Genomic DNA, 56607 nt, shown 5'->3' with positions numbered 1-56607 from the left:
CTCGCCGTCGGAGTCGCGGACGCCGGCGGCGTGGCCGACGGCGTGCCGGGCGGCGCCGTCGTCGGCGGTGTGGTCACCGGCGGCGTCAGCGGCAGCGGCGAACCGGCCTCGAGGACCGGGCGGAAGAACAGCTTCGCGGTCTTGCCGACCTGCTCCGCCGTGCCCTTGTTGCCCTTGGGGATGTTGATGACGATGTTGCGGTCGCCCTCGGTCTGCACCTCCGCCTCGGAGACGCCGAACGCGTTGACCCGCTGGCGGATGATCTCCACCGCGGTCTTCATGTTCGCCGAGTTCACCGCGTTCTTGCTGCCGCCGGCGTCGGTCTTGGCGGTCAGCGTGATGCTGGTACCACCGGCAAGGTCGATACCCAGTCGTGGCGTCTTGTCACCGGTCGCGAACATCGCGGCGTAAAGCACCGCGATGACCACCAGAATGAAGGCCAGAACCCGCCGCGGGTGCCCTCGTGAACCAGATTTAGGACCTGCCACCTTCGCCCAATCTCCCAATGCAATGTTTGCCCGGCGATGCCGGCTGCTACAGCTTTTCCAGCTGTTACGACTGTGCGGGTTTGTCGCCGACGCTCTTGTCGTCGGCGTTCTTGTCGTCGCTGTCGCCGTCGTCCGAGGTCTTGCTCAGGTCGGCCTTCTTGCCGAGGTTGACCGGCGCGTCCGCGGACTCCTCACCGGCGGCCTTCGTGCCGGCGGCCGTCTCCTCGACGTCGTCGGCCGGCTCTTCGGTGTCGTGGGACTCATCAGCCGGGGCGTCGTCGCTGCTGAGGATCGCGGCGATCGCGCTCTTCATGTAGCGGGAGTACACCCCCGGTGCGACCTCGAGGACGACAGTGTCCTCCTCGACCTCGTGCACGGTGGCGTACAGACCGGCGATGGTGCGCACTTCAGCCCCCGGCTGCAGTGACGTCTGCGTCTCCTTCGCCTGCTGCTGCCGCTTCTTGGCCGGCTTGATCATCAAGAAGTAGAAGGCGACAGCGATGAGCGGGAGCAAGAAGAGCTGGGCGTTCACAATGCTTCAACGGTTCCTTCCCGGGCTGCTGCCCGGATACGACGTGCGAACAGGCCACAAACCCGCATGGCCTCGGCGGAGTCTAGACGGGTGTGGACAACTGGAACAACGACCAAACGCCGTACTCGTTCCCGGAAGTCACCCGGCTGCCTCTTCATTGTTTCCGAAATCGCCGTCCGATGAAGCGCCGATCAGCGTTTTGGGAGGGTTCATCCCCAGGTGCCGCCAGGCCGCCGCCGTCGCCACCCGGCCCCTGGGCGTGCGGGCCAGCAGGCCGCTGCGCACCAGGAACGGCTCCGCGACCTCCTCGACGGTCTCGGTCTGCTCCCCCACCGCCACCGCGAGCGTGGACAGTCCCGTGGGGCCACCGCCGAACAGGTTGATCAACGCGTGCAGCACCGCCCGGTCGAGCCGGTCCAGGCCGCTCTCGTCCACTTCGTAGACCGCGAGCGCCTTGTCGGCGATCGTCCTGTCGACCCGGCCGTCAGCCTTGACCTGCGCGTAGTCGCGCACCCGGCGCAGCAGCCGGTTGGCGATACGCGGCGTGCCCCGGGACCGTCCGGCGATCTCCGCGGCGCCCGCGGTGTCGATCGGTACGTCGAGCAGCCGGGCCGAGCGGTGGATGACCCGTTCCAGTTCGGACGGCGTGTAGAAGTCCATCTGCCCGGTGAAGCCGAACCGGTCGCGCAGCGGCGGGGGAAGCAGGCCCGCCCGCGTCGTGGCACCCACCAGGGTGAACGGCGGCAGTTCCAGGGGGATCGCGGTGGCGCCGGGGCCCTTGCCGACGATGATGTCGACCCGGAAGTCCTCCATCGCCATGTAGAGCATCTCTTCGGCGGGCCGGGACATGCGGTGGATCTCGTCGAGGAACAGCACCTCGCCCTCACTAAGTGAGGACAGGATCGCCGCGAGGTCGCCGGCGTGCTGGATGGCCGGGCCCGAGGTGATCCGGATCGGTACGCCCATCTCCTGCGCGATGATCATCGACAGGGTGGTCTTGCCGAGCCCGGGAGGCCCGGAGAGCAGCACATGGTCGGACACCGAGCCGCGGGCCTTGGCCGCGTGCAGGACCAGCGACAACTGCTCGCGGACGCGCTCCTGGCCGATGAACTCGTCGAGGCTCCGGGGGCGCAGCGCCGCGTCGACGGCCTGGTCCTCGCCGTCGGCGGATTCCGTCATCAGCCGTTCGCCGTCGTCGCCGTTCATGCCCTGCCCCGGATCATCGTCAAAGGTCGTGTCTTTAGTTGCGTCTTCTGTTGCGTCTTCACAGGTGTGCGCATCATCGCGTACGGGTCCGACATCAGCGGCGGTTCAGACTGCGCAGCGCGGTGCGGAGCAGCGGTCCGATGTCCGGCGTGCCGGCTGTTTCCCCGGCTTGGGGGGCCGCGGCCTCGACGGCGTCGTCGGCTTCGCGGGTGCTGTAGCCCAGGCCGACGAGTGCGGCGTGCAGCTGGTGGCGCCACGAAGAGCTGACGGGGCTTCCGACGCCGGCCCGCGGGACATCGCCCAGGGGGAGCCCGAGCTTGTCCTTGTATTCGAGGAGGAGCTTCTGCGCGCCCTTCTTCCCGATGCCGGGCACTGCCATCAGGGCCTTCTCGTCGCCGCCTGCGACCGCCGCGCGCAGGGCGTCGGGGCGGTGCACTGCGAGCATCGCCTGAGCGAGTCTGGGGCCGACGCCGCTTGCTGACTGCAGGAGTTCGAAGACCGCGCGTTCGTCGTCGTCGGCGAAGCCGTACAGGGTGAGGGAGTCCTCCCGTACGACCAGGGACGTCGACAGTTTCGCGGATTCGCCGACCCGCAGACCGGTGAGGGTGGCGGGGGCGCACTGGAGCAGCATGCCGACGCCGCCCACTTCGACCACGACCGTCGTCGGCCCGAGCGCGGCGACCGTCCCGTTCACAAAAGCAATCACAGGGTCATCCTCGCGTACCTCTGGGCAGTCTCGATGTCGGTGTGCGGGCGGCGGCGACCGCGGCGGCGAGCCGGCCTGAGGCTCCGCCGCGCCAGATGTGGCAGATCGCCAGGGCCACCGCGTCGGCGGCGTCGGCGGGCTTGGGCGGCCCGTCGAGCCGGAGGATGCGGGCGACCATAGCGCCGATCTGTGCCTTGTCGGCGCGTCCGTTACCGGTGACGGCTGCTTTGACCTCACTGGGGGTGTGCAGGGTGACGGGGATTCCGCGGCGCGCGGCGCAGACGATCGCGATGGCGGAGGCCTGCGCTGTGCCCATCACGGTGCTGACGTTGTGCTGGCTGAAGACGCGTTCGACGGCGACGCAGTCGGGGTTGTGTCGATCTATCCATTCATTGACGCCCTCCTCGATTCCGAGGAGGCGCAGTGCCAGGTCCGTGTCAGGGGATGTACGGACGACTCCCGCTTCGATCATCTTCAGCGGCTGTCCGACGCCGCCTTCGACCACACCCAGGCCGCAGCGGGTCAGCCCCGGGTCCACCCCGAACACCCGCATGGCCTACTCCCTTCGCCGCATTGTCGACCTGCTGGACCACCGAACATCGAGCGAACATTTGTTCGTATCAATGCGCGTACGACCCTAGTGCACCACGGGCGGGAACCCGGTCACCCCGGGTACGCGTCCACCCGGAAGAGTGAGTACACGTTCTTCCGATAACACGCAGGCCACAGCACTGTTGCGAACCACGGACGCAGGCCGGTCCAACCCCACAGCGCGCATCACCCCGGTGACCTGCGACGCTAAAGTTCAGCACTGTCCCCCTCACCGGAGTTAAGGCCGCCATGCCGTCAGCATCGACCCCTGCTGTACGTGAACCGTCGGCGTCGCCCGCGCAGGGCGTCACGACGGCTGCCGGGCGCGCCCGAAGCGCGGACGCGTGGCGGACGAGGGCGCTCACAGCCAGGGACGCCGCACTGGTGTCGCTGAAAGCCGCCAAGTGGGCGGTGGCCGGCTACCTGGCCGCGCGGGCGGTCAATCTGCTCGTCTTCGCGCTGATGGCGTTCAGTTCCGACAAGCCGTTCTGGAGCCAGGCCGGCGCGTGGGACGGCGAGTGGTTCCGCGACATCGCCGATTACGGATATGTCGACAAGATCCCCGTCTCCCCCAGTGGGAAGCCCTACTGGGTCAACGTCGAGTTCTTCCCGGGTTTCCCTTACGCGATCCGTTTCGTCTCCACAGTCACCGGACTGGACAGCCTCAACGCCGGGATGGTCGTCACACTGCTCGCCGGCGCGGTCTCCGCGTGGGGCCTGTACGCCCTCGGCCGGCAGATCACCGGCAGCCACCGGACCGGCACACTGTTCGCCGTCCTGTGGAGCGTGGGCCCCGGCGCGATGGTGCTGTCGATGGTCTACTCCGAGGCCCTCTTCATGGCCTTCGCCTCGTGGACGCTGTACGCCCTGGTCAAACGGCACTGGATGACCGCGGGGACGCTGGCGATGCTCGCCGGTCTGACCCGGAACACCGGCTACGCCCTGGTGGCCGCGATCGGCGTGGCCGCATTGTTCGCGGTCTTGGAGAAGGACACCGAAGGCCGTCGTACGGGTCTGCTCGCGCGCAAGGCGCGACGTCCCGTGCTCGCCACACTGATCGCACCGCTCGGGTGCGTCGGGTTCATCGTCTGGGTCGGCTGGCTGGCCGGCCGCATCGACGCGTGGTTCTGGATTCAGGACAAGGCGTTCAACCTCCGCTTCGACCTGGGAGTCAGTACGGTCCAGTGGATGCTGAAGTCCTTCACCCAGTTGGGCCGCCCGGTCTACCTGATGTCGTCGTTCATCATCATTGCTTCCGTCGGCCTGCTGATCTGGTCGCTGCGCGACCGCCGGGTGCCGTGGGCGGTACACACGTACACCGCTGTGGTGATGTTCCTGGCGCTGACGACCTCCAACGGCTGGTTCTTCCAGTCGAAGCCGCGGTTCATGCTGCCGGCGGTCACACTCGTGCTGCCACTCGCGGTGCTTATGGTGAAGTGGCCCCGGGCGTTGCAGATCAGCGTGCTGGCGGCGGGGGCTGCATTCGGCGGCTGGTACACGGGCTACCTGGTGTACGTGATCAACACGAACCCGTGACCTGACGGTGTGATTGTCGCCGGGCAGGAAAGTCCACCCGATCCACGGCGGAGGCAAGACCCGCCCCGCTCACGCGGGGGTGGTCCGCCCATACGCAGATTGAACGTCTTGCCCTGCACGCAGCCCCGCTGACGCAGTGGTCGCAGAATTAAAACGTAAGGGCCCGGCAACCGAAGAAGCCGCCGGGCCCTTTACGTACGTCAACTCACTCGCCGTTGAGCTTTTCCATGATCTCGTCGCTGACGCTGAAGTTCGCCCAGACATTCTGGACGTCGTCGGACTCCTCCAGCATGTCGATCAGCTTCATGATCTTGCCTGCGCCGTCCTCGTCGAGTTCGACCTCGACGCTCGGCAGGAAGGTCATGTCCGCGGAGTCGTAGTCGATCCCGGCGCTCTGGAGCGCGGTGCGCACCGCGACCAGGTCCGTCGCCTCGGAGACGACTTCGAAGCTCTCGCCGATGTCGTTGACTTCCTCCGCGCCGGCGTCCAGGACCGCGCCGAGCACGTCGTCCTCGCCGAGTTCGCCCTTGGGGACGATCACAACGCCCTTGCGAGTGAACAGGTAGCTCACCGCGCCCGGCGTGGCCAGCGCGCCGTTGTTGCGGGTCAGCGCGACGCGCACATCTGAGGCCGCACGGTTCTTGTTGTCCGTCAGACACTCGATGAGCACGGCCACACCGGCCGGGCCGTAGCCCTCGTACATGATCGACTGGTAGTCCGCGCCACCGGCTTCGGCGCCCGAACCGCGCTTGACCGCGGAGTCGATGTTCTTGTTCGGAACCGAAGACTTACGCGCCTTCTGCAGGGCGTCGAACAGCGTCGGGTTGCCGACGGGGTCGCCGCCGCCGGACCGTGCCGCGACCTCGATGTTCTTGATCAGTTTGGCGAAGAGCTTGCCCCTGCGGGCGTCCACGACCGCTTTTTTGTGCTTGGTCGTAGCCCATTTTGAGTGGCCGGACATCCGCGCCTCACTCCCTCAAGTCACCAACAAATTACGTCGCCTGCCGAGCAGGCCGGACCGATCCTACCGGGCTGTGCCGCAGGCGAGGTCAGACAGCGTCCCGGACCATCTGCACGAAGTACTCGTGGACCCGCGTGTCACCGGTCAGTTCCGGGTGGAACGAGGTCGCGAGGAGGTTGCCCTGGCGCACCGCGACGATACGTCCGGTATACGGCCCGGCGTCCAGCGTCGCCAATACCCGCACCGGTGCGCCGACCGATTCGACCCAGGGCGCGCGGATGAAGACTGCATCGACAGGGCCGCCCTCGAACGCCGCGAATTCGACGTTGACCTCGAACGATTCGTTCTGCCGGCCGAAGGCGTTGCGACGCACCGTCATGTCGATGCCGCCGATGGTCTCCTGGCCCTCGACGCCGTCCATGATCTTGTCGGCCAGCATGATCATGCCCGCGCAGGAGCCGTACACCGGCAGTCCGGCGGCGACCGCCGCGCGCAGCGGCGGGAAGAGCCTGGCGCTGACCGCGAGCTTCGACATCACACCGGACTCACCGCCGGGGATGACCAGCCCGTCGACCCCGGCGAGCTGGTCGGCGCGGTCGAGCGGGACCGCAGTCGCGCCGACCGCGGTCAGGGCGTTGATGTGCTCCCGTACGTCGCCCTGAAGACTGAGGACACCGATCGTGACAGACACGTGTTCCACCTTGCGCGTTATGAACTGCGTTGCGAACTGCGTTGCGAACTGCGTTGCGAACTGCGTTGCGAAATCGCGTAGTGAACCAGGCCGGGCCCGGACGTCGCGGACGACATCCGGGCCCGGCAGGAAGACTGCGCTGCTTACCAACCGCGGTTGGCGTACCGCTCCGACTCGGGCAGCGTGTCGCAGTTGATGCCGGTCATCGCCTCGCCGAGGTCGCGCGAGACCTTGGCGAGGATCGCCGGGTCGTCGAAGTGGCGGGTCGCCTCGACGACGGCCTTGGCACGCTTGACCGGGTCGCCGGACTTGAAGATGCCCGAGCCCACGAAGACGCCCTCGGCGCCGAGCTGCATCATCAGCGCGGCGTCGGCCGGGGTGGCCACACCACCGGCGGAGAACAGCACAACCGGGAGCTTGCCGAGCTCGGCAACCTCCTTGACCAGCTCGTACGGAGCCTGGAGGTCCTTCGCAGCGGCAAACAACTCATTGCTGTCGAACGCCCGCAGGCGCTTGATGTCACCGCGGATCTGGCGCATGTGGCGCACGGCCTCGACGACGTTGCCGGTGCCGGCCTCGCCCTTGGAGCGGATCATGGCCGCGCCCTCGGCGATGCGGCGCAGCGCCTCGCCCAGATTAGTCGCGCCGCACACGAACGGCGTGGTGAAGGCATGCTTGTCGCTGTGGTTGACCTCGTCGGCCGGGGTGAGGACCTCGGACTCGTCGATGAAGTCGACGCCGAGGGACTGCAGGATCTGGGCCTCGACGAAGTGGCCGATGCGGGACTTGGCCATGACCGGGATGGAGACCGCGGCGATGATCGCGTCGATCATGTCCGGGTCGGACATGCGCGCGACGCCGCCGTCCTTGCGGATGTCGGCGGGGACCCGCTCCAGTGCCATGACGGCGACGGCGCCGGCGTCCTCAGCGATCCTGGCCTGCTCGGCGTTGACCACGTCCATGATCACACCGCCCTTGAGCTGCTCGGCCATCCCGCGCTTGACGCGCGTGGTGCCGGTCTTGGGGGTGTTGTCGGCGGGGGTGGTGGACACGGAAGACCTCACACGTGAGCAGGGTTTGATGTACGAACATCGTACGGGTGGCCGCACTGAGCACAGCATGCCACCTTGTCGAACGACCAGGGCCAATTAGTACAGGTTGGCCTTTGATCCGTCAGGTTCAGGGTCCACCGGGGGTCAGCGTGGGCGGCTCTTCGTCGTCCATTTCGAAGCTGACCGGGTACGGAGCGGTGCCGGCGAGACGCAGGTAGCGCACGATGCGGTGGCGGCGGACGGCACGTGCGCCCCGTACGGCGTCGTTGTGGAATCGGCGGGCCATGGGGACGCGGCGCACAGCGGTCTGGAGTTCGGCCACCAGTTCGGTCCCGCCGGGGCGGGCGCACAAGTCGTCGCGCTGCTCCGGCTCCTCGAACACCAGGCGCAGGGTGCGGGAGAGTTCGCTCTCAGCCAGTTCGCGCTCCTCGTCCGAGGCGTCGCGGGCGGCGTGCGCGGACCCCGCCAGGACCAGGGCGGAGGCCGGGTCCAGGAGCCCGGAGGTGGCGACCTCCATAGCGATCGCGGCACGGCGGACGAGTTGGGCGTCGAGGGCGGCCTTGCTGGAGTCCACCCGGGTGTGCAGCCGGTCGAGGCGGCCGGCCGTCCAGCTGAGGTAGATACCCAGGACGACAACGGCGACGATGATCCAGATGGCGGTGGTCACGTGCGAAGGGTAGTGGCTTCCCGCGGTGTGGCCGTTCCGGCGGTGACCGTCTCGTAGACGCTGAGGATGTCAGCGCCGACTGCGTCCCAGTCGAAGCGCCGGACGTGCCGGGCCGCGTCGTCGCGGAGCTGTGCGCGGCGCTCCGGATCGCGCAGCAGGGCGACCGCGGCGGAGGCCAGCGCGCCCGCGTCCTCGACGGGGAACATCACTCCGGCCCTGCCTGCGTCGAGGACCTGGCGGAAGGCGTCCAGATCCGACGCCAGTACGGGCGCCCCCGCGCTCATGGCTTCGACGAGGACGATGCCGAAGGATTCGCCGCCGGTGTTGGGCGCGACGTAGAGGTCGACGCTGCGCAGCAGCCGGGCCTTGTCCTCATCGCTGACCATGCCGAGGAACTCGACCTTGTCGCGCAGTTCCCCGGGGAGCTTTCCGACGGCTTCCTCAGCGTCGCCGCGACCGGCGACGAGCAGGCGCACACCGGGGATCGCCGCGACGATCGCGGGGAACGCCTCGATGAGGGTGGGCAGGCCCTTGCGGGATTCGTCGATGCGCCCGATGAAACCGATGACGGGCGAGTCCTCCGTACCCTGCCATTCGGTTTTCGGTTCGGCACCGGCGAAGAAGCCCACGTCCACGCCGTTCGGTATGACCACGGCGTCGCCGCCGAGGTGTTCGACGAGGGTGCGGCGGGCGTACTCGCTGACGGCGATGCGCGCGTTGATCTTCTCCAGTGCGGGCTGGAGGATCGGGTAGGCGGCGATCATCGCGCGGGAGCGCGGGTTGGACGTGTGGAAGGTCGCCACGATGGGCCCGGAGGCCGCCCAGCAGGCCAGGATCGACAGGCCGGGTACGGAGGGTTCGTGGATGTGCAGGACGTCGAAGTCTCCGTCGTGGATCCAGCGGCGGACCCGGGCCGCGGACAGGAAACCGAAGTTGATGCGGGCGACGGAGCCGTTGTAGCGGACGGGGATGGCCCGGCCCGCGGACACGACGTACGGCGGCAGGGGTGTGTCGTCGTCGGCGGGTGCGAGGACGGACAGGTCGTGCCCCTTGTCGATGAGCCAGGCCGCCAGGTCGCGTACGTGGTACTGCACTCCGCCGGGGACGTCCCACGAGTACGGGCACACGATGCCGATTTTCATCGCGGGCTCCAAGCGTTTGCTCCGGCCGCACTCGTCGCTTCGCTCGTCGTCTTCACTGGCTGGCCTCGGCCTTCCTGAGTCTTGCCTGGTCGAGGTCGGCGAGCCACAGGGGCTGGAGCATGTGCCAGTCCTGGGGGTGGCGGGCGATGCCCCGGGCGTAGGAGTCGGCGACGGCCTGGGTCATCGCGGCGACCTTTTCCCGCCGGGTGCCGGTGGCGGGGACTTCGATCTCGGGGTGGAGCTGGGCGCGCATCCCGGGTGCCTCGTACGACAGGGTGACGGGGATGAGCGCGGCGCCGGTCTGGACGGCGAGGGCCGCGGGCCCGGCGGCCATCCTGGCCTCTTCGCCGAAGAACGTGACGGGCACGCCGGAGGCGGTGAGGTCACGGTCGGACAGCAGGCAGATGAGGCGGCCTTCGCGCAGTCGCCGGGCGAGCGTGCCCAGGGTGCCCGCGCCGCCGGTGAGCGGCAGGACTTCCATGCCGAGGGATTCGCGGTACGCGACGAACCGTTCAAACAGGGACTCGGGTTTGAGGCGCTCGGCGACCGTGGTGAACGGGTAGCCGTGGATCGCGATGTGCGCCCCGGCCCAGTCCCAGTTGGCGGTGTGCGGCAGCGCGAAGACGACGCCCTTGCCGCGGGCGTGGGCGGTTTCGAGCCGCTCGACGTCGTCGAGCACCATGGCGTCCATGATGTGCTGCTCCGACCAGGACGGCAGCCGGAACGCCTCGCCGAAGTAGCGCAGGTACGAGCGCATCCCCGCGTGGGAGACCTCCCGCAGCCGCGTCTCGGACACATCGGGGCCGAGCACCCGGCGGAGGTTCTTCTCCAGTTGCAGCACGCCGCCGCCGCGGCGTCGCCACACGATGTCCGCGATGGTGCGGAACAGGGCTGCGGCCACCCGTTCGGGCAACCGTCCGACAAGTGCCCAGCCGGCACCGTACGCGGCGTCGGTCAGACGGTCCTTCAGTCTGCTCACGCAGTTCCCCCGTCAGGGATGAAGCCGCGCGGCGGGGGCGGCGGGTCGACCTCCGCGGCCTCCCGCTTCACGGTGGTCATCCGCTGCCAGATGGTGAAGAAGCTGCCGACCGCGATGGCCCACAGGGCGACTTCCTGGATGTACGGGACACCGAGCCCGCTGAGCCCGGTGGCGACCAGCGAGGCCACCAGGCGCTCGGCGCGCTCGACAAGGCCGGAGACGTCGCACGGCAGGCCCAGGGCCTCGGCCCTGGCCTTGGTGTACGACACGACCTGGCCGGTCGCCAGGCAGAAGATCGAAAGTGCGGCCATCCGCAGATTCTCGCCGCCGCCGGCGAACCAGAGGGCCAACCCGCCGAAGACCGCCGCGTCAGCCACCCGGTCGAGTGTCGAATCGAGGAACGCGCCCCACTTGGTGGACCGCCCGATCTGCCGCGCCATGTTGCCGTCGACGAGGTCGGAGAAGATGAACGCGGTGATCACCAGCGTGCCCGTGAGGAACCAGCCCATGGGGAAGAACACCAGTGCGCCCGCGACCACGCCCAGGGTGCCGAGCAGGGTGACCGTGTCCGGGCTCACCCCGTGGCGGATCAGGAAGCTGGCGAAGGGGGTGAGCACGCGCGTGAAGAAGGCACGAGCGTATTTGTTGAGCATCGCCTTCCCGATTCCTGACGTTGGGAGAAGTGGGCAGTACCAAGGTGTGCCTGCTGCGAAGCCCTGGCTGACCCGGTCGGGCCATCGTACTGACTGATCGGTCCCGGCCACGGACCCCCACCACTGTTCCGCCCGCGTGGCCCGGTGCTCCGCCGCGCGGCATCGCCCCGCGTTCCCGGGCCACACCGGACACCACGGCCGAAAACCCCGGAACCGCGGGGCCGCCCCCGCACGGCGTGGCGCGATGGTGGAGAATCCGGACCCGACGGACACTTGTGCACAACCGGGCACCGGCGGAAAGCTGGTACGCCTACCGTCCCTGACACCGGACACCCGGGGCCGTCTGCGCCTGTGACCGTCATCTGAGCATCGTCAACGATCGGTTGGAGACTCTCGGCGCGCCCCCGTACGTCCACGAACACTGAGGAGGTGGGCGCATTGGCGGACAAAGCAGGCAACCGAAGCCGGGCCGGCAGCACACGCGGCCAGAACCAGCCCGGCGGTACAGCACCGGTCGTCGAACGACCGGAGGCGATCCGTAACGTGGTCCTGGTCGGCCACACCGGCGCCGGCAAGACGACCCTGGTGGAGACGCTGCTCGCAGCGACCGGAACCGTCCCGCGCGCCGGGCGCGTCGAGGACGGCACCACTGTCTCCGACTTCGAGGACATCGAGCACCGGCAGCACCGTTCGGTGGCGTTGTCCCTGGCCCCCCTCGTGTTCGAGGGCGTCAAGGTCAACCTCCTGGACACCCCCGGTTACGCCGACTTCACCGGCGACCTGCGGGCCGGCCTGCGGGCCGCGGACGCGGCGCTGTTCGTCGTCTCGGCGGCCGACGGGGTGGACGGCTCCACCAAGATGATCTGGGACGAGTGCGCCGCCGTGGGGATGCCCCGGGCGATCGTCGTCACCAAACTGGACGCGGCCCGCGCCGACCTCGAAGAGATGGTCGCGATCTGCCAGCGGGTCTTCGGCGACCCGGACCCCGACGCCGTGCTGCCGCTGTACCTGCCGCTGCACGCCGACGAGGACAACATCGGCGGCATGATCAGCCTCCTGTCGAGGAGGATCTTCGACTACTCGACCGGCACCCGCGTCGAACACGACCCCGACCCCGAGCACCTGCCGTTGATCGAGGACGCGCGCAACCGGCTCATCGAGGGGATCATCTCCGAAAGCGAGGACGAGTCCCTCATGGACCGCTACCTCGCCGGCGAGACCATCGACCTCGACGTGCTCGTCGGCGACCTGGAGACGGCGGTCGCCCGCGGCTCCTTCTACCCCGTCCTGGGCACCAGTTCGGGCAACCTCCTGGGCAGCGTCGAACTCCTCGAACTGATCACCCGCTGCTTCCCGTCCCCGCTGGAGCACGAAGTCCCGCCGGTGACGACTCCGGAGGGCAAACCACGCGAGCCGCTGTCCTGCGACCCTGAAGGCCCGCTGGTCGCCGAAGTGGTCAAGACCAGCTCCGACCCGTACATCGGCCGGATCAGTCTCGTCCGGGTGTTCTCCGGCACGCTGCGACCCGACGCGGTCGTCCACGTGTCCGGGCACGGCATGGAGGACCGCGGCCACGAGGACCACGACGTCGACGAGCGGGTGGGCGCGCTGACGTCCCCGCTGGGCAAGGCGCAGCGGCAGATCCCCCTCGGCATCGCCGGTGACATCGTCGCGGTCGCCAAACTCAGCCGCGCGGAGACCGGCGACACGCTGTCGGACAAGGAGAATCCGCTGCTCATGGAGCCGTGGATGATGCCGGACCCGCTGCTCCCGGTGGCCATCGAGGCGCACAGCAAGCCGGACGAGGACAAGCTGTCGCAAGGTCTGGCCCGGTTGGTCGCCGAGGATCCGACGATGCGGCTCGAGCACAACCCTGACACCCACCAGCTGGTCCTGTGGTGCATGGGCGAGGCGCATGTGGAGGTGCTGCTCGAACGGCTGCGCACCCGCTACGGCGTCGAAGTGGACGCGATCCCGCACAAGGTCTCCCTGCGCGAGACGTTCGCGTCGAGCGCCTCAGGACGCGGGCGGCATGTGAAGCAGTCCGGCGGGCACGGGCAGTTCGCCGTGTGTGAGGTCGACGTCGAGCCGCTGCCCGTGGGATCCGGCTTCGAGTTCGTCGACAAGGTGGTCGGCGGTTCGGTGCCGCGGCAGTTCATCCCGTCGGTGGAGAAGGGCGTCCGCGCCCAGATGGACAAGGGTGTCGCGGCGGGCTACCCGCTGGTGGACCTGCGGGTGACGCTGCGGGACGGCAAGGCGCACTCGGTGGACTCGTCGGACATGGCGTTCCAGACGGCCGGGGCGCTGGCGTTGCGGGAGGCCGCGGCCAGTGTGGACATCCACCTCCTTGAGCCGGTCGACGAGGTCCAGGTGATCGTCTCCGACGAGTACGTCGGCAACGTGCTTTCCGACCTGAACGGGAGGCGCGGCCGGGTGGTCGGCACCGAGCCGGTCGGCTCGGGCCGGACGCTGGTCCGCGCGGAGGTGCCGGAGATCGAGATCAGCCGGTACGCCATTGATCTGCGTTCGATCTCGCACGGTACGGCCCGGTTCAGCCGCAGCTACCTGCGGCACGAGCCGATGCCTCCGTCACTGTCGGCGAAGGTCCGGGCGCAGGCCGAGGCCTGAGAGAAAAACGGTCTTGGAGTTCGCCGGGCGGGGGTTGCCCGGGAAACTCCAGGATCGTTTTTGCGGTGACCCCGCCACTGTGGCGATCCTGGGTTTTGCAGGGCTTCCGGAATAGGAGCAGTTGCCCTGGAAAACCCAGGATCGTCACAGTGGGCGGTCAGCCCGGCGGCACCGGCAGGCCGTGCTCCTGCGCGGTGAGCGCGAGCAGCACCGCCGCCCCGGTCCACGCCAGCGGTGCCACCGAAGCCGGCTTGCCCGCCGCGTCGACCTTCTCCGGCAGGGAGCCGCGCGGTGTCCGGTGCGCAGCCAGCCACTCCAGCCAGTGGTCCGCGCCAGTCCGGTCACCGCTCGCTGCGGCGAACAGTGCGAAGCACGCCGTCTCCGGTGTCCACGCCGCGGTCGGGTCGCCGCCCCAGGCACCGCCCGGCAGTACGCCCCCGTTGGACAGCGTCAGCTTGCCGGCCGTCTTCCGTACGGCTTCTGTGACATTTTTGTCCGGTGCGGCGAACGGCGGTCCCAGCCAGGTCACCGCGGCGTCGGCTTTGCCCCCGGCCGAAGCGGTGCGCGGATAGCCGTGCGCTCCGAACTTCTTGGTGATCCCCGCCTGGAGCCGGGTGGCGGCCCGCGACCAGCGGTCGGCTTCGCCGGTGTGTCCCGTACGGCGGCCGAGATCGGCGGCGGACCGCAAGCCGGCGAGCAGGGGCCCAGCCGTCCCGATCGTCACCTGGTCGCCGCGGGTCTCCCAGTAGTCGGGGCCGGCCGGCGGCAGGCCGTCCTTGCCCAGGAGTGCCGCCGTACGGTCCGCCGCGCGGGCGACGGTCGGCCACAGGTCGGCCATCCCCTGGCTGGCGACGGGGTCAGCGGGGTTCTGCTTCATGTACCAGAACCACACCGCCCACGGCACCCACCCGTTGCCGTCCAGCTGGGCTTCCCGCCCGTCAGGGGTGTCGCCGGTGTGGTCGTAGCGGGCTTCCCACTCGCCGTCAGGCCGCTGGAGCGAGGCCAGGTGGCGCAGCACGGCGAGTGCTTCTGAGCTGTGGCCGGTGGCGGCGTACGCGGCGGCGGCCCAGCTGCCGTCACGGGGCCAGGTGTACTTCCAGATGGTCCACCAGGAGGCCGAAACCGCGCCGTCGGGCGCGGTCAGGAGTTTCATGTCGAGGAGGGCGCGCTGGGCCATGTCGCGGGTCTGCGGCGTACGGCCGGGTATCGCGCCCTGGGCCAGCCACGCCTGCTCGGCGGCCGTCGGCGGGGTGTCCGGGGCGTCGACCGGAAGGGTGACGAGCCCGTCGGGGCCGGCTGCGATGCCGCCCATGAGCAGCGGCCGGGTGGTCGGGCGCTCAGGGGAGGCGCCGACGACACTGAGGACGATGGCGACTGTCACGGCAGCGGCTACGAGGGCGAAGAGTCGGCGCACTGTCCGCCTCATGCGCGCCCCTTCGTCCTGGTGGCGGGCCGCCGGTAAGCCGGACCGCATAAATGTTATTAAAAGTGTACGGACGTGTTGGATGGCGCGCCGGGCCGGTGCACAACCGCCGGTGACAGGCGTCGTAGGCTCCCCTCGTTACGGAATCCGTCACGGCGCTCGTCACGCAGGTCGTGACGCAGTGCGTCACGCAGTCCGTTACTCGTTCCGTTACGCAATCAACCAGTCCATGCCCTTTGGTGGTCGAGCAGACGCATGAGTGAATCGAACCGGCGCTCTTTCCTTCGCGGAGTCGGCCTCGTCGGCGCCGGTGCGGTGGCCGGCGGTGGAGCCGTCGCCGGGATCAGCGCGCTCCCCGGCGACTCCGGCAAGCCGAAGCACGGCCCCGCCACCCCGGCCGACCGGCACCAGCACCCCAAGCACAGTCACCTCGGGGTCAACTGGAGTGTCGACACCGACAAGAAGCTCATCGCCCTGACGTTCGACGACGGCCCCATGCCGAACTGGACGCCGATGGCACTGGACACGCTGCGGGCGGCCGACGTCCCAGCGACGTTCTTCCTCGTCGGCCAGCGGGTCGAGAAGAACGCGGCGATCCTCAACGGCCACGACCCCAGGCACGAGTTCGGCAACCACACGTGGGCGCACAAGAACCTCGCCACGATGGGCGCCGACGAGGCGTACGAGGCGATCCGCCGGGCGCACGACGCGATCGAGAAGGTCGTCGGGAAGGAACCGACGCACCTGCGGCCGCCGTACGGACACCTGGGCGGCACGACGCTGCTCGCCGCGGCGAACCTCGGCTACAACCTGACCCTGTGGTCCTTGCAGATGGTCGAGTCGGAGTACGTCGACAATCCGCCGGGCCTGGTGAAGTACATCGTGGACGCGGCGGTGCCTGGCACGATCCTGCTCGCCCACGACACCGGCCCGCAGGACCGCCTGGTCGCGCTCAAGGGTCTCGCCGACATGGCGAAGGGACTGCGGGCGAAGGGGTTCGAGTTCGTGACGGTGTCGGAGCTGATGAAGGAGCAGAAGCAGTAAGGCCGTACGGACTGCGCCTCAACCCTCGCGCAGCTTCTGGCCGCCTTCGCCGATGAGCTTGCCATCGGCGTCGAAGGCGAGCAGCAGGGCGTGTGAGGAGTTGTTGGTGGTGATGGCGAACGTGCGTACGCCCGGCCCCCGGCGGTCCTCGACGGTCTCCCCGGCCTGGGACTCTCAGCCCCGCTCGGTCCCCTTGGCCCCCGGCCGCAGGTGCGCCGGCAGCGCGCACGCCGCCGTGCCGCCCGGCATCCTGTCGCGGTTCTTCGCGATCAGCTTGTAGACGGCGGCGGCGATCCACTTCACCGGCGGAACACGGATGAGTCCGCCGAGGACGGCGTACGGCCCTCCGGCGCTCAGCAGGAGTTTCGCGACGGCGTCAGCGCCCCCGTACACCCGCCCGGTCGGGGTGACCCACAGCAGTTCGTACTCGGCGCGTTCCTGGTCGACGCCGTATTCGGCCAGGTCGTCGACGAACTGCCAGGCGGTGATGTCCGCGTCGAACGGGATGTGGTCCTCAGCGAACTGCACGCAGCGGGTGCAGAAGGCGCAGTCGCCGTCGAAGATCAGAGTCGGGCGGGCCATGGGTGTCCTCTCACAGGATGAGCGTGATCGTCGCGTGCGGAATACCCGCGGAAACGCCGTCTCCCGTACACGACGGTCAAGTTGCCGCGGGGGTTCGGACAAAGGGCCGGGCAGGGGTTCGGGCAGACCTTCAGGCAGTCGGCCAGGCGTCCGCGAGCATCGCCCTGGTCTCCGCGAGCAGCTGCGGCAGGACCTTGGTGTGCCCCACCACCGGCATGAAGTTCGTGTCCCCGCCCCAGCGCGGGACTATGTGCTGGTGCAGGTGCGCGGCGATGCCCGCCCCGGCGACGTGGCCCTGGTTCATGCCGATGTTGAAACCCTGCGCACCCGAGGCCCGGCGCAGCGCGGTCATGCCCCGCTTGGTGAAGTCGGCCAGCTCGGCGGTCTCGGCAACGTCCAGGCCGGTGTAGTCGGCGACGTGGCGGAACGGCACGATCATCATGTGGCCGCCGTTGTACGGATACAGGTTGAGCACCGCGTACACGCTGGTCCCGCGGGCCACGACGAGCGCTTCGACGTCGCTCATCGCGGGGATGGAGCAGAACGGGCAGCCCTCGTCCGGCTCGGGACCGGTGGGCTTGTTCTCCCCTTTGATGTACGCCAGCCGGTGCGGTGTCCACAGGCGCTGGAACCCGTCCGGCTCGCCCACCCCGTTCTGCAGTTCCAGCTCCGGCTCGCTCGTCATGGACGGCAGCATATGACGTGGGCGGGGTGCTGCTGCCTGCGGGTGACCATGGACTTACGCGCTACGACCTACTTTGATGTCGCGATCTCCGTATCCTGGCTGTGACGAACCGAGCCGATCGGAGGCCCGAGGTGAGCGCGACCACCGCACCTCGTTCTGGACACGCGACTGTGCCCCCTATGCCGGGGAACGACATCCCCTCCGTCCGGGCTGCGTTCGCCGCACTGGCTCCCGGCCGACTCGCGCACTTCGACCAGGAACTGGCCGAGGCCGCCGAACAGGCCCGGACCACGTCGGCCATAGCGCCGCTTCGCCTGTTCGTCTTCACCTGGCGGCAGCGGTTCTTCCTGGACCGCGACCCGGTGGTTTCCGCCCGGGTGACGTCGTTGGAGGAACGCGCGCAGACGGGCCCGGATGCGGCAGCGGCGGCCGCTGAGCTGTCCGCGTTGCTGCGACTGGCGTCGCAGGCCGCTGCCTCTTGACCGAACCCGACGAGCCGTGGGTGCTGGATCTCGACCTGGTCGCTGACGCACTCGCCGCACTCCCCCTGCGTGTCCAGGCCGAGTTCCTGAAGGCCGCAGATGCCCTGTGCGCAGACGGCCCCTGTGTCACCGGCCGCCCCATGAACCCGGACAAGCCCCACGGCATCCAGCAGGTCGACATCGCCACCGGGGACTGCTTCCTGCAATATCTGGCTCTGGTCCGGGGCAAGCGGGTCGTGGCGATCAATCTCGTCTGGATCGGCTGACTCAGCCGCCGGCCAGCAGCGCGGCCACCTTCGCCCGTACGGCCTCCTGGTCGAACCCCCGCACCGTCGCGGTCGTGCGCCGCCGCAGGACGTCGTCGACGGTGACCGCCCACTCGTGGTCGCGGGCGAAGACGACCTGTGCGGCGATGTCCGGCCCTTCGGGGTGGAGCCGTTCGCCGAGCGCGGGGTCCTCCTCGACCAGGCGCATGACCTTGTACGCGTAGGACCCGTAGTGCTTCGCCAGGTGCCCCGCCACAGCCGCGTCGATCATTCCGGCGGTGTCCGGGTTGGCCTCGGCTTCGAGGAGGACACGCTGCGCGACGGCGTTCGGGTCGGCGATGCCGGGGAGCGGCATGGCGCGCAGCTGCGGCAGTCCGGTGCCCTCGCCGAGCGGGTGGCCGGGGAGCTTGGCCAGGTGGTCGAAGACGACCCGGCCGATGTGCCGGTAGGTGGTCCACTTGCCGCCCGCCACGGACAGCATGCCGCCGCGGCCTTCGGTGACGACCGTCTCGCGTTTGGCTTTGGCGACGTCGCCGGGACCGCCGGGCAGGACGCGCAGTCCGGCGAAGGAGTAGACGATGTCCTCCCGGCGCAGCGCTTCGGCTCTCACCGCGTGGGCCGCTTCGCCGAGGATCTGGTCGGTGTCGGCTTCCGTGCAGCGGACGTCGGCGGGGTCGCCGGTGTACTCCTCGTCGGTGGTGCCCAGGAGCAGCCGGTCCTCCCACGGGATGGCGAAGGACACCCGTGTCTTGTCGATGGGGACGGTGAGCGCGGCCTTCCACGGGTTCTTCTGCTTCAAGACCAGGTGGGAGCCCTTGGACAGCCGGACGCTGGGTTCGGCGTGCGCGTCCTCGAGGCGGCGCAGGTGGTCGGTCCACGGGCCGGTGGCGTTGAGCACGAGCCGGGCGTCGACGCCGATCGACGAGCCGTCCGTACGGTCGGACAATTCCGCGCCGGTGACGCGGCCGTGCTGGTTCTTGCGCAGCGCGACGACTTCGGCGTGGTTGAGGACGACCGCTCCGGCGTCGACGGCGGCGCGGACGGTCATCACGGCGACACGACTGTCGTTCATCTGGTGGTCGTAGTACATCGCGCACGCGCGCAGGTCGTCCGTACGCAGGTCGGGGACCCAGTCGGCCTGGGCCTTCTGCGGGCTGATGACCTTGCCGGTGCCGTCGCCGAAGGCGGACAGTGCGGAGTAGAGGAAGACTCCGGCACCGAGCACGGGCGCGCTGACCGGGCCGTTCTTCAGCACGGGCACGAGGAACGTCAGCGGGCTGACCAGGTGCGGGGCGATGGACGTGCCCAGTGCGCGGCGCTCACGGTGGTTCTCGGCGACCAGTTTCAGGTTGCCGTTCTGCAGGTAGCGCAGGCCGCCGTGGACGAGTTTGGACGAGGCCGAGGAGGTGGCGCCCGCGAAGTCGCCGGCGTCGACCATGGCGACCCGCAGGCCGGTCTGCGCGGCGGTCCAGGCGACGGCGGTGCCGAGGATCCCGCCGCCGATGACCAGGAGGTCGAACCGGCCGCGGGACAGTTCGTCGCGGGAGCGGGCGCGCTCGGCGGAAGCGTGCGGCGCAAGAGACGGGATGGTGTGCGCAGCAAGCGGAGCGGGGGCGGTCTTCATGCTTCGTACACACCGTCTTACGTCGTTGCGGACAGGCACTGCGGGGCGCTCACCATGGCGGGATGCCGACTGGTTGTTCGACTGGAACGCCCCGACAGGTGGAGAACGAGGGCGGGCCCCGGAGGGTTCCCTCCAGGGCCCGGCCCGCTCTTCGACCGCGCCGGCGATCGGCATGCCGTTCGGTTCACCCCCGCTCACGCGGGGCGTCCTGCTCAGACTTGGATCCGGCGCTCCACAGCGTCGACGATCTCAGCGATGGCGTCCGCGATCAGAACGCCGTTCTTCTGCTCACCACTGCGGTAGCGGAACGACACCGCGCCCGCCTCCATGTCCTCGTCGCCGGCGATCAGCATGAAGGGCGCCTTCGCCTTCTGGTGGTTTCTGATCTTCTTCTGCATGCGGTCGGACGAAGCGTCCACCTCGACCCGGATGCCCCGCTTCTTCAACTGCGCCGCGACCTCCTGGAGGTACGGCACGTGCGCGTCCCCGATCGGGATGCCCACCACGGTGACCGGCGACAGCCACGGCGGCATCGCGCCCGCGTAGTGCTCGAGCAGCACCGCGAAGAAACGCTCGATGCTGCCGAACAGTGCACGGTGGATCATCACGGGGCGCTGCTTGGAGCCGTCGTCCGAGGTGTACTGGAGGTCGAAGCGCTCCGGCAGGTTGAAGTCGACCTGGATGGTCGACATCTGCCAGGTCCGGCCGATCGCGTCGCGCGCCTGCACGGAGATCTTCGGACCGTAGAAGGCGGCGCCGGCCGGGTCCATGACCAGGTCGAGGCCCTGCTTCTCGGCGGCCTGCCGCAGGGTCTCGGTGGCCTCTTCCCAGTTCTCGTCCGACCCGATGGACTTCTCCGGGTCGCGGGTCGAGAGCTCCAGGTAGAAGTCCTCCAGGCCGTAGTCGCGCAGCAGGTCGAGCACGAAGGTGAGCAGCGAGTCGAGCTCGCCGGCCATCTGCTCGCGGGTGCAGTAGATGTGCGCGTCGTCCTGGGTGAACCCGCGGGCGCGGGTCAGGCCGTGCACGACGCCGGACTTCTCGTAGCGGTAGACCGTACCGAACTCGAAGAGGCGCAGCGGCAGTTCGCGGTAGGAGCGGCCGCGCGCACCGAAGATCAGGTTGTGCATCGGGCAGTTCATCGGCTTGAGGTAGTAGTCCACCTCGCCGTCGAGCTTCATGGGCGGGTACATGCCGTCGGCGTACCAGTCCAGGTGGCCCGACTTCTCGAACAGGGTGCCCTTGGTCGCGTGCGGGGTGTAGACGAACTCGTAGTCCGCCTCTTCGTGCCGCTTGCGCGAGTAGTCCTCCATCGCGCGGCGGATGACGCCGCCGCGGGGGTGGAAGACGGCGAGCCCGGAGCCGATCTCCTCGGGGATGGAGAACAGGTCGAGCTCGGAGCCCAGCTTGCGGTGGTCGCGCTTGGCGGCCTCCTCAAGGAAGGTCAGGTGTGCCTTGAGCTCGTCCTTGGTGGGCCACGCGGTGCCGTAGATGCGCTGGAGCTGCTTGTTCTTCTCGCTGCCGCGCCAGTAGGCGGCGGCAGAGCGCATCAGCTTGAACGCGGGGATGTTCCGGGTGGTGGGGACGTGCGGGCCGCGGCACAGGTCCTTCCACTCCAGGTCGCCGGTGCGCGGGTGCACGTTGTCGTAGATGGTCAGCTCGCCGGCGCCCACCTCGACGGCCGCGCCTTCGCCCGCGGTCGCGGCCGAGCCCTTGAGCCCGATGAGCTCGATCTTGTACGGCTCGTCGGCCAGTTCGACGAGGGCTTCCTCGTCGGTGGTGACGCGTCGGGAGAACCGCTGCCCCTGCTTGATGATCTCCTGCATCTTCTTCTCGATGCGCTTGAGGTCTTCGGGGGTGAACGGGGTCTCGACGTCGAAGTCGTAGTAGAACCCGTCCTTGATGGGCGGGCCGATGCCGAGCTTCGCGGCGGGGAAGAGGTTCTGCACGGCCTGCGCCAGCACGTGGGCGGCGCTGTGCCGCATGACGTTGAGACCGTCCTGCGAGTCGATGAGGACGGGCTCGACCTCGTCGCCGTCGAGGACGACGTACGCCAGGTCCTTAAGTTCCCCGCCGACGCGCGCGGCCACGATGGACCGGTCGCCGTCGAAGAGCTCGGCGGCGGTCGTGCCCGTAGTCACCACGCGCTCGTCCCGTTCGGAATCGCGTTTGATGAATACTCGGGCCTCGGACACCGCTGTCTCCTGACATGGGGGTTGGTTCTTACAGCCCTGATGTTATCGAGCCGCAAAGGTCCGGCGCGCCAGGGTTTGCCGGAGCTCGTCCCAGGAGGACCCGCGGAGCGCTCAAGCTCACCGACTAGCCATCCGGGGAAGGCCCGCGGAACGCTCAAACTCACCGGCACCCGTCCGGGGAGGGCTTACAGCACGCTCAGGGCTACCGGCCCTCGTCTCTACCGGCCCTCGTCTCTACCGGCCCTCGTCTCTACCGGCCCTCGTCTCTACCGGCCCTCGTCTCTACCGGCCCTCGTCTCTACCGGTCCTCGTCTCTACCGGTCCTCGTCCGAGTACGGCCTGCGGAGCTCACACTCGACATCCGCCGCAGCGGGGCGCACCGTGAGCAGCGCCCTGGCCCGCTTCCGGTCGACGTTGGTCTCGTACCACGCGTCGTGGCCCGCTTCCAGGTCCCGCTGGACGGGCCCGAGCAGGCAGGACCGCTGCGGTTCGGGCAGCCGGTCCAGCCACGGGACGGCGGAGGCCGACAGTTCCTCCAGGTCCCGGGTGTCGATGGAGCCCTGCGTCTCGTAGCGGTCCAGGCCGTTGCGGGCGATCAACGCGTCCGGCGAGGCGAGGCCGACGGTCAGCAGGATCACCGCACCGGTCAGCCCGGCCAGGCGCGGCAGCTGCCGGGCGACGGGCCGCCCCAGTCCGGCGAGCAGGATCAGGAACAGCAGCACGCCGAGCCAGGTCTCCAGCGTCGCCGCGCACACCCGCAGGCGGGTCAGGCCGGACATCTCGACGTACAGGTCGAGCCGGCGCAGCGCCGACGCCACGACGACGATCGTCAGTACACACAGCGCGCCGAGCAGTCCGGCGAGCAGCCGGTGGCCCGGTTCCCCGCGCCCGGGCCCGAACCGCGAGGCGACGGCGATGACGACCAGCGTCAGGGCCGTGGCGACGACCAGGATCCCGAACCCTTGACGGGCGTACTCGGAGTAGTTCATCCCACTGCGCTCGACGACATCCCGATAGCCGCCGAAGAGCACCGCCGCCTGCACATAGACGAAAGCCAGGAAAACCACGTCGAGGACAAGCAGCGGCAGGGCCCATTCGAGGGCGCCGCGCGCCTTCGGGCGCGGCTTGACGGCGTCGGGCACGTGGGGGCGGGCCGCGACGCGGCCCACCGCGAGGGTCAGGAGCCCGGCGGGCAGGGCAAGGACGATGGTCGAGTACGGGTCGACCCTGGGCATCAGGCCGGTGGCCGCGGCGGCGAAGACACTGTCCGCCGCGGCGAACAGCGCGCCGAAGACGGCCACGAGCACGAGCGTGCTGAACAGCGGCCACCGGAGCGATGTCCGGACTCTGACGCCACGAAAACCCCACGCCGCGGCCTTGGGGAGCGCCCCGAGCACCGCCCACGGGTGCCGGAGCACCGCCCGCCATGTCCAGCCGCCGCACAGCGCGAGGCTGCCGAAGCCGAACGCCGCGACGCTGGTGAACGGGTGCAGCCAGTTGTCGTCCCGCACGACGGGCAGTGCGGCGAACGCGACGGCCACCGCCGCCCACACGCCGTTCCAGAGGTCGATGTGCGGGCTGCGCCGGACGGTCGCCAGTGCGGCGAGCAGCATGAGCACGACCAGGTTCGCGCCGATCGCGTCCTGGAACGTTGCGGCGGCGAACCCGGCGGCGGCCAGGGCCAGGAGCAGCACGCCGACTGTCGCGGCGCCTTCCTCGCGGTGCGGCTTCGGTGCCGGGGCCGGGCCGACCGGCGCCCAGAACCGCTCCGTCGGATCAGCGGACGGCTTGGTCACCTCGACTCACCCTGACCGGGGACTGCCCCGCACACCACGTAGTTCTGCACCGGCCGGTCCCGGAGGATGTCGCGGGCCCGCTCGCGGGCGACGCTCGTCGCGTACCAGGGGACATCGTCCCCGATGTCTTCGGCGATCTTCTCCAGGACGCAACTGCGCAGCGGCTCGGGCAACTTGTCGAGCTCGGGGACGGCCGCCGGGGACAGGTCCCGCAGGTAGTCCCGGTCGATCTTCTGGGTGCGTTCGAACCGGTCCACGCTGTGCTGGGCGATGAGCGCGTCCGGCGAGGCGAAGGCCAGGACCCCGAGGGTCAGTACGGCCGCCGCCGCGGTCAGCCGGGGCAGCGCGCGGGCGACGGGCCGGAACAGCAGCGCGGCTAGGAGCAGCAGCAGTGCGGCGGAGATCCAGACTTCGACCGCGCCGGTGGTGAGCCGGGAGCGGGTGAGCCCGAAGTCGTCGACGTACTCGTGCGAGCGGTACAGCGCGGCGGCGGCGATGACCAGCGTCAGCGCGCACAGGACGCCGGACAGGAACTTCACGGCGCGCCGGTCCTGCGGCCGGGCGCGGGGCACGGCGTACAGCGCTACGGCGAGCACCACGAGGGTCAGCGCGGTGGCGGTGAGGAGTGCCAGGAAGCCTTGACTTTCGTACTGGGCCCGGCTGGTGTCGTCGCCCAGCGGTCCGTCGGCTCCGCCGAACAGGACGACGCACTGGAGGGTGGCGAAGCCCAGGAACAGCAGGTCGAGTACGGCCAGCGGCAGCAGCCACTCGATGCGGCCGCGCAGTGCCGGGGTCGGCAGCGCGGGCGTCGGCCACCGGCGGGGCTTGACCGCCGCACTGGCGGCGACCAGCGCGAACGCGGTGCCGACGGCGGCGAACACGAGGCGCAGCATGAACGTTTTGGCACTACCGCCGCCGTCGTCGTCGGGCGCGAGTGCGGTGAACAGGTCGGCGAACACCGTGTCGGCCGCGGCGAACAGCGCGCCGAAGACTGCGGCCAGGACACCGGTGATGAGCAGGGCGCGCAGGAGCGCACCGCCGCTGCCGCGCCGGTTTCTGGTGAGTCCGGCGAAGCCGTTGAGTGCCCAGTCGAGGCCGTGCGGGAGGGCGGCGAAGACGGCGAACGGCCGGGAGAGCACCGCCCACCAGCCGCGTCCGCCGGCCAGCGCGAGGGAGCCGGCACCGAGTGCCGCGGCGAAGACGGCGGGCAGCAGCCAGGACTCAGCGGTGAGCAGGGGCACGGCGGTCAGGGCCAGCCCGAGCAGGATCCACACGAACGCCCACGGCCCGCGGCGGCGCTCGGTGACCGTCGTTGCCTCCGGTTCTGCTTCCGGGGAAACCGGAGAAGACGTCGTACGGGTCCGCAGCGCGACGTAGGCCGTCACCCCGGCGGCCAGGGCCACGGCCAGCAGGTTGACGCCGACACCGTCGACGAGCGTCGTGGTGGCCAGCGCGGGGACGACCGCGGCTGCGAGTACGGCCCGCGGTGCTCCGGGGCGCTCGAAGCGCGGCGTCCGCTTGACGACGACCGGCGGCACGGGCGGCGTCCAGCCCGGCGGCGGGCCGAAGAACCGGGCAGGGCGTTCCTCGTACGGATTGCCCCCGGACGGGGCCGACGGCTGCGGCTGATCAGGTCTCTGCGGTTCTTCCGGCGGTTGTGTCATGGGTTCCCCTCCCCTGGCGGCGCCCTCCTCCCCACTTCCGGTGACAGACCGGAAACCTTCGGCGGAACGGCTGGAAAAGCTGTTCCCTGCGTGGAGGGCGGCGGCGATCACCCTAGGGGCGGTGACCAGGGGTTTGTCACTCCACAACCGGCCTGTGACTACCTTGAAGCATTCACGCCCGGATTTGCCCCGGAAACTCCGTGGTCGTCACACACCCCGGTCGGCGACCACGTCCCCCGGCGGACGCACGCGGCAAAGATTTCCCGCCCCGACTCTTGTTCGCTGATCCGTTCGGGTGAGAATGTGCGCATGACCTTCCGGACGGACCACCAAGCCGCGCTTCCGCGGCCTGCCGTCCGTGCCCGGACCGTCCGCTGGTTTTCCGTCCTGCTGCTGGCGTGCACCGGGGTGTTCGGCGCGGCCGGAAACGCCCACGCCGGGAACACACCGCCGACGGTACGCCCCGCCCCCCAGCCGACGCTGTGCCCGATGCACGCCGCGGAGCACCCGGAGGGCGCGGGCAGCGGTCCGTGTGAGCGGGACACCCCGCAGTGCGTGCCGTCCACCGTCCCGCCCCCGCTGCCCGCCCTGCCGGGCCCGGCGGTCCTGGTGCGGCTCCCGTGGACGGCCGTACCCGACGGCGGCACCGCTGTCCCGCGCGGCGGGGAGCGTCCCGTACCGGATCTCAACGTCCTTTGTGTGAACCGGACTTAGACCGTACGACGCAGACAGTCGCTCCCGTACGCACGTCTTGATCCCGAAGGGCAGAAACCATCATGGGGCAGCAGTCCCGTACGTCCGGCACATCCGACAGTGCCGAGTCCAAGAACACCGGAACAAAGAGCGCGGCCAAGAACAGCAAGCGCCAGGCCAAGGACGAACGGCTGGGCGCGGCCCGGCAGCGGATCGCCGCCGAGCGCGACGCGCAGCGCAAGTCCGACCGGCGGCGTTCGATAATCCTCGGCTCCGTCGGCACGGCGGTGGCCACGGCGGTCGTCGCCGGTCTCGCCTTCGTCGTCCTGGACAGCGATGACAACAAGCCGAAGACCGCCGCCGACGGGCGGAAGTTCACCGGGGCCAAGCTGGTCGCCGACGTGAAGCCGGCCACCGGAACGGTCAGCCCGATCGAGGGTGTGACCGTGTACAAGGCGGCGCAGGGCCACAAGCCGAACCAGGAAGTGAAGTACAACGAGGTCGCCCCCGTGGGCGGTGAGCACGACCCGTACTGGCAGAACTGCGGCGTGTACGACAAGCCGGTGGAGGACCGGTACGGAGTGCACTCGCTGGAGCACGGTGCGGTGTGGATCACCTACCAGCCCGGGCTCCCCGCCGACCAGCTGGAAAAGCTGAAAGCGAAGGCGAAGGGCAAGACGTACATGCTCCTGAGTCCGTACGACGGGCTCCCGAAACCTGTCATGGCCACCGCCTGGGGCCTGCAATTGAAGCTGGACAGCGCCGACGACCCGCGCCTGGACAAGTTCATCGCCGCATACCGGGAGGGCCCGCAGACTCCGGAGCCGGGGGCGTCCTGCACCGGTGGCATCGGAAAGCCGCTGTCGTGAAGTTCCCGGTGCGGGCCCGGCTGGCCGTCCCGGCGGCTGCCGTGGCCCTGTCCCTCGCGGTACTGACCGGGTGCGGCTCGGACGGCTCGGACGACAAGGGAGCGGCCGCGGCCTCCCCCGCGCCGAGCGCCACGATCGGTCCGGCCCCGGCCGCGGTGACCGATCCGCCCGCAGACGGTTCCGTGGACGCCGGGTTCAGCCGGGACATGCGGGTGCACCACGCACAGGCCGTGCAGATGGCAATGCTGGTGCGCGACCTGACCGGCGACGAGGCGACCCGGCGGCTCGCGTACGACATCGCGACGTCCCAGCAGGAGCAGATCGGCCGGATGGCCGGCTGGCTGCAGTTGTGGGGCCTGCCGCTGGCGTCGGTGAACCCGGTGATGCAGTGGATGTCGCCGGGCGCGATGGGTGAGCACGCCCGGCACGCGGCGACCGGGCTGATGCCGGGCATGGCCACCCAGGAGCAGTTGGACACCCTGGGGACACTGCGCGGCAAGGACGCCGAGGTGATGTTCCTGCGGCTGATGATCACGCACCACGAGGCAGGTGTCGCGATGGCCAGGGACGCCCAGGAGCACGCCCGGGTGCAGCAGGTCCGCGATCTGGCCCGGACGATGGTTGAGGGCCAGAGCGGGGAGATCGACCTGATGCGTCAGATGCTGGCGGCCCGCGGCGTCTGATCGACGGCGTCGGCCTCCACGAGCAGGTCGGTGACGCTCCGGTCGCCGGCGCTCCTGTCCGGTACGGCCGGCTCCGGAGCGCCGCGCTCCGGAGCGGTCATTCCGGTGATGTCCAGGTCGGTGATGTCCAGGTCTGTGGCGGCGCGGCCGGTGATGTCCAGGTCGGTGATGTCCAGGTCTGTGGCGGCGCGGCCGGTGACGGCCAGGTCGGTAACGGCAAGGTCTGTGGCGGCAAGGTCTGTGGCAGCCCCCGCGGCTGCCACAGACCGGCGGCGCCGGACCAGTCTGACGATCTTCGTGGGTATCCCCACCAGGAGTGGGACCGAAGCCCCGAGGATCATTCCGCCCAGTGCGACACCCAGTGGGCTGCTGTGCACGAACTTGCCGGTCAGCGTGCCGAGCGTCGTCGCGTAGGCGACAGACACCAGCGCGCCCACCGCGGTCGCCGCGCGGAAACGGTTCTTTGGGTACCCTGTGCGGCCCGCGAGCATGTTCACCGCGGTCCTGCCCCCCGGCAGGAACCTGGTCGCCACCAGGGTCGGCATGCCGCCCTTGTCGAGGGTCCGCTGGGCGAGGTCGAAGGCCTTCTTCCGTCGCGGCCCCAGCGTGTCCGAGCCGTTGCGGCGGAGTCCCGCGCGACCCACTGCGTACGCGACCTGGTCACCGAGGAACGCCGCGACGGCACCCAGCATGAGTATCAGCAGCAGCCGGCCGTACTGGCCGCTCGACACGGCGCTGGCCGCCATGATCAACTCGTCCCCGGGTATCGGGGGGATCACCGAGTCCATCCCCACCATGGCCGGAAGCACCAGCCACAGCCACGGGGATATGAGTAGACCCGCGCCGGCGTCAGTCATGACACGGCCCTTGTCCGCGCCGTCCGACACCCGCTTGGGGGTGTCGACGCCTCAGAATCTTCGCTATCAGTCACCCTGGAATCATCGCGCGGACGTCCCACGCCGTGGACGGGGGGTCGAGCGGTCATGGGCTGTCATCTCCGATACGCCTGAGCAAACCCAGACAGACTACCCGATATGCAGGGCGCGGAGAGTGGCTGTCCCGTCACTCGACTCGGGCGCGATGGACCCGGCGGGCCCATCGCGCCCGGGAAGTCCGCCGCGTCCGTCAGGCCCGCTCCGCGACACTGCGCTCCACGCAGAACTCATTGCCCTCGATGTCGCACAGGACCACCCAGCCGGTGCCGTCCGGTTTCCGCCGGTCGTCGACCAGCTTCGCGCCGAGGCCCTGCAGCCGCTCGACCTCCCCGTCCCGGGTGCGGTCCTGCGGCTGGAGGTCGAAGTGGAGCCGGTTCTTGACCGACTTGATGTCCGGAACCAGCAGGAACAGCAGACCCGGCGCCTCAAGGAGCACCTCCGGGTCACCGGGCTCGTCTTCGGGGTGGATCGGGGTGTCCAGGACCGCGGACCAGAAGGTCGCCAGGGTGTACGGGTCGGCGCAGTCGACGCTGGTGTGCCGGATACGGGAAGTCATAGGGGCAGACACTCGCGCGTCGGCGCGGTCATCGCAAGTGAATATTCCGGGGCGCGGATCCGGCGCGCGGCCGAACAGCAGGGAAGCCCGGCGCCGGGTCGCGGAACCCCGCGGAAAAGGCGGGCCCGCTAATCGCCCGGGAGTGCGCGGGACTTTCACCCGGACGACAGCGCGGACGCTTCCCGGAGCGGAAGCGTCCGCGCGGACTATTCGACAACGCATCAGACGAACCGTCAGAACGGCAGTGCCAGACCGTACTTCCACAGGTACAGGCCAACGGCCGCACCAAGGAGCAGCAGGCCCACGACCAGGATGATGATGTTGCGGCGCCGGGCCTTCGGGTCCAGTGCCTTGTTCGCCGCCCGGCCCGCCTGGTGCTTGGTCCAGATGAGCGCGCGCTGCGCCCAGACGAACTCGGTGCCCAGGATCGCCAGCCCGACCAGGATCGCCGGGATGCCGGGTCCCGGTATGACGCACATGACGATGCCGGCCACGACCGTCGCGAAACCGACGAGGCCGATCCCGATCTTCCAGGTCATGTGCAGGGTCCTGGAACGTTTGACGAAGGCCGGCGCCTTGGATTCGAAGGCCTTGACCGCGTCGGCGGCCGTCTTCTCCATGCTGGAGCGCTCGTCGAACCCCGCGCCGGGGCCGCCGTCCGCCCCGGGGATCACCCCGTTGTCGTCCCGCACCGCGCCGGCGCCGCCGGTGGCTCCCGTGTCCATCCGTGTGTCCCCTCTTCGCCCTTCATGTCCCTCATGTCCCTCATGCCCCTCATGCCCCTCATGCCCCTCATGCCCCTCATGCACCACATGCACCACATGCCCCCGCATCCCTGAACGCGGCCGGGCCTTGGCGGGCCCGGCATGGATTCCCGCCGGAGAGGCAAACGCTACAAGGGCGCGGCGCGCCGCCGCAGGGGCCCGGGACGTACGCCCCGGCGCGGTCCGGCACGGCTGCCGCGTCCCGGACCCGATCCGGACACTGCGTCCACAACCGCGCTGCGAGCACTCCGGCACGGCCCGGGTCCGGGTCCGGTTGAAATATGGGAGTTGCAGGAAAAGGCCTCTCCACTCGGCCTTAAGGAGTACCCAGAGCCGCGTATATCGGGCAACGACGTTTACGAACCACCTGAAGGTGGGATGTTGCGATCGCCGACGTGCGAATCCCCGAGCGCACACTGAGCGAAAGGCCTTGGCGCTTATGAACACCACGGTCAGCTGCGAGCTGCACCTGCGCCTCGTCGTTTCGAGCGAGTCGTCCCTGCCGGTCCCGGCCGGGTTGCGTTACGACTCCTCGGACCCCTATGCGGTACATGCCACCTTCCATACAGGCGCCGACGAAACCGTCGACTGGGTGTTTGCCCGGGACCTGCTCGCCGAAGGTCTGCGCCAGCCGACCGGTACCGGCGACGTGCGGGTGTGGCCCTCCCGGAGTCACGGCCAGGGCATCGTGTGCATCGCCCTGAGCTCCCCGGAAGGGGAGGCCCTCCTCGAAGCCCCGGCGCGTGCGCTGGAGTCCTTCCTCAAGCGCACCAACGCCGCGGTGGCCCCCGGCAACGAACACCGGTTCTTCGACCTCGACCGGGAACTGACACAGATCCTCGCCGAGAGTTGACCGCACCCGCCCGCACCGGTCCGACCGGCCGCGGCACCGACCCGCCCGCAGGCGAACCTCGGGGACGCGGACCGGGACGGCGCCACAACAGCGGACACCCCGGCGGGCGCTGAAGAAACGACAGTAGGACGGTAGGCGAATTCCCCGGACCCGCCCCAGGGCCCGCCGGAAGGAATTCGACTCGAAGGCTTCGAAGAAGTCCCGTGCTTTTCGCTCAGACCGAAGTCGCAAGCATCGATTTCAGCGCCGGCGCCCCTCCCCGAGAGGGGCGTCGGTGTTTTTGCATACCGTACGGAAATTCCACCGCGAAACCGCCGGATTCTTTGACGCACCGTCAAGAAGGTTGTCCCGCGGACCCTCCGGACGATCAGACCGCGCTCCCGTGGCAGGCGCGGAACAGATGCGGACCACCGCACACCGCATACCTCATGTTCAACCACAAATGCCACAACCCGCACGGCGGCACTCCCCCACGCCGCCCGGCGGACCGCCTGGAAGACTGCCCGCATGAACGGACGTGATCTTCCCCTCCTCGACGTGTGGTGCGAACTCCAGTGCCCCGACTGCCGCACCGCGCTGGACGACCTGGCGCAACTGAGCGTGCGGTTCGGCCCCGGCCTCACGATCCGGCTGCGGCACTTCCCGCTGGCCCGGCACGCACACGCCCACAAGGCCGCCCAGGCCGCCGTGGAGGCCCGGGAGCAGCACGGGGACCCATGGCCCTTCGCGACGGCCGTCCTGGCCCGCGTACTGGAACTGGGATGCGCGGACACCGCCGGCGCGGAACGGCTCCTCGTCAAGGTGGCCGCGTCGGTCGGGCTCGACGCTGTCGCGATGAGGGCCGCTCTGCGGGACGGCCGCCACGCACCGGAGGTGGACGCCGACCACGCGGCCGGCCTGGCCCTGGGCGTGACCGGCACGCCGACGTACGCGATCGCCGGTCTGCTCCTGGACGGCGGCAAGGACCAGACAGGGCTGCGGGAACGCATCGAGAAGCTGCTCGCCGACTACTGACCCCCCGCCGGCCGACCGCTGGAGTGCCCGCCCGCGTCAGTCAGGTGTGCAGGCGTGCGGCTCAGAGCAGGATCTTGCCCAGGTGCCGTTCCTCGGTCCGGAACCCGTATGCCTCGCACAGGTGGCGGGCGTACGGCGGTTCCTCGTCCAGGTCCAGGTCCAGGGTCCGCCAGCCCGACTCGAAGGCCAGCCGGACCGCCCCGTCGAGCAGCGCCCGCCCCCAGCCCTCGTTGCGCCGGTCGGCGACCACTTCGAGGGCCAGGATCCGGCCGTGCGGTCCGCGCCTGCGGGCGGCCCCCTCACCGGGAGCGAGGAGAAGCGTGCCCACCCGCGTCCCGGCCACCTCCAGGGTGTACCCGTGCAGGACCGCGGAGGGCGTCAGCAGCGTCTGCGCGCGGCCCCGCGCCTGTACGGGGCTCCAACCGCCGCGGGCGAGCCGCTCCGCCGCCCTGTCGACCGCGCCGATCCGCGCGCTGTCCGTTTCCTCGTACCCCAGCGGGCGCAGCCGTACGCCGGCGCCGGGCCCGGACGGCAGGGTGCGGGCCCGCCTGGGGACGGCCAGGGTCATGGTCCGGCTGTCGGGGCGGTAGCCGAGGCTCAGCGCGAGCCGCATGCCCTGCGTCGCGCCCTCCGGGACGGTGACCGCGAGGCGTGTGCAGCGGCGACCGCGCAGGACCTCCTCCGCGGCCAGCATCGCGACGCAGGCGTGGCCGCGGCGCTGCCGCTCGGGGGTGACTTCCACGTGGTGGACCCAGCCGATGCCGGGGCCCCAGCGGCCCTGGTCGGCGAGGTGGATATGGCCGATGGGCCGGCCGTTGGCGCAGATCGCGTACCAGTGGCCCGCCGTCGGCGCGGCGGGTACGGGCACCGGGCGCAGTGTTGTGGTCATCGGGCATCCCCCTGTCCGACAGCAGCAGGCCCTCGCTTCCTGGCAGGTCGGTGCCGCAGCTCTCCCCCGTGTTGTGCCCTGCGCCACCCCCCGTCACCCCCGGCACCGGAACCCGCCGGTCCGGCGGGAGCAGGCCGGTCAGCGCGGGTCCGGGTCCTCGGCCGCGCGGGTGGCGAAGACCTCCATGGCCTTGCGGGTCAGCGGGCCCGGGGCGGGCAGTTCCCGGCCGTCGACGCGGTGCACGGCCTGGACGTCACGCAGGGAGGACGTGAGGAAGACCTCATCGGCCTGCATGAGTGTGTCAAAGGGCACGTCGAGCTCCTCGGCGCCGAGCCAGTCGACCACCAGCGCGCGGGTGACCCCGGCGAGCGGTCCGGCGGCCAGCGTGGGGGTGACGAGGCGGCCGTCGAGCGCGAGGAACACATTCGAGCCGGTGCCTTCACACAGGTTGCCCGCCGTGTTGGCGAACAGCGCCTCGGACGAGCCCCGTTCGATCGCGTAAGCCAGCATCTTGACGTTGTCGGCGTACGACGTCGTTTTCAGGCCGGTGGTGGGGGCGTTCTCGTTGCGGGTCCACGGGACGGTGCTTACGGCGGTGGTGTCCGGGCGCGGCTTCGCGGTGCCGAGGGCGACCACGAGGCTGGTGCCGTGGACGCCCCGGTCGGAGCCGAGCGGCCCGGGGCCGCCGGTGTAGGTGATGCGGAGTCTGCCCGTGCCGTCCAGCGGGTTCGCGGCCAGGACTGCGGCGCAGGCCCGGCGGACGAGCGCGCGGTCGGCCGCGGGCAGGCCGAGGCCGGTCGCCGAGCGGTCGAGGCGGTCCAGGTGGCGGCTGAGCGCGAACGCGACACCGTCGTTGACCTTCATCGTCTCGAACACGCCGTCGCCGACGGTGAAACCGTGGTCGACGACGGAGACAGTCGCCTCGTGCTCGTCGACCAGCCGGTCGCCGACCCAGATCTTCATGCGTGCTCTCCTGTGCTCTTCGCTGCTATTGCCAGGAGGTTACGGGCCTTGAGTTCAGTCTCAGCCCACTCCCCCTGCGGGTCGGAGTCGTACGTGATGCCCGCGCCGGTGCCGAAGCACAGCTGCCCGTCGCGGACGAAGAAACTGCGGATCCCCACGGCGAGCTCGGCCTCCCGCCGGTCGGCGTCGACCCAGCCGACCGCGCCGCAGTAGGGGCCGCGCGGGACGGGTTCGAGTTCGCCGATGATGCGCAGCGCGCTGGATTTCGGGGCTCCGCTGACCGACCCCGGCGGGAAGGTCCCGGCGAACAGCTCGGCACAGCCTGCTCCTTCGGTGAGCCGTCCGTCCACCTGGGACACCAGGTGGACCAGACCCGGGTGCTTCTCCAGCACGCACAGTTCGGGGACGGTGACCGAGCCGGGGCGGCACGCGTGGTTCAGATCGTTGCGGACCAGGTCCACGATCATCACGTTCTCGGCGTAGTCCTTGGGCAGCAGGTCGGCTTCGGTCGCGCCGGTGCCTTTGATGGGCCCTGAACTGACGTGGTCGCCACGCCTGCTGAGGTAGGACTCGGGTGACGCGCAGGCTATGTGGACGCCGTGCGCGGGAAGCTGGATGAGGCCGGCGTACGGGGCGGGGTTCCCCGCGGCGAGCAGCGCGGCGAGACCGCGGAGGTCGGGCGGGCCTGGTGGCAGCCCCGCGGTGAGCAGACGGCACAGGTTGACCTGGTAGACCTCGCCCTGCCCGATGTACGCGTGGATGCGGCGCACGCCGTCGCGGTAGGCCGCCGCGTCCAGGGATGTGCTCCAGGCGTCGGCGGCCAGGCCCGGCCAGTGGGCGGCGGGCAGCGGGGCTTCCCGTACGTGGGCGAACCGGGCGCACAGGGCAGTGCCCTCGAAGGAGACCGCGACCGCCCAGAAGCCGGCGGAGTCCAGCGCGGCGATGTCGTCGGTCACATCGAGGAGACCGGTGGCCAGGCGCGTGCCGAAGTAGGCCAGCGGCTCGGGCGGCAGGAGGCCCGCGGGAGGGACGGTCACGGTGCTCACAGGATCGGCGCGTTCAGGGGGGTGCTGTTGGTCGGGATCGCCGACACAGTGCATTTTAGGCAGCGAGGCGGCACAGTGGCGCCACAACCTTTTTCCGCCGCTTCTGAACTTCTGAAGGATTGCATTCGTGCTCTGTTCCATTTGCGGGGCCTGGTCCACCGCGTCAGACCGCTGCTCAGCCTGCGGTGCGGTTCCAGGGGGTCAGCCGGTTCCCGGTGCCCCGCCGCCGCCCGGCGGCAACCCCTACGCGCAGCCCAGTCAGGCCCAGGCCCCGAACCCGTGGGCCGCACCGGCCGGTCAGCCCGGCCCGTACGGCGCTCCCCAGAGCCCGACCCAGGTCTCCCCGGGGATGGTCAACGCCGGTATGCACCCCGGTATGCACCCCGGTATGCAGCCGGGCGCACAGCCGGGCATGACGTACCCGGGCACGCACCCCGGGATGCGGCCGGGCCCCTACGCCGCGCCGCCGATGCAGATGCCGTACGGAGCGGGCGGCTGGGGAGTCCAGCCGACCTTCCAGTCGCTGCGCGGCCTGGCGGTCTCGCTCTACGTGCTGTTCTCGGTGACGATGCTCGCCGCGGCACTGCGGTTCTTCGCAGAGGCCGGGCGCGCTTCGCTGATCTCCGACTGGGCCGACAACCCGCGCCTGGTCAACGAGGACGACGCTTCGGACGCTGACGCGTTCGTCTCGGCCGCCGGCGGTTTCTTCGCCCTGTCGATGCTCGCCACCGGCATCGTCTTCATCATCTGGTTCCACCGCTCGAGGAAGAACATCGAGCTGTTCGGCCCGCCGCCCACGGGCCTGTCGTCCGGCTGGGCCATCGGCGCCTGGTTCACCCCGGTGGTGAACCTGTGGTTCCCGAAGATGATCGCCCACGACGTGTGGAAGTCCAGCGACCCGCAGGCTCCGATGCGCGGCGGGGCCACCCCCGGCCGCCACGGGATCCTGTGGACCTGGTGGTCACTGTGGATCGGATCGTGGGTGTTCAGCTACATCAGCGTCTTCTTCAGCCCGGAGTTCGGTGCGAGTGAGTTCGACAAGTACGGCTACGGCCCGCAGGAGGCGTCCGACTACTTCGACGAATTGAAGCTGTCCGACTACAACGCGGCCTTCTCCTCACTGCTCTTCATCGCTGCGGCGGCGCTGGCCGTCGTCGTGGTCAAGAAGATCACCGGCTTCCAGCACCAGCGTGAGGCCTCCGCCTTCACGATGGCCGGCCAGTCGATGGGCGCACCGTGGGCCGGGGCTCCGGCCGGTCCCGGCGGCCCGCCGATCCCGCAGGCCCCCGGCTTCGGTCCCGTGCAGGGCGTGGTTCCCGGCCAGCCGTACGCCGGACAGCCGTTCCCTGGCCAGCAGTTCCCCGGCCATGCGGCTCCCGGCCAGCAGTTCGTCGGCCAGCCGGGCCCCGGTGGTCCGGCCCCGGCCCCCGCCGCCAACCCGTGGGGCGCGCCCGAGGCGTCCGGCGCAGCGGCTGCGCCCCCTGCGGCGGTCACCCCGGAGGCCACACCGGCCCCCGCCGCAGTCCCCGCCGCAGTCCCGGCCGCAGAGCCGGAACCGGAGCCGACGGTCGTCTCCCTGCGCAAGGAAGACCAGGCGTAGGCACTCAGAGAAAGTCCCCGACGGGTGCGGTTCCGTGTGCTCAGCACCCGTCGGTTGGCCCTCCCGGCGACGCTTCCGCAGGTCATCGCGGGAGTGCTGGTGCAGCCGTGCGGGTAACGGAATTTGTTCTGGCGGCGGTTTCCGCTAAAGTTCTTCTCGTCGCCAGGGAAGCGGAAACGCGGACCGGGTCAGACATGCGGACGTAGCTCAGCTGGTAGAGCATCACCTTGCCAAGGTGAGGGTCGCGAGTTCGAATCTCGTCGTCCGCTCGGTTCAACAGGAGGTCCACCACCCCCGGGGTGGTGTGACCGCCTTGGTGGAGTGGCCGAGAGGCGAGGCAACGGCCTGCAAAGCCGTCTACACGGGTTCAAATCCCGTCTCCACCTCCGAGAAGGTCAGTGGCTCCGGTTCCTTCGGGGACCGGGTCACTGCCCCTCCGATCCCGCGCGATTAGCTCAGCGGGAGAGCGCTTCACTGACACTGAAGAGGTCACTGGTTCAATCCCAGTATCGCGCACCGTCCGGACACGATTACAAGGCCGTTCCGACCTCAGCACCAGATGGGGAACGGCCTTTGATCATGTTTGGAGGCAGTACGGTTCAACGGCGGCCCGGTCACCCGGTAGGCTGGCAGCACATCCCGCGCGATTAGCTCAGCGGGAGAGCGCTTCACTGACACTGAAGAGGTCACTGGTTCAATCCCAGTATCGCGCACCACACAACTTCATCCCCCGGCGTCCTCGGACGCCGCCCGCGCGATTAGCTCAGCGGGAGAGCGCTTCACTGACACTGAAGAGGTCACTGGTTCAATCCCAGTATCGCGCACCAGCAGGTTGAGAAGGCCGGGCCCGTCAGGGTCCGGCCTTCTTCGTGCGCCCGCTCCCGTTCCGCTCGGAGCGCGCCGCCTTTACAGTTGCCGCAGATTCACTGGCACGCGTAAACGACCGCGTGCGCCAAGGAGTTCGACACAACGCCGGAGAACCTCAGGCAGTTCCTTTTCACCGGCGACGAGACGGCGCTGCACGTCGTCAAGGACGCCCACATGCGCGCCCGCGACGCCTTCAAGGCTGTGCGCCCGCAGACGCAGGTCGGCATCACCCTGGCCCTGCACGACGGCCAGGGCCCGGACCCCGACGAGGTGGCGGCGCACGACCACCACCTCTTCGGGCAGTTCCGCGCGGCGATGGAGGGCGACGATTTCATCGGCGTGCAGAACTACAACACGCCTCATCATCGACGCGGCGGGCAAGTCACTCCCGATGCCTGCGGGCGCCGGGACCACGCAGCTGGGCTACGGGTACTACCCCGGGGCGCTGGAGAACGTGGTCCGCGTCGCGGCGACCGCCGGCAAGCCGGTGATCGTCACCGAGAACAGTCGGTCGACCTCGGACGACTCGCGCCGCGAGGAGTTCATCAAGCGGGCCTTCGCGGGCGTGCGGATCGCGCTCGCCGACGATGTCGACGTACGCGGCTACTGCTGGTCCGCGCTCGACGCCTACGAGTGGATGCCCGGCTACCGGCCGACGTCCGGCATCATCGCGGTCGACCGCTCGGCCCAGGAGCGCACAGTCAAGGACAGTGCCCGTCTGCTCGGCCGCATCGCCCGCGCTGACGCGCTGACCGACTGGGCGGTCCGGCGTACGAAGACGCTCCCGGCGGCCGGGTCGCACCGGCCGCCGGGAGCGCACTTTTTCTCCGCGCTACTTCTGGGCGGGTCCAGGCACCGCGGTCCCGGCCGCCACCACGGCAGGCTCCACGGCGGTTTCCACTTCAACCTCCGGTTCCGGCGCCACCGCCTGGGCGGGCACCGCCTTCGGCCGCGGTTTGACCTTCTTGCCGCCTGCCGCCTTGTCGGGCTCCCGGTAGCCGAGCCCGCGCAGTTCCTCCAGGCTCCAGCCCCCACTGAGCGCCGCCGCCCAGGCGTGCAGCAGCCGCTGTTCGCCCTCCATCGCCGCGAGCTGCAGGGGTTCCAGCTCAACTGCGGCCTCCGCGATCTCCCGGAAGAGCCCGATCCGCTGGTCGAGCAGCTTGCGGGCCGCCTTCTCCGCGTCGTCGATCGTACTGTAGTCAGCCATGTGCGTACGGTAGCGATTCCGGGCGTCTGTACGGAAATCCACGCGCGGGGAAGGGGCCTGAAAACCAATCAGTCCAGACCAGTCGCGGGTCCGGCGTGCGGTCGGTCACGTCGCGGCCCGATATTGATCTGACTATGCGTCAGCTATCGTGAACGAAGGAACAGCACGGGGCGGGCGGACGGAGAGAACATGCGGGTGGGCGAGGTCGCGGGCAGCGACCGGCAGCGGTACGGCAAGCCTCTGGACGGGGTGACCGTACTGGCCGTCGAGCAGATGCAGGCTCTGCCGTACGCCACCCAGCTCCTGGCCCGGCTGGGCGCGGACGTCATCAAGGTGGAGCCACCCGGCGGCGAGTCGGCGCGGGCCGCGCTGCCGATGATGAACGACCCCGGAGGCCGCCCGGTCGGCGTGACCTTCCTGCGCAACAACCTCGGCAAGCGCAGCATCACCGTGGACCTCAAGAACCCTGAGGGCCTGGCCCTGGTCCTCGAGCTGGCCAAGAAGGCCGACATCGTCTGCGAGAACTTCAAATCCGGTACGGCGGCCAGGCTCGGCATCGGCTACGAGGACATCAACGCGGTCAATCCGCGCGCGGTCTACCTCTCCGTCAGCGGGTTCGGCAACACCACCGACAGTCCCTACGCGGGCTGGCCGGCCTACGCACCGGTCGCCGAAGGCATGGCGGGGCTCTACGACTTCAAGCGCACCGTGGGCGTCCCACCGGTCGTGTCACCGCTCGGCGCGGTGGGCGACACCGGTTCGGCGATCTTCGCGGTGATCGGCGTGCTGGCCGCGCTGCGCCACCGGGACGCCACCGGCGAAGGCCAGTACGTCGACATCTCGATGTACGACGCGATGACCGCGTTCAACGACGCGGGAATCAGCTACTGGTCGATGGGGTTGAAGGACCCGGGCCTGGCCCCGCTCATCAACCACGCGTTCCGCGCGGGTGACGGCTTCTTCATCATCCAGTGCGCCCGCCCGCACATGTTCCACGCCATCGCGCGGCTGGTCGGCAAGCCCGAGTGGGTCGACGACCCCCAACTGGCAGGGCCGCAGGACTGGTTCAACCGCATCGACGACATGATCCGGCCCGCGCTGGAGTCCTGGGCGCGGAACCTGACGCGGCTTCAGGCCAGTGAGGCCCTGTGCGCGGCCGGTGTGGCGGCGGGGCCGGTCAACAGTCCGGGCGATGTGATCGGGGACCCGCACATCCGCGACCGCAACATGATCATGGAGATGGACCGTACCGACGGGAACCCGGACCCGATCCTGTTCCCCGGCAACCCGGTCAAACTCTCCAAGACAGCCGAGGGCCCCGAGACCCGGGTGCCGTGGCTCGGCGAGCACACCGAAGAGATCCTGCGCGACGAACTCGGCCTGGACGACGCGGAGATCGCCCGCCTCACCGCGGCCGGGGCGACCGGCTCCAAGAACTGAAACAGCACGCCCGACTCTCGAACCAGCGGGAAGTGGACCCACACATGACAAGCACTCCGGAAACCCGGGGCATCCTCGGCTACGGCACCTACCTGCCGTACCGCCGTCTGGACCGCAAGGGCATCGCCGCAGTCGCCGGGACCGGCGGCGGCAAGGGCACCCGTACGGTCGCGTCCTTCGATGAGGACACCACCACGATGGGCGTCGAGGCCGCGCGCTACGCGCTGCGCGGGACTCCCGGCGCGGCCCCGCGTTCACTGCTGTTCGCCACGGTGAACCCCGCGTACACCGACCGGACCAACGCGACCACCATGCACGCGGCGTTGCGCCTGGACGCCGGTGTCCCGGCGGTCGACGCGACAGGTTCGGTACGGTCCGCAGCCGGTCTGCTGCGGCTCGCGCTCGACGGGACGACCCCGGCGCTGGTCGTCGGGTCCGACATCCGCACGGGCCTGCCGGGCAGTGCGGACGAGTCCCAGGGCGGCGACGGCGCGTCGGCGCTGCTCACAGGATCGGGTACCGGCGTCATCGCCGAATACCTCGGTGGCGCGAGCGCCACGGCCGAGTTCGTGGACCGCTGGCGGGTGCCGGGCGAGAACCGGTCCCGGCTGTGGGAGGAGAAGTTCGGCGAGAACCACTACCTGACGGCGGGCCGCCAGGCGTGGAACGAGGCACTGAAGGCCACGGGACTGACGGCCGATCAGATCGACCGGGTGGCGATCGCCGGTCTGCACGGCCGTGCGGTCGCCTCGCTCAGCCGCAAGTTGTCCGTACGCGACGGTGTCCTGGCGGACAGCCTGGCAGCGACCGTCGGTGTGACCGGTGCGGCGCACCCCGGTGTCCTGCTCGGGTCGGTGCTCGACACGGCCGTGCCCGGTGAGACCGTCGCGCTGGTCGTCCTGTCGGACGGCGCCGAGGTGTTCGTCTTCCGCGCCACGGATGCGATCGCTGCGTACCGGCCGGTCCGTACGGTGGCCGAACAGGTCGACGGCGGTGGCCCCGTCGCGTACGGCAAGTTCCTGTCGTGGCGCGGCATGCTCGCCGTGGACCCCCCGCGCCGCCCGGAGCCGGCCCGTACGTCCTCGTCGGCCGCCGCCCGGTCGGCGGACTGGAAGTTCGGCTTCGTCGCCTCGCGGGACCGCTCCTCGGGCGCGGTGCACCTGCCGCCCGCGCGGGTTTCGATGCGCGGCGGCGCGGTGGACGACATGGAACCGGTGCCGATGTCCGATGTGGCCGGCACCGTAAAGGCGTTCACCATCGACCGGATGGCCTACTCCCCCAGCCCGCCGATCGTTTTCGCGGTCGTGGACTTCGATGGCGGGGGTCGCCTGCCGGTCGAACTCACCGACATAGACCCCGACGAGGTCGCCGACGGCGACCGGGTGGAACTGACGTTCCGTCGGCTCGGTACGTCCGACGGCATCCACAACTACTTCTGGAAGGCGCGCCCCGTGCGCACCTCCGCCGCTGACAACTCAGACACTGCCGGGGAGGCGTGACATGGGTTCCCATGGCATCAAGGACCGCGTCGCGATCATCGGGATGAGCTGCACGCCGTTCATCGAGAACTGGGACAAGGGCGTCGACGACCTCCTCGTCGACGCGGTGACCGCGGCGTACGCGGACGCGGGCGTGGCCAAGGAGCAGGTCGACGCGTACTGGCTGGGCACCGCCCAGTCGGGCATGTCCGGCATGACGCTGTCGAAGCCGCTGCAGTTGCAGAACAAGCCCGTCACCCGGGTCGAGAACATGTGCGCGACCGGCTCCGAGGCGCTGCGGCAGGCGGCCTACGCCGTCGCGTCCGGCGCGTACGACGTCGCCCTGGCGGTCGGCGTCGAGAAGGTCAAGGACTCCGGGTTCCAGGGCCTGAACGCCTTCCCCGTCCCGGGTGACGGCACCGCCAGGACACTGACGGCCGCCGCGATGTTCTCGATGGTCGCCCCGGCGTACGCCGGGAAGTACGGCGTCGGTCAGGACGAGATGCGCGCCGTGCTCTCGCACATCGCGTCGAAGAACCACTACAACGGGGCCCGCAACCCGCGCGCGCAGTTCCGCAAGGAAATGTCGGCGGAGAAGATCTCGGCGATGCCGAAGCTGGCCGGGCAACTGGGTGTCTTCGACTGTGCGGGCGTCGCGGACGGCGCGGCGGCGGCGATCGTGGTCCGGGCGCAGGACGCGCACCTGTACACGGACAACCCGGTCTACATCAAGGCGCTGTCCCTGGTGTCCGGCAACGGCTCGGGGGTGACCGACCCGGAGTACGACTACACCACCTTCTGGGAGATCGCAGCCTGCGCCGAGGACGCCTACCGGCAGGCCGGTGTCACCAACCCGCGCGAAGAGATCGCGATGGCCGAGGTGCACGACTGCTTCACCCCCACCGAGTTGGTGCTCATGGAGGACCTGCAGTTCGCCGACCGCGGCACCGCGTGGAAAGAGGTCTTGGCCGGCGCCTTCGACCTGGACGGCCGACTGCCGGTCAACCCCGACGGCGGACTGAAGAGTTTCGGCCACCCGGTAGGGGCATCCGGCCTGCGGATGATGTTCGAGGCGTGGCTCCAGCTACGCGGCGAGGCCCCCGCGGACCGTCGGATCCCGGCCACCGGAAGGAACCTGGCGCTGACCCACAACCTGGGCGGTTACCCCGGTGAGATGGTGTCGTTCATCTCGATCCTCGGCAGCGAACTGGGCTGACCCGGGTGACTGTCCGTCATCTCGAAGACGGGCTCCGGGCCCGCGTTCCGGCACCGGCCGGCGCGCGGGCCCGACCTGTTCTGCGGGCGTTCCGGCCCGGTTCAGCGCCAGACAGGCCCGGGTCACGGCCCTCTTCGGGCTCTGGGCCGCCCGAAGGAACGTCCCGGGATTCGGCCACCAAACCGCTGCGGATATGCGACTGTGGTGACGTACCGGAGCGTACGTCACGACGCTGGGTGACTGAGTGCCACGCAGCAGTGCGCTCGCTGGTGCCCGAGGGGAGAGCCGGATGCACGATCGGCTGGATAACGCCGGTGCGGTCGCACCTGACGAACCGTTGGTCCCCACCCCCCGCAACCACGGGGAGAGCGGCCCGGTGGCCAGCGCCGAGTGGCAGTTGGACACCGAAGAGATCCGCTGGTCCGACGAGATGTACCCCCTGTTCGACCGTGATCCGGCCCTGGGGCCGCTGCGCCTGGAGGACATCCCGGACACACTCGTGCCGGACGACCGCGCCGCCGCCGTGGAGCTGTTCCGCGGGCTGCGCGAGGAACTGCGCAGCGTCGAGGGCGAGTTCCGGATCCAACGGCCGGGCGGCCGGGTGCGCACAGTGCAGCTGGTCGGCGAACCCGTGCAGGGTCCCGGCGGCCGGGCGCGCAGCGCCTGGGTGCTCCTGCGCGACGTCAGCATGCTGCGGCAGACGCAGCTGGCGCTGCACGACACCCGCGAGCAGTTGATGGCGCAGCGTCAGCTGGCCAGGGCCGAGCACCGGATCGCCGCCGAGTTGCAACGGGTGGTGATGCCGTGGTGGCACCGCCCGGTGGCGTTGCCGGGCCTGGAGGTGGCGACGCGGTATTTCCCGGCGGAGGCCCTCGCCCGGGTCGGCGGGGACTGGTACGACGGGCTGACCCTGCCGGACGGCGCGGTGCTGCTGGCGCTCGGTGACATGTCCGGGCACGGGCTGACGGCGGCGTCGGGCATGACGACGCTGCGCGGCGCGCTGGAGGGCATCGCGATGACCGGGGCGTCCCCGGGGCGCATCCTGTACTGGCTGAACCGCCTGATGGTGCACACGCTGGCCGACGAGGCGGTGGCCAGCGTCGTGTGCTGCCGTTTCGACCCGCGCACCCGGGTGCTGACGTGGGCGCAGGCGGGGCATCCGACGCCGATGCTGTACCGCGGCGGCACCGGGAGCCTGCTGGATCCCCCGGAGGGGGTGCTGCTCGGCGCGAGCGACGAGCCGGTGTACGCGGAGTCGCGGGTCCAGACGGAGCCCGGTGACGTCGTGCTGATGTTCACCGACGGCCTGGTGGAGCGGCGCGGTCAGGACGTCGACGCCTCGGTGCGTCCGCTGCTCGACCTGGCGCCGCGGCTCCGTGACAAGGACGCGCGTACGTGTGTGGATCTGGTCGTCAGCCGGCTCGGCCACACCGACTACGAGGACGACGCGTGTGTGATGGCGGTGCGGGTGACGCAGCCCTGCTGAGCGTCACCCGGTCCCCGATGGGCGGACGGGCATCCCTTCTGCGATCTCCTCGCACACCTCCCTGATCCCGGTGACCCCGCGGAATCCTTCCGCAGTCCTGCGCAGATCGTCCAGCCGGTCCCAGGTGCGGTGGGAGGAGATCTCCGCCGTGCTCCGCAGGGCCCGGCGCGCCGCGTCCGCGGCCCGGTCCGGCTGCTGGTCGAGCAGACACGCAGCGGCCAGCGAGATCAGGTCGAAGGTGTGCGCCCGGCGTTTGCCGGGTTCGCGCAGTTCCAGGGCCTGCCGGGCGTAGCGCTGCGCGGCCGCCGCCGCTGCGCGGTCCGGGTGCCCGCTGTCCGCCCCGGTCTCGGCGAGGGTGCGGTGCACCAGTGCCTGCATGCCGCACAGATCGGCTTCGTCGAAGTAGGCGATCCAGTCGGGGTCTTCGAATCCGGCCGTACGGTTGAACTCCTGCTCGGCCTGGACGAGTGAACGGCGGCACTCCTGGGTGCGGCCGAGGGCCGCCTGGGCCCACGCCCGGACGGTGTGGAACATCGACCGGGTGCGCGGACCGGCGGTGGGGCCGCCGGTGCGCTGGGCGAGTTCGATCAGGGAGAGCGCGTCGGCCGGGCGGCCCAGGTGCACCATCTGCCGGGCGGCGCGGGACAGCGCCTCGGCCGCGCGCGGCAGGTCGCCCGCCTCCCGGGCGGCGTGTGCGGCGATGACGAAGTAGTTCTGCGCGGTGGGGTCCAGGCCCACGTCGTGCGACATCCAGCCGGCGAGCGCCGCCAGGCCTGAGGCCACCGCCCACAGGCGTACGGTGACCGGGCCAGGATGGGCGAGGGCGACGAGGTTGCCGACCTCGTTGAGCTGGCCGACCACCGCTTTGCGTTGGAGGCCCCCGCCGTGTTCGGCGTCCCAGCTGCGGAAGACCCTGACCGCTTGTTCGAGTGCGGCGACCTCGTCGGTGCCGACCGGGCCGTGGTCCTGCGGACCGCTGCCGTCGGCGGTCCCGGGTTCCAGTTCGGCGAAAGGACCCGCCCAGTAGACGGTGCCCTCGGCGTGCGCCGCGCGGGACGGTGGGCGCGTCGGCGCACCCGGCTGCTGGCCCTGGTCCGGGACCGGGGCCGCATCCGGGACCGGGACCGGGGCCGGAACCGGCCCCGTGGCCTGTCCCGGGAGCCGCCGCCGCCTGACCGGGGGCCGCATCCACTGCCCCAGGTTGGCGACCAGGGCGGGTCCCGGGACCATGGCGAACCCACCACCGGCGAAGCCCCGCCGGTTGAGCATCAGGTCCATACCGGTGTACTCGGTCAGTGCCGCGAGGCAGTGGCCGGTGCTCCACGGCAGGTCCTCCTGCGGGAACTGGGTGCGCGCCATGGCCCGTTCCTCCAGGCCGAGCTCCTCCGAGGTGACCACGCGCCCGAGCCGTTCGGTGAACAGGGCGGCCAGGACCCGCGGAACGGGCTCCCGGGGCCGTTCGCCGTCCTCCAGCCAGCGCCGCACCCTCGAGGTGTCCGTGGCCAGCTGGGGGCAGCCCATGGCCGCCGCGCGCCGGTTGACCAGGCGGGCCAGTTCCCCCTTGGACCAGCCGGTCATCGTGAAGATCTCCACCAGCCGGTCGTTGCGCTCGCGGCCCATCCGCCCAACCCCTAATCGACTCGGCTCACCAACCCTGACCGGCGTCCGCCCGGACCGGCCGACGGGCCGGAACAGGGCGGGCCGTCCGGTTCCGAGAGTAGTGCTGTGCGGAGTGCTCCACTCCGATTCGCCAGGTTTCGCCAGGGGTCGCCAGGTGGAGCACCACCCTGCGCCGGATGTGTCGTTAGGAACGTGGATCCGGCTACGTGGGCCCCCACCCGCCGCGCGGCCGGATCCACATAGGTGGAGAACGAACCGGAGACGCCGGGTCCACCGAAAAGACCGGCAGGACCAGAGCGGAACACACCGGCAGAACAACGGGCAACCGATCCGGATCCCAGGGAACAGCGCGTCTGGAGCACGTTTTCTGCAAACCCCCACAGCACCACAACACCGGTGCCTCCCGTGCGGGGTCCGGGGTTCATCCCCGGATAGACACAGTAGGAAAGGCCGTCGATGTCCCCCTCTGCGACAAGTCCCCGAAACCGCGCCGCCGCAGGGTCAAGCAGCGCCCCACCTGCCCCGTCACGCCCCCCGGGGCGCGGAACCGTCGCGCAGAACGGCCGCAGGCCGGCGGAAGTCCCATCGGGTCCGGGCAACCCCGGTACCGCGCCGGGCAGCCGCTTCAACCCCGCGGACCGGCACCCGGGAGAGCGCGACTCCGCCGAGTACGGCAACCCCAGAGTCCCAGGTCCCCGCCCGTCACCCGACGCCAAGGGGCCCTCCCGGCGCGACCCCGCGGGTCTTCCCGCCGCCAGGGGCCCCGGCGCGCGGGTCGGCGTCCCGGCGTCCCCGTCGCCCGAACAGACGGTCCTCGCCGGTGTGGCCGCCGCCGCCGCGAAACTGTGCCCGGGGTTCACCCCGGGCGCGGTACTCCACCGCTCGGGCAAGTCCGTTCTGCTCGCCGGCAGCCTCGGCCGGGAGTCCGTCGTGGTCAAGTGCCTGCTCGCCGACTCCCCGCACTGGGTGCAGCGCTTCCGCCAGGAGGTGACCGCTTACCGCACCTTCACCCGCAGGCGGCCCCCGGTGCGGGTACCCCGGCTGGTCGCCGCCGACGCCGAGCGCGGAATCATGGTGCTCGAACACGTCCCCGGACGCCCCGCCGCCCGGGACCGGCACCCGTCGGCCGCACTGGCCCGCGGCGACGTCCGCGCGACCCTGCAGGCGGTGTCCGCGCTCAACCAGTGGCGTCCGCCCGCGGGCACGTTCCCGTTCGCGTTCGACTACCCGGCGCGCATCGACCGCTATCACACGCTCGGACTGCTGACCGACCGCGACGCCACCGACCTGAGCCACCTGCTGCGCGGGGTGGCACGGATGACTCCGCAGTTCTGCCACGGCGACCCGGTGCCGCCCAACGTCCTGCTGACCTCGCACGGCCCGGCCCTGCTCGACTGGGAGTCCGCCGGCTACCACCTGCCCGGCTACGACCTGGCGGTCCTGTGGACGCTGCTGGCCCGCGATCCGATGACCAGGCGGCACATCGTCCAGCTCGCCCAGCAGGAGGGCAGCCAGGCCCGGGACGCCTTCCTGGTCAACCTCATGCTCGTGCTCGTCCGGGAGATCCGGCTGCACGACGGTTCCGGCGCCGCTGACGACAACCGGCGGGTGCTGCGGCGCCTGCACGACGACTGCACGGTCGTCCGCCGGGCGGTGCGGGCGGCGGTCGGCACCCGCTAGGCAACGCCGGGGTCCGGCGCACCGAAAAACGACAGGCGCCCGTGTATGGCCTTGACCTACCGTCGCTTCCCATGACGTCAACGGACGCGCGCGGGCGCCTCACCAGCAACCCCTTCGACCACCGGGTCACCAAGGACGGAAAGGTCCTGGTCTCCCGTGGGGGCCGGCTGGTCGTCACCGTGGGCGGTGCGAAGGCGGCCCGGCTCAGTGCCGTGCTGGACGCGGCCCCCGACGAGGACGCCGTCCAGCACCTCCTGGCCCGTGCCACCGGCCACTACAAGCAGGGCAACGAACGCTGAAGGGCCCGCCGGAGACGGGCCCTTCAGTCACTCAGTAATCCAGCTCAGCGGTCCAGCTCAGCGGTCCAGCTCAGCGGTCCAGCTCAGCGGTCCAGCTCAGCGGTCCAGCTCAGCGGTCCATAGGGCCGACTCAGCCGAACTGGTCCGCCGGAATCGGCTTGAGCAGCTTGAACACGTCGTCGGTCAGCGGCCGGTCCCACGACACGACCCGCACCTGGACGTGGTCGTCACGGTCGAACTCCATGCAGGCCAGCCGCCCGCCCTCGTACTTGACCTTGCGCAGGATGAGCAGCCCGTCGTCCATCATCATGGGGTACTCCTCGACGCTCAGTTCCTCCGGCATCTCGTCGTGCCCGAGGGCCGCGACCAGCTGCTGCGCCTCGATGCGCCCGGCCTCGGGCGCACGCGCGGGGGAACCGGCCGGCAGGTTGCCCACCAACATGGCGGGGCCGCGTCCGGCCAACAGGTCGTACCGGATGAAGACACCCTGGTTGCTCCCGTCCTCACCGGGCAGCATGGCCACGACCACGGAGCCCGGCCAGTCGGTGAACGGAACAGCGAGGACGTCGAAATCCGGCCCAGCGGGGCGGCGGCGGCGCAGAAAACCCATGGTGGTCATGCTACGGCCCGGAGCGGGCGGACCGCCGACCGACCTCGCCCACAGCGTCGGCGGGGCCTTCCCCGCGCGCAAATGCGCAAGGTCCGCCCCGGCAGAGGGCGGACCTTGCACATAGCGCGGTTGAGAAGAAACCTCAGGCGAGCGGGCGGACCTGCTCGGCCTGCGGACCCTTCTGACCCTGGGTGACCTCGAACTCCACCCGCTGGTTCTCTTCCAGGGAGCGGTAACCGCTGCTCTGGATGGCGGAGAAGTGGACGAAGACGTCTGCGCCGCCGTCGTCCTGGGAGATGAACCCGTAACCCTTGTCGGCGTTGAACCACTTGACCGTACCGGTGGCCATAGTCAGCTTCCTTCACAAAAACCCTCGAATGCCGCACCTCACGACATCGGGTCGCCGTTGTCGAAGCGCTCCCACTCCCCGTCACACACCCGGCGAGAACTCCGAGACACCGAGTGACCGCCACCGGGCTCCGCGCGGACGCGTCGCTTGGTGCCGACCATTCAAAAAACGCCCCCGGTCACTGTCTCCGCAGGCGTCAGGTCTTGCGAGGGAACTACTACTACTGCTGCAACCGGCGACCACGTTACACGGACGGGCCCCGGCGCAACAGCCCCTCACCCACTGGCCTTTCACCCGAATGTGATCACTGCGGAGAAGCTCTCAGAACAGCCCTGGGGCTGCTTCCGGAACAGCTCCGGGCTGCTCGGGGAGCTGCTCAGCCGAGCCCGCCGCCACACCCGGCACAGCTGTTGTCCTGACGGGCCGCCAGATCACTCGGAGCGGTTGTTCACCGAGCGGTCCGACGCCGGTCACCCGACGTCCGGGTCCCCGTCGTACGGCCTTCATAGCCTCGCGTCCATGGCGACGACGACCACCGCACCGACGACGGCGAGGCCCGGGACGCGCCCGGGCACACAGGCCACTCCTGACCCGCAGCCGGGATCGGGCAACAACTCTTCCCCCAAGCGGCCGGCGCAGCGGCCCAAGCTCAGGACGATACTCAGGCTGGCCGTACGGTCGGTCTTCCGCGCTGTGTCCACCGCCGCCCGGCTGCGACTGGCCGCGATCGCCCTGCTGTGCGGGACCGCCGTGCTCCTCGACGTGGTCTCGGTGGGCACCGCGGACGCCCGCCACGGGGTGGGCACGGTCGCGCACGAGGCCGACCGGGTCGCGGTGGCCGCCGACCTGAACTTCGCCCTGGCCGATCTGGACACCCAGGCTGCGAACATCCTGCTGATCGGGCACGACGAGCAGATCGGCAACAAGCAGCTCGCCCTGCGCACCCTGCGCGAACGCCGCGCCCAGGTGTCGGCGGACGTGCAGACACTGCTGTCCATGGGGAGCACCGGCGCTGAAGCCGCCACCACCCGCACACTGTTGGACCGGCTCGCCCGGTTCGACGCGTTCAACGCCGAGGCTCAGCAGGCCGACGAACGGGACCGGGAGCGCGCGCCCGGCCGTCCGGGGGCACTGGCCCTCAACGCGTACACCGCGGCGACCTCCCTGGTCCACCAGGACCTGTTGCCGATCGGCGGCACCCTGGGCCGGTCCGCCGCCGACCGGCTGGCCGCCGCCTACCGGGCGGACCGGTCGGACGTCCACCGCGGCTGGCTGCTGACCGTCGTCTCCGGGCTTGTCGTCACCGCCGGGCTCATCGCCCTGCAGGTGTGGTGCGCGCGCCGGTTCCGACGGTTGTTCTCCCCGGCGCTGGTGGTGGCGACGCTGCTCACCGCCGGAGCCGCCGGGTGCACCGCATTGCTGCTGTCCGGACATGGGGACCGCCTGCGCGCGGCCGAGTCCGCGGGATCCACTCCGTACACCGTGACCGCCGGGGCCCGCGTGTCCGCGTCGGCCGCCTACGCGGACGCGGTCCGTACGGTGATCCTGCCGGACGCCGCGCCGGGCTACCGGGCCGGTTTCACCGCGAAGACCACTGATCTGCAAGGCCCTTCGGCGCGGGCCTGGCAGAGCGACCGGCTGCGGACCTTCACCGCCGACTCGGTAAAACTGATGGACGCGGCGGCGGCCGGACGCACGGAGACCGCCGTCGGCCTGGCCACGGCGGTCTCCCGGGGCAACCTCGGGTTCTCCTTCTTCGACTACGAGAGCTCACTGGAGCGGGCAGCAGCACTCGACCGGACGGTGTTCGCGGAGCGGACAGCCGCCGGCCGGGACGCGCTGCGGCTGTATCCGCTGCTGCCGGTCGTCCTGCTCTGCGCGGGCGCCGCCGCGGTGGTCGTGGGGGTGCGCCCGCGCCTGCGCGAGTACAACTGAGGCCCGGTGCCTCAAGCCCGCCGGTAGACCGGCTTCCGCTTCTGCGCGAACGCCGTCGGACCCTCCTTCGCATCAGCGGTCGCGAAGACCGGCTGCCCGATTTCCAGCTCCCGTTTGAGGCCGTCCGCCTCTGACAGCGCCGCCGTCTCCAGGATCGACTTCTTGACCGCCTCGACGGCCAGCGGCCCGTTCGCGTTGATGATCGCGGCCGTCTCCAGCGCGGCGTCCAGAGCGCCGCCGGACGGCACCACCCGCCCGATGAGCCCGATCTGCCGGGCCTCCTCCGCGGTGTACCGACGGCCCGTCAGCAACATCTCCATCGCGTTGGTGTAGCCGATCTGCCGCTGCAGCCGCACCGTGGAGCCGCCGAGCGGGAACAGGCCGCGCCGCACCTCCGCCACCGCGAACACGGAGTCCTCCGCCGCGACCCGGATGTCCGTGCCCTGCAGGATCTCCGTACCGCCGGCCACGCAGTAGCCCTCGACCGCGGCGATCAGCGGCTTGCGCGGACGGTGGTGCCGGAGCATCGCTTTCCAATGCAGGTCCGGGTCGTCCTGCATGCGCTGCCGGTAGTCCTCGCCGCCGACCATGGCCGCACCGGCGAGCGCCTTGAGGTCCATGCCGGAGCAGAAGGTCCCGCCGGCGCCGGTGAGGATGATCGAGAAGATCCCGTCGTCGGCATCCGCCTGGAGCCATGCGTCGTACATACCGACGAGCATCGGCAGGGAGAGCGCGTTGCGCGCCTCGGGCCGGTTCAGCGTGACTATCAGGGTGCCGTCCCGCTTCTCCACTGACAGGTGCGGGTTGTCGCTCATGGGATATTTCGACCTCTCGACTGTGCCGCCCTTACCGGAACGCGCGCTACGCGCGGGGTGAGGGCTGTCCGGCGCCGATTGTCAACCCATGTCATTGCTTGAGTCAAGGGAATCAATCCCGACGGAGCGCCTCCCCGGGACACTCCCGGACTCACTTCCGGACGAACCGCCAACCAGCCGCCCAGGCGCCCCTCGGAGAAAAAAGTCAGGACCCCATACTATTTTCCCGAAACCTCTGGAAAACACCGCTCTCCGGCTCTACGCTCCGCGCCATGGAATTCAACCTCGCCGACCTCTTCGAGCATGCGGTTGACGAATACCCCGAGCGTGAAGCACTTGTCGCCAATGGGGCACACCGTACCTACGCCGACCTCGAAGCGCGGGCCAACCGCCTCGCCCACCACCTGGCCGACCAGGGCGTACAGCCCGGCGACCACGTCGCGGTCTACGCGTTCAACATCGTCGAGTGGGCCGAGGCCATGCTCGCGATCTACAAGATCCGCGCTGTGTGCGTGAACGTGAACTTCCGGTACGTCGCGGACGAACTGGCCTACCTGCTCGACCAGGCGGCGCCGGTGGCCCTGGTCTTCCAGCGGCAGTTCACCGACCGGGTCGCCGAGGTCGCGCCGAAGGTCGCCTCGCTGCGGCACCTGATCGTGGTCGAGGACGACACCGCCCCCGACCTGTACGGACCGGTCACCGCCGAGTCCCTCGGCGCGGTCGCGTTCGAGGACGCCATGACGGCGCAGTCCTCCGTACGCGATTTCGGCCCGAGGTCCCCCGACGACACATATCTGCTGTTCACCGGTGGCACCACCGGCCTGCCCAAGGGTGTGGTGTGGCGGCAGGGCGATGTCGTCTTCGCCCTCGGCGGCGGTATCGACCCGACCAACGGCACCCGGATATCAGCGCCGGAGGAGATGGCGGAGAAAGGGCGCAACGGGCAGATGACGTCGCTGCCCATCGCGCCGCTCATGCACGGCGCGACCCAGTGGGGCGTCCTGCAGAACCTCTGCAAGGGCCACCGGGTCGTCCTCATCGACAAGTTCGACGCGCACGGCGTCTGGCAGCTGGTGCAGGACGAGAAGGTCAACGTCATCCTGATCACCGGTGACGCGATGGCCCGCCCGCTGCTTGAGCAACTGGACGAACACGAGTACGACCTGTCCGCCATGTTCGCCGTCTCCTCCAGCGCCGCACTGTTCTCACCCGCCCTGAAGGAAGCCTTCATGGAGCGCCTGGGCTGCATCGTCTCCGACGCCATCGGCGCCTCCGAGTCCGGCGCGAACGGCGTCGGCGTGGCGGTGAAGGGCGAGACGGGACAGCAGCGCGAGGGCATCACCGTCAAGGCCGTCCCGGGTTCAGTGGTCCTGGACGACGATCTCAACCCGTTGCCGATCGGCGTTCTGGGAAAGCTCGGACGCAGCGGAAACATCCCCCTCTGCTACCTGAACGACCCGGTCAAGACCGCCGAGGTTTTCCGCACGGCCCCCGACGGCACGCGCTACGTCATCCCCGGCGATTACGCCAAGCTGGAGGAGAACGGCCACATCACCCTGCTCGGCCGCGGCTCCGCCACCATCAACTCCGGCGGCGAGAAGATCTTCACCGAGGAGGTCGAGGGCGCCGTCAAGGAGCACCCCGAGGTGTACGACGCGATCGTCGTCGGCGTCCCGCACGAGCGCTGGGGCCAGACTGTGGCCGTCGTCGTCCAGGCCCGTACGGGCAAGACCCCGACTCTCGCGGACATCCAGGAGCACTGCCGCGCCAGGATCGCCGGCTACAAGGTCCCCCGGGTGCTGCGCCTGGTCGCCGAGACCCGCCGCACCCCGACCGGAAAGCCCGACCTGGTGTGGGCCGCTTCCGTGGCGTCCACCGAAGAATAGAAGACGTTCGTACGGGTTTCCCAGGTTGCGTGGCCCCGCCCCGGAAGGTCTCCGGGCCGGGGCTTTCGCATAAGCCCTTCCGTACGGAAGAAGACATGCCGGAGCCGCCCCTCCGCTTTCACCGAAACTTTCACCGAAGTTTTCGCTGACGCTCTCGCCGAGGGGCGACTTCAATTCAGCCGTACGGATTTACAGAGCGCGTTCCCGGCCCGCCCAGAAGGGGTCGCGGAGTTTGCGCTTCTGGAGTTTCCCGTTCGGGTCACGCGGCATCGTCTCGATGAAGTCAACGCTCCGCGGGCACTTGTACTTCGCCAGCTTCTCCGCGCAGAACGCCAGCAACTCCGCGGCCAGTTCAGGACCCGCCGTCCGGCCTTCGCCCGCCTCGACGACGGCCTTGACCTCCTCGCCCCAGTCCTCGTGGGGGATGCCGAACACCGCCACGTCAGCCACGGCCGGGTGCTCCAACAGTGCGCTCTCGATCTCCGCCGGGTAGATGTTCTGCCCGCCGGAGATGACCATGTCGATCTTGCGGTCGCGCAGGAAGAGGTAGCCGTCCTCGTCGATGAACCCGACGTCGCCGACGGTGAACCAGTCGCCGATCCGGTTCTTCCGCGTCTTCTCCTCGTCCCCGTGGTACTTGAAGCCGCCCACCTTCATGATCATGTAGATGGTGCCGACCTCGTTGGCCGCGAGCCGGTTGCCCTCTTCGTCGAAGATGGCGATCTCACTGATCGGCCAGGCCGTACCGACGGTCCCCGGCTTCTTCAGCCACTGCTCCGCGGTGCAGAAGGTGCCGCCGCCCTCGCTCGCGGCGTAGTACTCCTCGATGGAGTTGCCCCACCACTCGATCATGCGGCGCTTCACGTGGTCCGGGCACGGCGCGGCCCCGTGCAGCGCGTGCTGCATCGAGGAGACGTCGTACTTCGCCTTGACCTCGTCCGGCAGTTGCAGCAGCCGGTGGAACTGGGTGGGCACCATGTGAGTGTGCGTCACCTTGTAGCGCTCGATGACGCGCAGCATCTCCTCCGGCGACCACTTGTCCATGAGGACGACGGCGTGACCGATGTTCAGCGACTGCTGGGCGTGCTGGAGGACGGCCGTGTGGTATAGCGGCGAGCCCACCAGGTGCACATTGTCGTCGAACGGCCGGATCTTGTAGAGCAGGAGGGTCCCGCCGTGCCGCTGCGCCTCGGGGAGCACATCGGCCAGCGGTCGCCGCACCCCGCGCGGACGCCCGGTCGTGCCGGAGGTGTAGTTCATCGTCACGCCGGCCGCCCGGTCTGCGGGCGTCGAATCCGACTGCCCGTCCAGCAGTTCGGCGAGCGGCCGGAACCCGGCGATCTCCCCGACGGCGAACCGCTTGTCCGCGGGGAAGCCGACTTCCTCCGCTGCCTTGACCACCACGTCGGCGAAGCGCTCGTGCCCGATGAGCACCTTGGCGCCGCTGTCGCTCAGGATGAAGGCGAGTTCCGGCCCGACCAGGTGATTGTTGACCGGCACCATGTACATCCCGGCCTGCGCCGCGGCCAGGTACGTCACGATGTACTCGGCGCAGTTCGGCAGGACCACACAGAACACATCACCGCGCCCGAGCCCTGCCGCACGAAGCCCGTGGACCGTGCGGTTCGCTGCGGCGAGCAGCTCACCCGCCGTCCAATCGACACCGTCCGGGTCAACAAGAGCGAGCTTGTCCGGATGCCGCCCGGCTATGGCGTAGAAGCCGTTCGCCTGCTGTACACCACTGTCGTCCTGAGCCACGTGCCATCCCCTCCACCGTACAAATACTTGACACCGCCTAGCATTGTGTCCGCATCCGACGCCGAAAGGAAGTCTGGAAACCTTCCTATTTTTCAACGGCTCTCTGGTCCTTCACCGACCTTCGCCGACCCGTCAAACGCTGTTCAACGGCGTACGGCCTACCCGCCGCGGTCGTCCGCCCCGCTTCACACCTCGACCTTCCTCCTTCCTCAACCGTCACTCGAGACTGAGGCCCGCTCCTGGCTGCTCAACCGACCGGCATCGGCAGCCGGGCCGGCGACGGAGCCACATGCGGACCGAGGCGTTCGACCGCCGCCCCGATGTGCGGCGACGGGTACACAACACGGATCAACGGCGTGATCACACCCGATCCGCGCCGCAGTCCCCGCAGCCCGAGCTTGACCGCGAACTCCGGCAGTCCCCGCCGCCCGTAGAGCCGCTGTGCCCACAACGGCAGTGACCCGTACGCGAGTTCAGACAACTGACGCCACAGAATCTCCCGCCCGAGCCACAAGGCCAGAGGTACGGGCGGACGCCGCAGGAAGCGCCAGACCTCCTGCGCTTCCTGGGAATCAGCCAGCACAGGACGCACTTCGTCAAAGTAGGCCCGCATCTCCTGGACCGCCCCGGGGACATCATCCACCGCCAACCCGACGAGCACCGCGGCCTGCCGTTGTTCAGCGAGGTAGAGGTCGGCCTGCTCATCGTTCAGCGGATACCCAGACCGCCGGACGACGTCGAGGTACGAGCTGACTTCCGCACAATGGATCCACCGCAACAGCGCCGGATCGTCGACCCGATAAGCCTCACCCGTGTCGGGATCAGTGGCCTGCAACCGCGCATGGATGCGGCGCACCCGCGCCCCTGCCCGTTCCGCCTCCGCCCTGGTGCCGTAGGTGGTGACGCCTATGTAGTCCGCGGTACGGAACAGCCGGCCCCACGGATCGCGCCGGAAGTCGGAATTCTGCATGACACCGCGGACCGCACGGGGGTGCAGTGCCTGGAGGTACAGCCCCCTGACGCCCGCCACCCACATCATCGGATCCGCGTGCAGTTGCCAGGTCACTGAGTCGGGCCCGAAGAGGCCGAGGCCATCCTCAGGTCCACCGGCTCCGAAGCGATCGGGACTCTCCTGCTGGGGTTGCTCGGTCTTCTCCACACCGGTCAGCGTACGACCGGCTCGGCAAACGCAAAAGGCCCCCGTCCATAAGGACGGGGGCCTTTCACTCAAGATAATTCCGGCGGCGACCTACTCTCCCACACCCCTTCGAGTGCAGTACCATCGGCGCAGGGAAGCTTAACTACCGGGTTCGGAATGGGACCGGGTGTTTCCTTCCCGCCATGACCACCGGAAACCAGTCAGACCCACAAGGATCTGGTCGGAAAACCAGCTCACAACAGTAAACTCATACTGTTAACAAACGGCTCACCAGAACCAGTCACGGTCTGGGAACCACACAGTGGACGCGTAGCACCTGAGGACAATTCCTCGGCCTATTAGTACCG

52 protein-coding genes, 5 tRNA genes, 1 rRNA gene and 1 pseudogene (1 of these 59 only partly in view) are annotated in these 56607 nt (G+C 69.8%); 25 read left to right on the top strand and 34 right to left on the bottom strand.

The annotated features are described in order from the left end of the window. The 5 genes from secD to ruvC all read right to left on the bottom strand — a co-directional run. Positions 1–488 carry the start of a protein translocase subunit SecD gene (gene secD, locus AC0Z36_RS10335; RefSeq protein WP_485462461.1) on the bottom strand. It extends 1306 nt beyond the left edge of the window, so the window shows 488 of its 1794 coding nt (coding positions 1–488); it begins with the start codon at positions 486–488; its stop codon lies beyond the left edge, outside the window. Between the two features lie 64 nt (positions 489–552). Further along, a complete protein-coding gene (gene yajC, locus AC0Z36_RS10330) occupies positions 553–1020 on the bottom strand; it encodes a preprotein translocase subunit YajC (RefSeq protein ID WP_485462460.1) in 468 nt (155 codons plus the stop codon). 138 nt (positions 1021–1158) lie between these two features. Continuing rightward, positions 1159–2226: a Holliday junction branch migration DNA helicase RuvB gene (gene ruvB, locus AC0Z36_RS10325; protein ID WP_485462459.1), complete on the bottom strand. Its 1068-nt coding sequence runs from the start codon at positions 2224–2226 to the stop codon at positions 1159–1161. 94 nt (positions 2227–2320) lie between these two features. Beyond that, positions 2321–2932 (bottom strand): Holliday junction branch migration protein RuvA, encoded by a 612-nt coding sequence (ruvA, locus tag AC0Z36_RS10320; RefSeq protein ID WP_485462458.1) that lies wholly within the window; start codon positions 2930–2932, stop codon positions 2321–2323. Positions 2933–2936: 4 nt separating this feature from the next. Then, entirely contained in the window at positions 2937–3485 is a 549-nt protein-coding gene (gene ruvC, locus AC0Z36_RS10315) for a crossover junction endodeoxyribonuclease RuvC (RefSeq protein ID WP_485462457.1), read from the bottom strand. Positions 3486–3772: 287 nt separating this feature from the next. Here ruvC and AC0Z36_RS10310 point away from each other — a divergent pair, with 287 nt between their 5' ends. Continuing rightward, a complete protein-coding gene (locus AC0Z36_RS10310) occupies positions 3773–5059 on the top strand; it encodes a mannosyltransferase family protein (protein WP_485462456.1) in 1287 nt (428 codons plus the stop codon). Between the two features lie 205 nt (positions 5060–5264). Here AC0Z36_RS10310 and AC0Z36_RS10305 read toward each other — a convergent pair whose 3' ends face one another. From AC0Z36_RS10305 to pgsA, 7 genes are all read right to left on the bottom strand, one after another. After that, positions 5265–6020, bottom strand: coding sequence for a YebC/PmpR family DNA-binding transcriptional regulator (locus AC0Z36_RS10305; RefSeq protein ID WP_485462455.1), 756 nt, complete (start codon positions 6018–6020; stop codon positions 5265–5267). An 88-nt stretch (positions 6021–6108) separates the two neighbouring features. Next, complete coding sequence (gene pdxT / locus AC0Z36_RS10300; protein WP_485462454.1) at positions 6109–6711, bottom strand: pyridoxal 5'-phosphate synthase glutaminase subunit PdxT; 603 nt, start codon at positions 6709–6711, stop codon at positions 6109–6111. Between the two features lie 143 nt (positions 6712–6854). Beyond that, a complete protein-coding gene (gene pdxS, locus AC0Z36_RS10295; protein WP_485462453.1) occupies positions 6855–7763 on the bottom strand; it encodes a pyridoxal 5'-phosphate synthase lyase subunit PdxS in 909 nt (302 codons plus the stop codon). Positions 7764–7890: 127 nt separating this feature from the next. Further along, positions 7891–8430 carry a LemA family protein gene (locus AC0Z36_RS10290; RefSeq protein WP_485462452.1) on the bottom strand — a complete coding sequence of 180 codons (540 nt, stop codon included), beginning with the start codon at positions 8428–8430 and terminating at the stop codon, positions 7891–7893. Continuing rightward, positions 8427–9572 carry a glycosyltransferase family 4 protein gene (locus AC0Z36_RS10285; protein WP_485462451.1) on the bottom strand — a complete coding sequence of 382 codons (1146 nt, stop codon included), beginning with the start codon at positions 9570–9572 and terminating at the stop codon, positions 8427–8429. Before AC0Z36_RS10285 ends, AC0Z36_RS10290 begins: the two co-directional genes overlap by 4 nt. A 52-nt stretch (positions 9573–9624) precedes the next feature. Beyond that, positions 9625–10551 carry a phosphatidylinositol mannoside acyltransferase gene (locus AC0Z36_RS10280; protein ID WP_485462450.1) on the bottom strand — a complete coding sequence of 309 codons (927 nt, stop codon included), beginning with the start codon at positions 10549–10551 and terminating at the stop codon, positions 9625–9627. After that, positions 10548–11204, bottom strand: coding sequence for a phosphatidylinositol phosphate synthase (gene pgsA / locus AC0Z36_RS10275; protein ID WP_485462449.1), 657 nt, complete (start codon positions 11202–11204; stop codon positions 10548–10550). The genes AC0Z36_RS10280 and pgsA overlap by 4 nt, the downstream gene beginning before the upstream one ends. A gap of 438 nt (positions 11205–11642) precedes the next feature. Between pgsA and AC0Z36_RS10270 the strand changes: the two genes are divergently transcribed. Continuing rightward, on the top strand, positions 11643–13832 hold the full coding sequence (locus AC0Z36_RS10270; protein ID WP_485462448.1) for an elongation factor G-like protein EF-G2: 2190 nt from the start codon (positions 11643–11645) through the stop codon (positions 13830–13832). 157 nt (positions 13833–13989) lie between these two features. Here the strand turns inward: AC0Z36_RS10270 and AC0Z36_RS10265 are convergent, their stop codons facing one another. Continuing rightward, complete coding sequence (locus tag AC0Z36_RS10265) at positions 13990–15258, bottom strand: glycoside hydrolase family 15 protein (protein WP_485462447.1); 1269 nt, start codon at positions 15256–15258, stop codon at positions 13990–13992. 252 nt (positions 15259–15510) lie between these two features. On the opposite strand from AC0Z36_RS10265, the gene AC0Z36_RS10260 reads away from it, so the two are divergent. Further along, the gene (locus AC0Z36_RS10260; protein WP_485462446.1) at positions 15511–16299 is read left to right on the top strand and encodes a polysaccharide deacetylase family protein; all 789 of its coding nucleotides are present in this window, start codon (positions 15511–15513) and stop codon (positions 16297–16299) included. A gap of 174 nt (positions 16300–16473) precedes the next feature. Here AC0Z36_RS10260 and AC0Z36_RS10255 read toward each other — a convergent pair whose 3' ends face one another. After that, positions 16474–16881: a thiol-disulfide oxidoreductase DCC family protein gene (locus AC0Z36_RS10255; protein WP_485462445.1), complete on the bottom strand. Its 408-nt coding sequence runs from the start codon at positions 16879–16881 to the stop codon at positions 16474–16476. A gap of 130 nt (positions 16882–17011) precedes the next feature. After that, positions 17012–17578: an HIT family protein gene (locus tag AC0Z36_RS10250; RefSeq protein ID WP_485462444.1), complete on the bottom strand. Its 567-nt coding sequence runs from the start codon at positions 17576–17578 to the stop codon at positions 17012–17014. A 167-nt stretch (positions 17579–17745) separates the two neighbouring features. Between AC0Z36_RS10250 and AC0Z36_RS10245 the strand changes: the two genes are divergently transcribed. Both AC0Z36_RS10245 and AC0Z36_RS10240 read left to right on the top strand, forming a co-directional pair. Then, positions 17746–18048 carry a DUF6247 family protein gene (locus AC0Z36_RS10245; RefSeq protein WP_485462443.1) on the top strand — a complete coding sequence of 101 codons (303 nt, stop codon included), beginning with the start codon at positions 17746–17748 and terminating at the stop codon, positions 18046–18048. Then, positions 18045–18314, top strand: coding sequence for a hypothetical protein (locus AC0Z36_RS10240; protein WP_485462442.1), 270 nt, complete (start codon positions 18045–18047; stop codon positions 18312–18314). Before AC0Z36_RS10245 ends, AC0Z36_RS10240 begins: the two co-directional genes overlap by 4 nt. A gap of 1 nt (position 18315) precedes the next feature. On the opposite strand, the gene AC0Z36_RS10235 is transcribed toward AC0Z36_RS10240, so the two are convergent. From AC0Z36_RS10235 to AC0Z36_RS10220, 4 genes are all read right to left on the bottom strand, one after another. Then, positions 18316–19938, bottom strand: coding sequence for a glycerol-3-phosphate dehydrogenase/oxidase (locus AC0Z36_RS10235; RefSeq protein ID WP_485462441.1), 1623 nt, complete (start codon positions 19936–19938; stop codon positions 18316–18318). 212 nt (positions 19939–20150) lie between these two features. Further along, positions 20151–22130 carry a threonine--tRNA ligase gene (gene thrS, locus AC0Z36_RS10230; RefSeq protein WP_485462440.1) on the bottom strand — a complete coding sequence of 660 codons (1980 nt, stop codon included), beginning with the start codon at positions 22128–22130 and terminating at the stop codon, positions 20151–20153. Between the two features lie 314 nt (positions 22131–22444). Further along, positions 22445–23926 (bottom strand): DUF4153 domain-containing protein, encoded by a 1482-nt coding sequence (locus AC0Z36_RS10225; protein WP_485462439.1) that lies wholly within the window; start codon positions 23924–23926, stop codon positions 22445–22447. Continuing rightward, positions 23923–25590, bottom strand: a complete 1668-nt coding sequence (locus AC0Z36_RS10220) for a DUF4153 domain-containing protein (RefSeq protein ID WP_485462438.1) — start codon at positions 25588–25590, stop codon at positions 23923–23925. The genes AC0Z36_RS10225 and AC0Z36_RS10220 overlap by 4 nt, the downstream gene beginning before the upstream one ends. Before the next feature lie 309 nt (positions 25591–25899). Here AC0Z36_RS10220 and AC0Z36_RS10215 point away from each other — a divergent pair, with 309 nt between their 5' ends. The 3 genes from AC0Z36_RS10215 (at position 25900) to AC0Z36_RS10205 (ending at position 27835) form a co-directional block, all read left to right on the top strand. Next, the gene (locus AC0Z36_RS10215) at positions 25900–26304 is read left to right on the top strand and encodes a hypothetical protein (RefSeq protein WP_485462437.1); all 405 of its coding nucleotides are present in this window, start codon (positions 25900–25902) and stop codon (positions 26302–26304) included. Between the two features lie 62 nt (positions 26305–26366). Further along, positions 26367–27152: a thioredoxin-like domain-containing protein gene (locus AC0Z36_RS10210; RefSeq protein WP_485462436.1), complete on the top strand. Its 786-nt coding sequence runs from the start codon at positions 26367–26369 to the stop codon at positions 27150–27152. Then, a complete protein-coding gene (locus AC0Z36_RS10205) occupies positions 27149–27835 on the top strand; it encodes a DUF305 domain-containing protein (RefSeq protein ID WP_485462435.1) in 687 nt (228 codons plus the stop codon). Before AC0Z36_RS10210 ends, AC0Z36_RS10205 begins: the two co-directional genes overlap by 4 nt. Here the strand turns inward: AC0Z36_RS10205 and AC0Z36_RS10200 are convergent. The 3 genes from AC0Z36_RS10200 to AC0Z36_RS10190 form a co-directional block, all read right to left on the bottom strand. Further along, positions 27808–28692 carry a DedA family protein gene (locus tag AC0Z36_RS10200; protein ID WP_485462434.1) on the bottom strand — a complete coding sequence of 295 codons (885 nt, stop codon included), beginning with the start codon at positions 28690–28692 and terminating at the stop codon, positions 27808–27810. The two genes, AC0Z36_RS10205 and AC0Z36_RS10200, sit on opposite strands and share 28 nt — an antisense overlap. A 268-nt stretch (positions 28693–28960) precedes the next feature. After that, positions 28961–29326 (bottom strand): VOC family protein, encoded by a 366-nt coding sequence (locus AC0Z36_RS10195; protein WP_485462433.1) that lies wholly within the window; start codon positions 29324–29326, stop codon positions 28961–28963. A 233-nt stretch (positions 29327–29559) separates the two neighbouring features. Beyond that, a complete protein-coding gene (locus AC0Z36_RS10190; RefSeq protein WP_485462432.1) occupies positions 29560–30051 on the bottom strand; it encodes a TIGR02611 family protein in 492 nt (163 codons plus the stop codon). 478 nt (positions 30052–30529) lie between these two features. Here AC0Z36_RS10190 and AC0Z36_RS10185 point away from each other — a divergent pair, with 478 nt between their 5' ends. Next, complete coding sequence (locus AC0Z36_RS10185; protein WP_485462431.1) at positions 30530–30943, top strand: SsgA family sporulation/cell division regulator; 414 nt, start codon at positions 30530–30532, stop codon at positions 30941–30943. 507 nt (positions 30944–31450) lie between these two features. Continuing rightward, positions 31451–31957: a DsbA family protein gene (locus AC0Z36_RS10180; protein ID WP_485462430.1), complete on the top strand. Its 507-nt coding sequence runs from the start codon at positions 31451–31453 to the stop codon at positions 31955–31957. A gap of 61 nt (positions 31958–32018) precedes the next feature. Here the strand turns inward: AC0Z36_RS10180 and AC0Z36_RS10175 are convergent, their stop codons facing one another. From AC0Z36_RS10175 to AC0Z36_RS10165, 3 genes are all read right to left on the bottom strand, one after another. Further along, positions 32019–32846, bottom strand: a complete 828-nt coding sequence (locus AC0Z36_RS10175; RefSeq protein ID WP_485462429.1) for a GNAT family N-acetyltransferase — start codon at positions 32844–32846, stop codon at positions 32019–32021. A gap of 138 nt (positions 32847–32984) precedes the next feature. Further along, positions 32985–33809, bottom strand: a complete 825-nt coding sequence (locus AC0Z36_RS10170; RefSeq protein ID WP_485462428.1) for an aminotransferase class IV — start codon at positions 33807–33809, stop codon at positions 32985–32987. Further along, the gene (locus AC0Z36_RS10165) at positions 33806–34807 is read right to left on the bottom strand and encodes a chorismate-binding protein (protein ID WP_485462501.1); all 1002 of its coding nucleotides are present in this window, start codon (positions 34805–34807) and stop codon (positions 33806–33808) included. The genes AC0Z36_RS10170 and AC0Z36_RS10165 overlap by 4 nt, the downstream gene beginning before the upstream one ends. 175 nt (positions 34808–34982) lie before the next feature. On the opposite strand from AC0Z36_RS10165, the gene AC0Z36_RS10160 reads away from it, so the two are divergent. The 6 genes from AC0Z36_RS10160 (at position 34983) to AC0Z36_RS10135 (ending at position 37282) form a co-directional block, all read left to right on the top strand. Then, positions 34983–36455 (top strand): DUF4328 domain-containing protein, encoded by a 1473-nt coding sequence (locus AC0Z36_RS10160; RefSeq protein ID WP_485462427.1) that lies wholly within the window; start codon positions 34983–34985, stop codon positions 36453–36455. 196 nt (positions 36456–36651) lie between these two features. After that, a tRNA-Gly gene (locus AC0Z36_RS10155) sits at positions 36652–36724 on the top strand. Positions 36725–36770: 46 nt separating this feature from the next. Next, positions 36771–36841 (top strand) — tRNA-Cys (locus AC0Z36_RS10150). A 58-nt stretch (positions 36842–36899) separates the two neighbouring features. Beyond that, positions 36900–36971: transfer RNA gene (locus AC0Z36_RS10145), tRNA-Val, on the top strand. Positions 36972–37096: 125 nt separating this feature from the next. After that, positions 37097–37171, top strand: a tRNA-Val gene (locus AC0Z36_RS10140). Between the two features lie 36 nt (positions 37172–37207). Further along, positions 37208–37282, top strand: a tRNA-Val gene (locus AC0Z36_RS10135). A 79-nt stretch (positions 37283–37361) separates the two neighbouring features. Here AC0Z36_RS10135 and AC0Z36_RS10130 read toward each other — a convergent pair. Continuing rightward, positions 37362–37703 carry a hypothetical protein gene (locus tag AC0Z36_RS10130; protein ID WP_485462426.1) on the bottom strand — a complete coding sequence of 114 codons (342 nt, stop codon included), beginning with the start codon at positions 37701–37703 and terminating at the stop codon, positions 37362–37364. A gap of 10 nt (positions 37704–37713) precedes the next feature. Between AC0Z36_RS10130 and AC0Z36_RS10125 the strand changes: the two are divergent. Beyond that, positions 37714–38001: pseudogene (locus tag AC0Z36_RS10125) on the top strand (family 1 glycosylhydrolase); the annotation flags it as partial. A 153-nt stretch (positions 38002–38154) separates the two neighbouring features. Here AC0Z36_RS10125 and AC0Z36_RS10120 read toward each other — a convergent pair. Continuing rightward, positions 38155–38529 (bottom strand): hypothetical protein, encoded by a 375-nt coding sequence (locus AC0Z36_RS10120; RefSeq protein ID WP_485462503.1) that lies wholly within the window; start codon positions 38527–38529, stop codon positions 38155–38157. A 189-nt stretch (positions 38530–38718) separates the two neighbouring features. On the opposite strand from AC0Z36_RS10120, the gene AC0Z36_RS10115 reads away from it, so the two are divergent. The 4 genes from AC0Z36_RS10115 to AC0Z36_RS10100 all read left to right on the top strand — a co-directional run bounded on the left by AC0Z36_RS10115 (position 38719) and on the right by AC0Z36_RS10100 (position 44149). Continuing rightward, positions 38719–39969, top strand: coding sequence for a CaiB/BaiF CoA transferase family protein (locus AC0Z36_RS10115; RefSeq protein WP_485462425.1), 1251 nt, complete (start codon positions 38719–38721; stop codon positions 39967–39969). A gap of 44 nt (positions 39970–40013) precedes the next feature. Beyond that, positions 40014–41468, top strand: coding sequence for an OB-fold domain-containing protein (locus tag AC0Z36_RS10110; RefSeq protein WP_485462424.1), 1455 nt, complete (start codon positions 40014–40016; stop codon positions 41466–41468). Position 41469: 1 nt separating this feature from the next. Then, the gene (locus tag AC0Z36_RS10105) at positions 41470–42663 is read left to right on the top strand and encodes an acetyl-CoA acetyltransferase (RefSeq protein WP_485462423.1); all 1194 of its coding nucleotides are present in this window, start codon (positions 41470–41472) and stop codon (positions 42661–42663) included. Between the two features lie 289 nt (positions 42664–42952). Further along, a complete protein-coding gene (locus AC0Z36_RS10100) occupies positions 42953–44149 on the top strand; it encodes a PP2C family protein-serine/threonine phosphatase (RefSeq protein ID WP_485462422.1) in 1197 nt (398 codons plus the stop codon). Positions 44150–44152: 3 nt separating this feature from the next. Here the strand turns inward: AC0Z36_RS10100 and AC0Z36_RS10095 are convergent, their stop codons facing one another. Then, the gene (locus AC0Z36_RS10095; RefSeq protein ID WP_485462421.1) at positions 44153–45769 is read right to left on the bottom strand and encodes an NsdA family TPR-like regulatory protein; all 1617 of its coding nucleotides are present in this window, start codon (positions 45767–45769) and stop codon (positions 44153–44155) included. 822 nt (positions 45770–46591) lie between these two features. Here AC0Z36_RS10095 and AC0Z36_RS10090 point away from each other — a divergent pair. Then, positions 46592–47449, top strand: coding sequence for a phosphotransferase (locus AC0Z36_RS10090; RefSeq protein WP_485462420.1), 858 nt, complete (start codon positions 46592–46594; stop codon positions 47447–47449). A 71-nt stretch (positions 47450–47520) separates the two neighbouring features. Further along, positions 47521–47748, top strand: a complete 228-nt coding sequence (locus AC0Z36_RS10085) for a hypothetical protein (RefSeq protein WP_485462419.1) — start codon at positions 47521–47523, stop codon at positions 47746–47748. A 130-nt stretch (positions 47749–47878) separates the two neighbouring features. Here AC0Z36_RS10085 and AC0Z36_RS10080 read toward each other — a convergent pair whose 3' ends face one another. Continuing rightward, the gene (locus AC0Z36_RS10080; RefSeq protein ID WP_485462418.1) at positions 47879–48358 is read right to left on the bottom strand and encodes a hypothetical protein; all 480 of its coding nucleotides are present in this window, start codon (positions 48356–48358) and stop codon (positions 47879–47881) included. Between the two features lie 142 nt (positions 48359–48500). Next, on the bottom strand, positions 48501–48707 hold the full coding sequence (gene cspE / locus AC0Z36_RS10075; RefSeq protein WP_485462417.1) for a transcription antiterminator/RNA stability regulator CspE: 207 nt from the start codon (positions 48705–48707) through the stop codon (positions 48501–48503). Between the two features lie 519 nt (positions 48708–49226). Between cspE and AC0Z36_RS10070 the strand changes: the two genes are divergently transcribed. Next, a complete protein-coding gene (locus tag AC0Z36_RS10070; RefSeq protein ID WP_485462416.1) occupies positions 49227–50642 on the top strand; it encodes a hypothetical protein in 1416 nt (471 codons plus the stop codon). An 11-nt stretch (positions 50643–50653) separates the two neighbouring features. Here AC0Z36_RS10070 and AC0Z36_RS10065 read toward each other — a convergent pair whose 3' ends face one another. Then, entirely contained in the window at positions 50654–51457 is an 804-nt protein-coding gene (locus tag AC0Z36_RS10065) for a crotonase/enoyl-CoA hydratase family protein (RefSeq protein ID WP_485462415.1), read from the bottom strand. Positions 51458–51729: 272 nt separating this feature from the next. Between AC0Z36_RS10065 and AC0Z36_RS10060 the strand changes: the two genes are divergently transcribed. Further along, entirely contained in the window at positions 51730–53343 is a 1614-nt protein-coding gene (locus tag AC0Z36_RS10060) for an acyl-CoA synthetase (RefSeq protein ID WP_485462414.1), read from the top strand. A gap of 189 nt (positions 53344–53532) precedes the next feature. On the opposite strand, the gene AC0Z36_RS10055 is transcribed toward AC0Z36_RS10060, so the two are convergent. The 3 genes from AC0Z36_RS10055 to rrf all read right to left on the bottom strand — a co-directional run bounded on the left by AC0Z36_RS10055 (position 53533) and on the right by rrf (position 56454). After that, entirely contained in the window at positions 53533–55101 is a 1569-nt protein-coding gene (locus AC0Z36_RS10055; RefSeq protein WP_485462413.1) for an acyl-CoA synthetase, read from the bottom strand. A 247-nt stretch (positions 55102–55348) separates the two neighbouring features. After that, positions 55349–56260: an oxygenase MpaB family protein gene (locus AC0Z36_RS10050; RefSeq protein ID WP_485462412.1), complete on the bottom strand. Its 912-nt coding sequence runs from the start codon at positions 56258–56260 to the stop codon at positions 55349–55351. Between the two features lie 77 nt (positions 56261–56337). Continuing rightward, positions 56338–56454: ribosomal RNA gene (gene rrf, locus AC0Z36_RS10045) — 5S ribosomal RNA — on the bottom strand. Positions 56455–56607: the final 153 nt, after the last annotated feature.

The organism is Kitasatospora sp. UYEF31 (assembly GCF_057291755.1).
The sequence above is the reverse complement of the archived record's forward strand: the minus strand, read 5'-3'. Positions and strand labels throughout refer to the sequence as shown.

Bases quoted from the DNA above. Each gene is read 5' to 3' on its own strand.
- ruvC (WP_485462457.1), bottom strand. From the start codon at position 3,485: ATGCGGGTGTTCGGGGTGGACCCGGGGCTGACCCGCTGCGGCCTGGGT.
- AC0Z36_RS10085 (WP_485462419.1), top strand. From the start codon at position 47,521: ATGACGTCAACGGACGCGCGCGGGCGCCTCACCAGCAACCCCTTCGAC.
- AC0Z36_RS10120 (WP_485462503.1), bottom strand. From the start codon at position 38,529: ATGGCTGACTACAGTACGATCGACGACGCGGAGAAGGCGGCCCGCAAG.
- AC0Z36_RS10105 (WP_485462423.1), top strand. From the start codon at position 41,470: ATGGGTTCCCATGGCATCAAGGACCGCGTCGCGATCATCGGGATGAGC.
- AC0Z36_RS10195 (WP_485462433.1), bottom strand. From the start codon at position 29,326: ATGACTTCCCGTATCCGGCACACCAGCGTCGACTGCGCCGACCCGTAC.
- AC0Z36_RS10305 (WP_485462455.1), bottom strand. From the start codon at position 6,020: ATGTCCGGCCACTCAAAATGGGCTACGACCAAGCACAAAAAAGCGGTC.
- AC0Z36_RS10185 (WP_485462431.1), top strand. From the start codon at position 30,530: ATGAACACCACGGTCAGCTGCGAGCTGCACCTGCGCCTCGTCGTTTCG.
- AC0Z36_RS10245 (WP_485462443.1), top strand. From the start codon at position 17,746: ATGCCGGGGAACGACATCCCCTCCGTCCGGGCTGCGTTCGCCGCACTG.
- AC0Z36_RS10100 (WP_485462422.1), top strand. From the start codon at position 42,953: ATGCACGATCGGCTGGATAACGCCGGTGCGGTCGCACCTGACGAACCG.
- AC0Z36_RS10175 (WP_485462429.1), bottom strand. From the start codon at position 32,846: ATGACCACAACACTGCGCCCGGTGCCCGTACCCGCCGCGCCGACGGCG.
- AC0Z36_RS10235 (WP_485462441.1), bottom strand. From the start codon at position 19,938: ATGAAGACCGCCCCCGCTCCGCTTGCTGCGCACACCATCCCGTCTCTT.
- AC0Z36_RS10190 (WP_485462432.1), bottom strand. From the start codon at position 30,051: ATGGACACGGGAGCCACCGGCGGCGCCGGCGCGGTGCGGGACGACAAC.
- AC0Z36_RS10285 (WP_485462451.1), bottom strand. From the start codon at position 9,572: ATGAAAATCGGCATCGTGTGCCCGTACTCGTGGGACGTCCCCGGCGGA.
- AC0Z36_RS10200 (WP_485462434.1), bottom strand. From the start codon at position 28,692: ATGACTGACGCCGGCGCGGGTCTACTCATATCCCCGTGGCTGTGGCTG.
- AC0Z36_RS10060 (WP_485462414.1), top strand. From the start codon at position 51,730: ATGGAATTCAACCTCGCCGACCTCTTCGAGCATGCGGTTGACGAATAC.
- AC0Z36_RS10170 (WP_485462428.1), bottom strand. From the start codon at position 33,809: ATGAAGATCTGGGTCGGCGACCGGCTGGTCGACGAGCACGAGGCGACT.
- AC0Z36_RS10265 (WP_485462447.1), bottom strand. From the start codon at position 15,258: ATGAGGCGGACAGTGCGCCGACTCTTCGCCCTCGTAGCCGCTGCCGTG.
- ruvB (WP_485462459.1), bottom strand. From the start codon at position 2,226: ATGAACGGCGACGACGGCGAACGGCTGATGACGGAATCCGCCGACGGC.
- AC0Z36_RS10070 (WP_485462416.1), top strand. From the start codon at position 49,227: ATGGCGACGACGACCACCGCACCGACGACGGCGAGGCCCGGGACGCGC.
- AC0Z36_RS10095 (WP_485462421.1), bottom strand. From the start codon at position 45,769: ATGGGCCGCGAGCGCAACGACCGGCTGGTGGAGATCTTCACGATGACC.
- AC0Z36_RS10080 (WP_485462418.1), bottom strand. From the start codon at position 48,358: ATGGGTTTTCTGCGCCGCCGCCGCCCCGCTGGGCCGGATTTCGACGTC.
- AC0Z36_RS10310 (WP_485462456.1), top strand. From the start codon at position 3,773: ATGCCGTCAGCATCGACCCCTGCTGTACGTGAACCGTCGGCGTCGCCC.
- AC0Z36_RS10210 (WP_485462436.1), top strand. From the start codon at position 26,367: ATGGGGCAGCAGTCCCGTACGTCCGGCACATCCGACAGTGCCGAGTCC.
- AC0Z36_RS10220 (WP_485462438.1), bottom strand. From the start codon at position 25,590: ATGACACAACCGCCGGAAGAACCGCAGAGACCTGATCAGCCGCAGCCG.
- AC0Z36_RS10110 (WP_485462424.1), top strand. From the start codon at position 40,014: ATGACAAGCACTCCGGAAACCCGGGGCATCCTCGGCTACGGCACCTAC.
- AC0Z36_RS10260 (WP_485462446.1), top strand. From the start codon at position 15,511: ATGAGTGAATCGAACCGGCGCTCTTTCCTTCGCGGAGTCGGCCTCGTC.
- AC0Z36_RS10250 (WP_485462444.1), bottom strand. From the start codon at position 17,578: ATGCTGCCGTCCATGACGAGCGAGCCGGAGCTGGAACTGCAGAACGGG.
- pgsA (WP_485462449.1), bottom strand. From the start codon at position 11,204: ATGCTCAACAAATACGCTCGTGCCTTCTTCACGCGCGTGCTCACCCCC.
- cspE (WP_485462417.1), bottom strand. From the start codon at position 48,707: ATGGCCACCGGTACGGTCAAGTGGTTCAACGCCGACAAGGGTTACGGG.
- AC0Z36_RS10255 (WP_485462445.1), bottom strand. From the start codon at position 16,881: ATGGCCCGCCCGACTCTGATCTTCGACGGCGACTGCGCCTTCTGCACC.
- AC0Z36_RS10180 (WP_485462430.1), top strand. From the start codon at position 31,451: ATGAACGGACGTGATCTTCCCCTCCTCGACGTGTGGTGCGAACTCCAG.
- AC0Z36_RS10115 (WP_485462425.1), top strand. From the start codon at position 38,719: ATGCGGGTGGGCGAGGTCGCGGGCAGCGACCGGCAGCGGTACGGCAAG.
- AC0Z36_RS10215 (WP_485462437.1), top strand. From the start codon at position 25,900: ATGACCTTCCGGACGGACCACCAAGCCGCGCTTCCGCGGCCTGCCGTC.
- AC0Z36_RS10065 (WP_485462415.1), bottom strand. From the start codon at position 51,457: ATGAGCGACAACCCGCACCTGTCAGTGGAGAAGCGGGACGGCACCCTG.